A 57,671-nucleotide genomic window follows, 5' to 3' on the forward strand; every position below is an offset into this window, starting at 1 on the left:
GTTAATTTTATCTAGAATTCGTTGGTTTTGTGGAATCTTTTCAAGATAAAAATTGATTCGCTCGATATCTCTAATGTGTATGAGCCGGTGGACATCTTTATGGAGAATGCGGAGGTTTTGAAACTTATCCGTTCCTCCAAAACTCTTGGGTACATAATGATGACAATGAACATCTGAAGCATGTAAATACTCGCCTGTAATTTCACATTTACCCATCTTCATACTGTACCGACTTATTCGATTATCAAGATATTCTATACTCCGATTCGGTAGAGAAGCTTTCATTAAATAACCGACTTCTTGTTGTATATCCGGTCGTAACTTTTTATAAATTTGTTCTCTACCTCTCTTTGTGTAAAGCGAAAGCTTTGGACTGAAGTTCATCTTATGGAATGTTTTAACATTACCAATAGGAAAAAGGTACATCCCTCTAATGTTGATAGTCTTCGTTCCTAAGCTAAAGTTCTTCTTATAAAAAGGTGGTGGCTGAAAAGGATGTTCTAGTTTTCCAACCGGTCGAAGACGGTTCACTAGAAATGGTTTAAGATCGAAAGCAAGACGTGAGAACGCAAGGCTTACATGAGTCGCTCGTTTGAAGTAATGATGAATACCCAAAACGAAACTATTATAACGTTGAATATTTCCAGCAGAAGGGGAAGCTTTTATTGTTCGAATGAGCTTCTTAGCTTCCTGTTTGATTTTCCTTCTTTTTGAGGAAATGACCCCTGTATGGGCCACTCGTTTCTTCCCCTTTTTATTCGCACGAATGGTGAAACCTAAGAACTCTGATTCTCGTTTTCTCAAGTTTACAATTTGAGATTTCTCTGGAGAGATGTCCAACTTTAAACGCTCTTTGAGGTAAAGACGTACCGCATGGTACCACCGTTGAGCTGTCTTTCCATCTCGGCATAGAATTTTAAAATCATCGGCGTACCTAATCAAGTATCCTTGCTTCAAGTTTGTTTGTTTTCTAGCTCGCCTTTTAGCATCATCTGAACTGTAGGTTTTTGTAAGAGGAAAGACCTCCCATTGTCCTGCAACCCATTGATCTAAGTCATTTAGAACCACATTAGAGAGTAAAGGTGATAGAATACCACCTTGTGGTGATCCTTTCACAGGCACACCTTCTCCATCGATTTCGGACTTGATCATTTTAGCTATACAAGCGAGAACCTTTCGGTCTCGAATACCCATATTCCAAAGCTGTTTATTTAGTAATGAGTGATTCACATTATCAAAGAAACTTTTAATATCTACATCGACGACAAAATGAAATTGCGCTTGGTTAATTAAGTATTGTATCCTTGCCATAGCATGATGAGCAGACCGGAGAGGTCTGAACCCGTAACTATGTTTGAAGAATTGAGACTCAACAATCGGTTCGAGAACTTGTTTGAAGCTCTGTTGGATGATTCTATCCAAGATACATGGAATCCCAAGAGGTCTCCATTTACCGTTCTCTTTTTCAATCCATTCTCTTCGAACTTTCTTCGGGTGATAGTTTCTTAGTTTGGTTCTTACTTCGTTTACGAGATTGTTTTCCGATAGCTCTTTCATGTCATCGATGGTTTTTCCATCGGTACCTGGCGTTTTGGACCCTTTGTTGGTTTTAATCATGCGAAAAGCGAGCAGGATGTTTTCTCTCGAAATGATCGTGTCATAAAGATGAGAAAACTTGTATCCTTGACTCGCTTTTTCATGTAGGTCTGTAAACGTCTCCGTCATATGATAATAATCCCAGTTTCGCAACGTTGGCACTGTGGCATCCCTCCTTATGGAGTGATGTTCCCACGTTCCTACCCGATCGGTGCCATTCACTTACGGAAAATAATCGTTTCATTCATTAGACTTGGGGCTGTTCCTCCACTCCCATTACAGGAGATTCCAGTCACTCCCCTACCCTCACAAGGACAAATACTTTTCAGCATGGAGCTTTATAGCAACCGTTTCGGGTGACAGCCCTTGTTTCAACGTCCCTTGCTTTCCAAGTACCTTACAACGTAGCTTTCCATACTAAACATAGGTGCTTCCTTTAAGCCTGTGAGCTGGATACCGCCATGGTTCGGTATAGCGTATTTCAGAGGGCGCAGTTTTACTCCACACCACTCACGTCATCGTAAGATGACACGTAAGTTTCCCTACGTTGAAAATTTAGACCCTTACTTTCGGAGGTTCGTCAGTTCCTATCTCAAGGAACGATTCTCACCGTATCTAGTTTTTCAGCCGTGAGGCATATCCGTTGGCATACCTTTTCTTATTGAATGGCTACAGCCTTCGTTCTACCTAATCTACCTGTGCTTCATACCCTATAACCTATCAATTATAACGCATGCAGGAGTATTGACGGGATGGTTTCAGGAAACATGGATCCGTCATTCCCATCCTCCGTTGTAAAGTTGAAATTTAATTGTTTAAACTTCCTGCTTTTTCACGGCGAAAGGCGTTTATAGCAGAACTTGTCGCGCGCACCCTTATCATGAAGACTCAGTTTCAAGATAATCTCCCTCAAAGCAAGAACCCAACTTCGATTAGCTGGTATTATTTCCAGTAGGTAGGTCGTTTCATAAACGATAATATTCAATTGAGTAATAAATTATAATAAAAATGTTCCTCGTCTTTCTCATACCCAATTAATTCATATAAATGTTGTGCCTTGTGATTGTCGCTAGCTGTTTCAAGTGTTAATTCTTTTGCACCTGTTTCTAAGGCGTGTTCCTTTGCTTTTTGCATTAAGCTCTTAGCTACTCCACTTCGCCTCGCAGATTGATCAACATACAGGTCATTTAAAATCAATATTTTTGCTAGATTGACTGATGAAAAGGATGGATAAAGCTGAACAAATCCTAATGGTCTTACAGAGATTTCTTGTTTTTCGATTGCTAAAAAAATCACAGATTGTTGATTTTCCATTCTTTCACGAATAAACTTTTTTCCTTCCTCTACGTTTGATGGTTGTTCGTAAAAGACCCGATATTTGTCAAAAAGGTCTGCAACTAAATCTATTTGATCTAGGTCTGCTTTCATAAGTACAATGTTTTCATCGTTAGTCATATTATTTTCCCTCCTATTTATGAAAATCTTAAGCCTAAGTCAGCCAAATTGTCCTTGACCTTCGTAATAATTCGAGATAAGCGCTCCTATTCATGAATAAACATATGGCTTATTAAAGCTGTTTTATCATAGAAACAACCTTGATTTTTATACCATTTGGCTTATGTACTACTTCCTCATCATAGACACTGTATCCTATTGAATTATATAACTTTATATTTTTAGGAACAGTCATACGAACTTTGCATATCATAGTACGTTTATTATTTTTACTTGCGTATTCCTCTAGCGATTTTAATATTTCTTTTCCTATCCCTCTCCCCCGTCTTTCAGGAATAACAGATAGTCTATAAAAATAAACATCATCATTTCTGACAAGAAACCGCACCATTCCTACTGGTTCACTACCGACGGAACATACTAGTGCTTGCTCACCTTCTTTTAAGGCTTTTGAGATAGATCCTATTGTTTCATCTAAAGCGCTTGAGGGAGGTGTTTCATCTTTATATTCCATGAATGCTTTAATCATTAAATCAAGAATGAGATGTGGGTTATTACATTCTTCTGATACCTTTGTATGTACCAAATTTGATCCCCTCATTGTATCCTTTTATTCCAAAAGTACGTTCCTTCTCATGAATAGGCAGATTAAACCTCCCTTATAAGGGACTCCCCTTCGTTTTGTTCCCTGTCTAACCACTGCCACTTCTCATATAGTTCAATTTTACCTTCAGATGTTAACTTAGGTATGGACTTACATTTCCCTCCTCTTATCTCATGACGTGTATTTACGTGGTTATATCTAAACTCAAGAGAATCATCCTCATGAACGATACCTATTAACTTACCTTTTAGTATTTCTCCTCCTAAATAGTCTGCATAAAGTATGTTCCCCTCTTGTTTATAATGAAAATAAGTTTTAGAAGAAACTTCCCCACTAGTTGTATTTTCCACAGATACAAACTTGCGGTTATCGAAATTAATCACAGAAATCCTCTCCCCTCTAATAATTAACATGTGATACATTTCATTAAAGATCAATATTATCATGTCACTTATATTTTTCAATATAGTCAGATAATTAAACGCAAGAAAATTAAAACGCAATCTATTACGAATCCAGAGTAAGCTTTATTCATTTATCTGGCCCGTTTACAGAAGATACTCCCGCCTAAATTCCGTCCTCTTTTGATCTTCCCTAAGTACTTAAGTCACCCCCTCTATCTTAAATAACTCACAACCATAGATTCCCTTAATTATAAAGTAGTCAATCGAATATAGAACTTCTATCTTAACTAGTCATATAAAATCCTAATTAACTTGAAACACAGGAACATATGTTTGTATGATAATCTAAAGGAAGGTGATTAATTTGAATTTTCCAGCCTATACAACAACTGAATTAGAAGATTGGGTATCAAATTGGTATAAGGAACGAAAGTTTCTATGCCCGGTAGATCTCAATATTAAGAAAATAGCTATGGAATACGAGATATTCATTTATTACAAACCTCTGAAAACTGTGTACACTCGTTTCGGACGGTACAAAGAAATTGTAATTAATTCATCTTTGGACTATGTAGATCAACGCGAAGAGTTTTTCACGAACTTTGTCACGCCGTTAGGCATGTTGGCAAACAATGATGCCAGAAACCTTCGAGAACTTCAAGAACGTGATGCAAAGCATTACACTTTCTTATTAGTAGTAGAAGCCGGGTATGATGGGAAAGGTAAACGAAAAAAGAGAACTAAAACGATAAGGCCATTTTGGCCACAAACAGCTACCAGTAGATGGATTAAAATTAAAAAGAAATATAATATCAAAAATATTCGACTTCATGATTTACGTCATACCATGGTTACCTTGCTTATGGAAGAAGGAGAATCGTTAAAAGCAATCCAAGAACGAGCCGGCCATTGTAGTTCTAGGATCACTTCTTATATATATGGACATCTTACAAAAAAAGCAAAACGATCAACCGCAGAAAAGTTTGAAAAATATGACCCCAGTAATTCCGTCAACAGGTATGAAATCTCATTAAAATTCTAAAACCGCAAACCTTATTAAATAAAGGTTTGCGGTGCTATATTCATTTCAGGGCATTTTCACCCTGCCCCCAAGGATTGTTTATTCAGTTGTCTTATAATAAATAAAAATGAAACTCGATAAATTCGCAATTAGTTAGCATTATTAATGAATCGTTCAAATGTCCTCGTTTTTAGGTTAAATGGATTGGGAATACTCTTACAAATAAAACCAATAAGGAGGAATTTCTGTGAAACGATTCTATTTTTTCAGTTTTATCTTGGCTATTGGTGTCATCCTAAGTGCTTGTGGAACAACTGAAAATCAGGATAAGGCTGACTCCTCGAAGCAGACAAATCAACAAGAAAATGATTCTTCCAGTAACGATGGTAACACATCTGAACAATCTTCTAAGAAGGATCAGTCTGGTGGCGATGGCGAAAATATGGACTTAGCGTCTGAAGTGGATCATGTGATAAGCTCAGTTGAACAATTAGACAAAACCCTAAAAAATTCAGCAAATGATGTCCAATCAATTAATAATCAGGGGAAAACCCTTGAAGAAAACTGGGACAGTATTGAAAAACAAGTAGAGGAACAATTTCCAAATCAATATAAGAAGGTGGAAGAAAGTCTCTATCCACTTATTGGTGCGGCTAAAAAAGAGGATCCCAATATTGAGAAAATGAAAAAGTGGGCGCAGACTACCGTGGAGAGCTTGAATGAATTGAAACAAAAGATAGAAAGTCAGTAACTTTAATTGAGGAGAGGCTGTGTAGAGCAGCTCTCCTCTTTGTAATGAATTGCACTTTAAGATGCGCCCCCTAATAGATAATCCAGCGAACCCTTAGCTACTTACCTATCTTTCACTACAATATAAGTAGCCTGGACAGGGCCATGTACGCCATACACATTATTCATCTCGATATCGGCACTATTACTTGGACCCGTAATGAAATTCACACAAGATTCAACGAGGTCTCCACCTTCCACACGCTGATGAATTTCTCTGGTAACTTGAGACATCCTCGGTACAATCGTGCTTTTAGGAATAATCGCAATATAATTGGCTGGAAGCAAACTGACAGAACGGCCTTTTCCCTTCCCACTGAAAAGCACAGCAGTCCCTGATTCCGCAAGGGCAGCGTCGCTGAACGTAATCCCAACATCAGCCTGCTCTGCTCTTCTTACACTCTCTCTTCCGTTCTCTGCGTCCCACTGAAAAACGTCTACTCCGTGCTTACTTTCCAATCCCTCGAGCGTAGCCTGCAAGCCAAATGTTTCAAATCGAGGATCATCCCACGTAACAACAGATTTACCGCGATACCCTTCGATCACCCTGGCCACTTCTTCGCCTAATGAGCTTTGGTTTGTCTTGACAAAATCAGTATGAATCTCCGTGCATTGCTTCTCAAGAACATCGACTAACTCATCCTGGGATTTACCCTGAAGTACGTTCCACTGAGGCTGATGATTCCACTGAGGCTTTATAACTTTCTCCCTCCGCTCACGCCCCAATTTATTGGCGATGTTGTTTAGAAATTCTTCCTTATGTTGAATTGCACCTTTAGTCATTGCCATTCCCACCTGTCTCTCTATTCTTGAACCAATCCCTGAATCTCTCTTTCTGTGGTGCTGGAAATTCTCTGATATTGGTCCATTCCTTAAGAGGGGATGGACCTTTTGAGATTGTTCCATCCTTGGCGAAAGGAGTGACAAGAAAAGGGGCAAGTTTTGTCCCGATACGATAGAGCGAAGAAGATCCTGTCCCTATACTAAACCCCTTCATAGCCAGCTTTTCTCCAAAATCAGACTGCTTTTCCTCTTCAACGATTTTCCTTCGGTGCATGATTAATTGCTCATGGAGAGGGATCTTCACGGGACACACATCTGTACAAGCTCCACAAAGGGAAGACGCATACGGTAATTCTTTATAGTCATCGTAACCTCCCAGGAGAGGAGTCAACACAGCACCAATCGGTCCCGGATAAATTGAACCATAGGCATGTCCGCCTACATGACGATAAACCGGACACACATTGATGCAGGCAGCACAGCGAATACAATGTAAAGACTCCTGGAATTCCGTACCCAAAATTTTAGAACGGCCATTATCCACGATCACAAGATGAAAGTCTTCCGGACCATCGACATCACCTTTCTGTTTCGGACCTGTCAAAGCTGTTACATAGCTAGTCAGCTTCTGTCCAACTGCAGCCCGTGTTAATAGACTGACCATGACGTCCAGTTCTTCCCAGGTTGGAACAATCCGCTCCATTCCCATCACGGTAATTTGGGTCTCAGGGAGTGTCGACACCATTCGTGCATTCCCCTCATTCGTTACCAGAGCAAACGACCCGGATTCCGCTACCGCGAAGTTACACCCGGTGATGCCTACGTCAGCAGAGAGAAACTCCTTCCTTAGCTGTTCCCGGGCAAACAACGTAAGTTCCTCCGGGTTTTCCGTTTTCTTATAACCCATTCTATCTTTGAATACATCACGTATTTGCTCTTTATTTTTATGCAGAGCGGGAGCAACAATATGAGATGGAGGATCATGGTCATCAACTTGCAAAATATACTCCCCAAGATCTGTCTCTATTACCTCGCACCCCTCCTCCTCTAACGCATCATTCAGGGCAATTTCTTCGGTGACCATTGATTTGGACTTTACGACTTTCTTGCCTTGTTTCTTATTCACTACTTCTTTTACGTATGTGTTGGCCTCTTCGGCTGTTTCGGCAAAATAAACATGTCCGCCACGCTCCGCTACTTTTTCACTTAACAGCTGCAAGTAGTAATCCAAATTTTCCATCGTGTGCTGGCGAATTTCCTGACCGTGATTACGCCACTCTTCCCAGTCACCTAACTCTTCCGCAGCGTTTGACTGTTTAGTTTGCAGTCTTCCTTGAGCTGAACGAACAGCCCCGCGCATAAAATCGTTGCCTATACCTTTTTCTACTCGATTCGAAAACTTCTTGTCACCTACGTGCATGGGCATACTAAGCTTCACCTCGACTGTTTAGAATTTCGGCTATGTGCATGACTTTTACCGATTTATTTTTCCGTTTCATACGACCATCTATTTGCATCAAGCAGCCGCCATCGGCCCCAATTAGCAAATCAGCTTCTGTTTCCTCAATATGCTCAACCTTCTCATCAACCATTTGCTCCGAGATGTCGCTCATTTTCACAGAAAAGGTCCCTCCAAACCCACAGCAATCACTGCGGTTAGGCAGTTCTTTAAGTTCCAGCCCCTCCACATGGCTGAGCAGCTTAAGCGGTGCTTCTCTTACCCCAAGCAACCGGGTCATGTGACAGGAAGTGTGATAAGTGGCCCTCCCCTTAAAGACAGCCCCTACATCCTCAACCTTAAGTACCTCTGTCAAAAATTGTGTCAGCTCAAATGTCTTGGCTTTTAACGACTTTGCTTTATCACGCCACATTGGTTCATCTTTAAACAATTGATCATACTCATGAAACATATAGGCACAGGATCCAGAAGGACTGACCACATATTCTGAATGGACAAACGTCCGAATCATATTTTTAGCGGCAGCTTTTGTTTGTTCATGATAGCCGCTGTTGTAGGCCGGCTGCCCACAGCACGTTTGGGTTTCAGGAAAGTCAACCTCACACCCCAGCCTCTCTAGCAGCTCCACACTTGCTTTCCCTGCATTTACATAAAATAAGTCTCCCAAGCATGTAATAAATAGTGAAACTTTCATTCTATATCCCTCCCACCTGTTGTTCTACTTAATGATTTACTATCAATTCTATGCAGATCTATCTAATTCTTTAGAGTTTTTATTAAACCTGATTCCTTTTCCAACAGATACAACAATTCCTAATGCAATGAAGATAAGTAGCAATGTACCTACATTTAACCCTAAACCATATAGGTAGACATAGCCCAAGGTCCCGGCAAAACTCACATAGAAAAACATTGGGATAAGCAGCCTGCGAATTAATTTGCCTTCTCTGCCCATCAGACCAGCGGCCGCAGATGCTGCGACAACATTATGTACACAAATCATATTACCTGCCGCTCCTCCAACGGCCTGAAGGGATACAATAGTTCCTGGATCAACTCCAATCGTATTCCCTACACCAAATTGGAACAGCGAAAACATCATGTTGCTGATTGTGTTGCTTCCTGCAACAAACGCACCGATAGCACCAATTAAAGGAGCAACTAAAGGATAAAAACCTCCAAATAATTCCGATATCCCTTCAGCTAACACTAAGGGCATACTGTTAAAGCCGGAGACGTTCACATCAGAATTTATAAAAATCTGCACGAGAGGAACGGTAAATATTAATGCAACCATCGCACTTAACACAGTTTTGAAAGAATTTTTAACTGCGATGTTGTATTCTGCTCCTTTCATGCGATAAACAAAGGCAGCTACAATGGATACTACAATAAATACAGCCCCGGGAATGTTTAACGGCTCTGTCGTCACAGTAAGACTTGTTCCAAATAAATGAGGTAAAGTGATATCCCATGCTTTCAGCCAACTGCTGAAAGGTAAGGACGGCAGTCTAGTAAGTACCAGCAATACAGCCACAAGCAAGTAAGGAAACCAAGCGCCAAGCGTGCTGACCTTTTTCTTAGGCGGCTCTTCATTTATTTGAAGATTACCGGTCCAATCAGCCTCCCAATTTTCCTTTTTGTCAAAACCCCATACTTGTTCAGGCATAAGGAAGCCTTTTTTTGCTGCCGGAATAACAATGGCCATCCCAATCAAACCACCAATTAATGAAGGAAATTCAGGACCAAGCAAATTAGCCACAAGCGCATAAGGAACGGTAAAGGCTAACCCAGCAAACAAGGCAAACTTCCAAACAGCAAGCCCTTCTTTAATAGATTTATTTTTACCAAAAAAGCGAGTTAACATTACTGAAATAAATAGAGGTATAAACATCCCCACAATTCCATGGAATATCGCAACCTGACCGCCTATTTGAACTATATAATCCATGAAGCCGATGCCCTGCTCACTAAGGTGTTGACTCACAATCTCTGAATCTTTTAACCCTGTGTTCACACCTATTAATATCGGAGTACCAATCGCACCGTAAGAAACGGGTGTCGACTGAAGCATTAAAGCTGCCATGACAGCTCCCATTGCCGGAAAACCGATAGCAACTAGCAATGGTGCAACAATCGTTGCTGGACTTCCCCACCCCGCTGCGCCTTCCAGAAATGACCCAAACAACCAACAAATGATGATCGCCTGAATTCTTCTATCAGGTGTGATGTCAGTAAAACCCGAACGGATCGTATGTATAGCTCCACTTTCTTTAAGCGTATTCAAAAGTAACAAAGCACCAAATACGATTAAACCAACCTCTAGGGCAGTAAATACTCCCTTTATGGCTGAAGCACCTATTTGATTCGCTGGAACCCCCCATATAAAACCAGCTGTAATGATCGTAATAATTAAAGAGACTGGCATGGCTGATTTCGCCGGCCAACGAAGAATAACCAGGAATAGAAAGACGGATAAAATGGGTATAAGTGCGATCAGCACCAGAAATCCGATATTCATAAATGAACCCCCCTTAAAGATATGGTCATCAGATGACCTGCTCAATATTCGTTATTATAATATAAAGCGTTTTCAATAAGCAAGGATAGAATTTAAATTGTTTGAAAATACAGACGTTATGTGTGCCCTCACTAATAAAATGACATACAAAAAAAGCTCCTTACTATTTCAGGAGCCTTCATTGCGTTCTATAGTACTTTTCCTTTGTAATCACTGATAATATTTTAAAAGAGTTTGTTCAACTTCTGTTAGATGGTTTAACATAAGCTCTTGCGCCTTAACTGAATCTCTGGACTCAATGGCTTCAAATATTTGCTTATGCTGTTGATAAATCTTTGTAAGTGTCCTTTGTTGAGAAAACAACCAGATGCGTCTAGTCTCAAACATCGCTTCAACCATCGTTTCCGATACATTATTCATTAAATCGATTAAAAAACGATTGTGGGAAGCCTCGGCAAGTGCCATATGAAACTGCAAGTCCGCTTTCTCCCCAAGCTGTTCATCCCCATTGGCATCCTGCATATCTGCAAGCGCTTTACTGATTGCCAAGATATCTGATTCTTGTGCATTTTCTACTGCAGAGTTGACACTTCCCACTTCCAAGATTTTTCTGATTTCTAACAAATCGTGGATATCCTTTTTACCCATTAATAACACGGAGCTTGTTATCGATGAGGTTAGCACTTTTGGATCGAATTCACGTATATACGTACCTTCACCTTGCCTCATCTCGAGCATTCCTTTTGCACGCAAGGCACTCAGTGCTTCCCGTATGGCCGATCTGCCGACACTGAAATCTTCAGCAAGCTTCTGAACAGAATTTAGCTTATCACCTGGTTTCAAATCACCTGTTTTAATCATATTTAATAACTCATCCGCAACTTCTTCATATATTTTACGGGGCTTTATTTGTTTATAAGCCATGGATACACCTCTGTCTTCATTGATAACTTCATTTTAACGAAAGGACAGAAAATCGACAATTCTTTATGGATTTTAAAAGCACCTCAGAGGGGCGTGCAGTGTGTACTTCCTACTCACACAACCCATTTGAGGTGCTTATTAATCATGAATGTATCCTTTCATCAGGACGTCTTTGCTTTTTCCATCCCTTTTGAGGTCAATAACTTCCTAACTTCCTTGCGCTCGCTTTTTCTCGTTAACACATAGACCGTATCAAAAGTTTGCATTACTGAATTCCCTGTAGGGGTAATGACTTCATCTCCACGCGCAATCGTAACAATAATCGTGTCTTTTGGAAAATCAATATCATTCAGTTCACGCCCCGTGATAGGCGAATCCTCACCTAATGTTACTTCGACAATTTCCGTTTCTGTTTTTCCTATGTTAATTAATTCAAGTTCACCAATAGAGCGATTTTTCGAATCTCCTGCTAATTTCAAATAAGATCCAACGCCAGACAATGTACTTCCTTGGATCAATGCGGAAATAATCACAACGAAGAATACGGCATTGAAGATAATATCACTGTTTTCTACATCTGCCAGAAGCGGGTATGTCGCTAGGACAATAGGAACAGCTCCCTTTAGTCCCGCCCAGGAAATAAAAGTTTTTTCCTTGAGATCATAGTTCATTCCGATCATACTTATAAAGACTCCAATTGGTCGGGCGATGAACATTAATACAATCGATAGAAGAATACCTTTCCAGGCTACACCGAGGAGTTGGCTAGGAAATGCTAGTAGTCCAAGCATCATGAACATGAGGATCTGCATCATCCACCCAAAGCCTTCGTTGAATCGAAGAATGGAGAAGCGATACATGAGGTCACTGTTTCCTACAAATACTGCCATCACATACACGGCAAGCAACCCACTGCCTCCAATTAAGGCGGTAAATGAGTAGGAAAATATAGCAAACGATAGAGCTAGTACAGGGTAGAGTCCCGAGGAGTCCAAATCAATTTTGTTAATCACCCATACCGTAAGCTTCCCTAACAATAAACCAGCAAGTACACCTAAGCCCATTTCTACGAAGAAGCTGCCTATTGCTCCCCAAATCGATGTCTCCGGGACTTGGATTAAGTCAATGAAGATGATTGTTAGAAAAACTGCCATCGGGTCATTTGTTCCAGATTCTGCCTCGAGTGTTGATGTAATCTTTTTCTTAATATTTTTGGTCCCTAAAACGGAAAATACAGCAGCTGCGTCCGTTGAGCCGACAATGGCTCCAAGCAGCAGACCTTCAAGCCATGAGAATCCGAAGATATATACGGCTGCAGCTCCGGTAACAAATGAGGTGATTAAGACCCCTGCTGTCGCGAGGGAACCTGCAGCCCCGGCAATTGGCTTGATATCTTTCCACTTCGTCTGAGTGCCCCCATCAAACAGAATAATAATTAACGCGAATATTCCAATTAATTGGGCAAGCCCAGCGTTTTCAAAATAGATGTAATTATTTAATAGTAACCCTGCACCTAAGAATAAAATAAGTGAGGGCATTCCTAGTCGAATAGAAAATTTCGTGGCCAGAACACCTGTTAATAGCATAATAGAAAGTACTAGTATAATCGTATCAACATTTATTTCCATATAACCCACCTTTTGCTCCGATTGAATACTACTTTATTGTGTTGTATAATTTAAAGCTTCTATTATAAGATTAATATATTTTCAGATAATTATCTAATGAAAAACCTTATAACAACCGGATTTCACAGGTGATTCCGATAAAAATAAATAACATAAACAGGAAACGTAAAAAAGCAAGGTGAAACGAGCGGCAGTTCGTTGTTCAGCCCAAGCAGGACAACTCTAGAGGTTTAGAGCTGCCCGCCCGGCTATTAATCTAATTCCAAAGTCCACCCAAGGAGAAATCCGGCAAGTATGCCGCCCAATCTGTCCCTGTTAATCCACCAGTTAACAAAATAGTGCCGAAAAAACAAGAGCAAGACAAGAACCGACATAGCATAATATTCTAAATTAGATTTTACTTTAGATGTCATATTCTGTTCCCAAGTCGAAATAAGCTTCCTGACTTTATCAAAAGCTTTACCAACTATTTATTTGCCTGAATGAAAGTGACTGTTGAAAGAAGTTGTATATGACTTATACGAGGTAATTAGATTAATATTTCATTACATCAACACACCTTAATGGTTCTGAAATGTACAACCTTTTAAAGCTGAATTTATCAGCGATCGACATTTCCCTGAGAGCCGGATTATGCATTAAAAAGGGCAAGGGAAAACCGCTTTTACAGATTGGCACCGTGGTGGATTGCGAGGAGGGAATTGCCTTCATTTCAGCATCGATAGAGGCCATCAGTTCCACTGGTTCATCAGCAGATTCAGCTGCATAACTTTCAAGCTCAGCTGCTGGCTGCAGCCAGCCCATGAAAAACAATAGAATGATTCCTAATCCTGCTAGCAAACCTTTTCTCACATTAGCCCCTCCCCTTTTTCGTTCGTTGCAAGTTCCATTCTACCAAGTGAAGAAATCAATAGAAATAACTTTCCTTCTTTTTCTGGATCAAGAGCCGCTGCGGCAGTATGCCCGTTGTCAAACCCTATAAAATCGGATAAGATATGACATAGTCAGGGAAAACGTTTGCACAAGTTGCATGACCCCTCTTAGTTAGAGGTTGAACAGCAGTAAATTGGTTGAACGCGGAGGCAGTTATAGAAATTGATTACTTTTATACACAGGAGGCGGGAGAATGGAAAAAGCTTGGTGGAAAGAAGCAGTCGGATATCAAGTATATCCAAGGAGTTTTCAAGATTCAGATGGGGATGGGATTGGTGATTTACAAGGCATCATCAGCCGGCTTGATTACATGAAAGACTTAGGGATAGACTTCATTTGGATTTGTCCTATGTATAAATCCCCTAAGGATGACAACGGGTATGATATCTCCGATTACAAAGATATCCTGGAAGAGTTCGGAACGATGGATGACTTTAACGAACTACTAGGCGAAGTCCACAAACGAGGCATGAAGCTGATCATTGACCTTGTCTTAAATCATACAAGTGATGAGCACCAATGGTTTATTGAATCCCGCTCTTCTTTAGATCATCCTAAGCGGGATTGGTATATTTGGCGTGATGGTAAAGATGGCAAAGAGCCAAACAACTGGGAGAGCATTTTCGAAGGATCGGCCTGGGAATATGATGAAGGGACCGATCAATATTATTTGCACTTGTTTTCAACGAAGCAGCCTGATTTGAACTGGGAAAATCCTGAAGTCCGTGAAGAACTCTATAGTACTGTAAACTGGTGGCTGGAAAAAGGCATTGATGGTTTTCGGATAGATGCCATTAGTCACATTAAAAAGCAACCCGGTCTCCCTGATATGCCGAATCCTGACAATAACCGTTATGTTTCCTCTTTCGACAAACACATGAATCAGGAAGGAATTCATACGTTCCTGCAAGAATTCAAAGATCGCACCTATGGGAATTATAACGTGATGGCAGTTGGCGAAGCGAATGGTGTAAGTACGGAAGACGCTCATCTGTGGGTTGGTAAACAAGGGAAAATGGATATGGTGTTTCAATTTGAACATCTTGACCTCTGGGATCATGATGCTGAACAGCAGCTTGATATCGTGGGGCTTAAACAAGCGCTGACCCGCTGGCAGAAAGCGCTTGAGAATGATGGCTGGAACGCGCTATTTACTGAGAATCATGACAAAGCAAGATCCGTTTCCACATGGGGGAATGACCAGGAATACTGGCGTGAAAGCGCGACTTCGATAGCTACGATGTATTTTCTCATGCAAGGGACACCATTTATTTATCAAGGTCAGGAAATAGGTATGACAAACGTCGCGTTTCCTTCCATCGAAGACTATGATGACGTTGCGGCCAAGAACCTTTACAGTAATAAACAGGCCGCTGGTTGGTCGCATGAAGAGATTATGTCCATCCTCTGGAGCTCCTCCCGTGACAACAGCCGAACACCTATGCAATGGACAAGTGAGGAGCAGGCAGGATTCACCACGGGTAAACCATGGATGAAAGTTAATCCTAATTATGAAAAAATAAATGTCGCTCAACAATTGCAGGATGAACACTCTATACTTACTTATTATAAACAGTTAATCCAGTTGAAAAAGGAGCATAAGCTATTCACCTATGGCACCTATAACTTGCTGGACGCTGATAATACTCAGACTTACACCTACACACGAACATATGAAGGCCAGACAGCCTTGATCGTGACAAATTTAACAGGGAAAGAAGTACTGTTCGAAAGTGAATACATCTTAATGGGAGAGTCATTACTGCTCACCAATCAACTGGAAATAAACGCCCATCACACAAAACAATTACACTTGGCTCCGTATGAAGCACGCGTTTATTTATTATAAACGTAAACCACGTCACCGTTGACGTGGTTTAGTTTGTTTTAATCTTATTACACAAAACAGCATAAAGCCAATGCTGGTGAGAACCGAAAACATGAATAATACGAGTAAAGGAACCGGTCCCGTATTAAATACAAGCAGGATGCCTGAACCATATACGATACCCGCTAACCCCATCATCGGCAGCACTGGCTTCCTACTTCCTTTGATCAGTAAATCAGCAATAGCGCAGCCTATCCACGTTACAAAAAGTCCGTAGAACACCTGCTTCTGGAAAATCTCACTCCAAATCTCCCCGCCTGTCTTTAGATAGGAAGCACCGAGCAGGGTGATGAGATAATAAGTGTATGTAACGAGAAAACCTAACGTGAAATTCATACCCAGCATACCCTTTCTGCAAATAAAGCCTTTGTCATTTTCACGACAAAGGCTTTTCTTACAATCTATTCAACCCTGAGGTCTGCTTCCATTTCAAGCTCCACATTTCCCTGGATCGCTTTAGAAATCATACAACTTTTCTCGGCTTTATCCACTAATTTTTTTAAGGTGGCTAATTGTTTCTCACTTGCCTCTTTTGTCAAAATCACCCTCGGTCTATGAATGATCTTCTTATAGGTAAAAATACCGTCAGTCACATCTACGACCCCTTCTGACTCCATATCCATCTCCTTCAGTGGAAGATGGGCACGTTCAATCATGGCCGCTAAACTGATAATATAACAAGTGGCCGCTGCCCCTAACAGCATCTCATCAGGGTTCGTACCAATATTCGGTCCGTCCATTTCTTTAGGAATCGAAATTTTTGTTTTTAATTTATCAGCTTCAATAGATCCGACTTCATTACGGCCGCCGGGCCAGTCTGCTTTGAGATGAAAGTGGTGAAATGCCATCGTATTTGCTCCTTTTCAAGTCATTCTACACTTATTGTAAACGAGAGGTAATCATGCATGAAATTATTTGCTTATTTTTAAAAAAGGATTTCTGTCCATCCGTGGCGAAAACAAGCAGTGGAAAGGAGATGATGGAATGAATAGATTATCAGAACCTCATTATAAGCGTGCGGCAGACTGGATTCTTGAACATGGACGAGAGCTGGAAAAAGCCAGAATGAAACAATTAATACAGGGTGGACATGAGCAGGACATAGTTACAGCCCTCTCTGCGTTTCAAAATGAAGACGGGGGGTTTGGCAATGGTTTGGAAGCTGACATCAGGATGCCACACTCATCTCCAATTGCTACGTCTGTAGCTATGCAGCTCTTAGTTGAGCTTGAAGACAACCCACAAGCTGACCAGATGATCCACACAGCACTTGGTTATTTGGAAAATCAGTTTGGCCGCAAAAGACAGGGATGGTATGCCGTGCCGCCAGAGGTTAATCAGTATCCACACGCCTTCTGGTGGACTGTTCATGATGACGGTATGTCCTGGATTGATCATCACTGGGGAAATCCAAGCGCAGAAATCATTGGTTACCTGCTTCGCTACCGCAATGCCGTAACACATCTAAATGTAGATCACCTGGTCAAACAGTGTATGGACTACTTTATGAATTTGACGGCTTTTGAATCTGAGCATGAAATCTACTGTTATCAGCGCCTTTTTAACCTGCACCCTGACTTGTTAACGCAAGAAGCATCTGATCAATTGCAAAGAGCTGTTCAATCCCTCGTCGTTTACGATCAGGAAAAATGGCAGAACTATGTGGCCTTTCCATTGAAATTTGCAGCTGTACCAAGGCATTCGCAGTTAGGAATCCCAACATCAAAGATTGAAGAAAATTTGCAGTTTATAACGGAACAATTAGAGAATGATCCATTTATTGAGCCCCCATGGGAATGGAATGATTACATGGATAGCTGGGGGCACGCTAAAACAGAGTGGCGTGGTGTCCTTACATTTGAAGCCCTGCAGTGGCTGCTCAACTATGGAAAAGTCGCGACCTGACCTTCATCGCGATTTTCCATTTTGACGAACTCATATATGCCGCCGTTCGTAGGCTGCTGAAAAGTCTTTACAACTACAAAGCCTGCCCGCTCATACACCTTGATCGCCCTTTTATTGAAAACAGCTACAGCCAGGGTGACTTTCGAAGGGGCATAGTTTTCAAAAATAAACTGCAGTCCTTCTTGTAAAAATAACTGACCTTCTCCCTTTCCGGTCAAATCAGGATGCATACCAAGGCCAATATTAATGGTTTGTGCATCCACGGGGTCACTAGTGAAAAAGCCGATTAGCTCTCCATGCCTCCAAACACTTTGTGTATGCTTGCTTCGTTGATCAGGATCAATAAACTCTTCATAATCTTCCTGGTCAGCTTTCATATCGTAGAAACTGTACTCCCCTGGATATTGCCATTCTGCAATGATCTCCGCTTCCGCTTGAGTGATGGGTTGAAATTGTATGACCATTACCTTATTCCTCCCAATCCTTCTTAAAACGCTGCATTTTCAACTGCAACTGTTCAACCATGTCCAGAACACGCAAATAGTCTTCATGCTCCATCTGTTCCGGGTCCATCGTTTCAACTACTTGATGCAACATTTGAATTCGGTTTTTCACATATCTAAATTGTTCAGATTGTGTTTCGGCAGCCTTTCCCATAATGTCCCTCCTAAAGATTTAGTAGTAAAGGGAACCTTCGAAAAGGTCCCCTTTTATTAATCGGTCTGGTCTTGCTTTTGCGGTTCACTTTTCTTACCTGATAAGAACCATCCGCCAGCAGCTATCAATACGAGCACAGCATAGAAGAAAAGTTTCCATGTGGTCGAGTGGGCAAAGTGTTCATCCAACACCTGTATACTTGGGTGAGCAAGTGTGGAGACAGCCAGCTTCACTCCTACCCAGCCGACTATAATAAAGGCAGCCACCTCAAGACCTGGTCGGGATTTAAGGAGTTTTACGAAATAGTTGGCTGCAAACCGCATAATAATGATTCCAATCATCCCCCCGGTCAAGATGACAGCAAACTGCCCGCCATCTAAGCTTCCAATCGGAGGTAATGGCGTTTCCGGTAAAGCCACGGCTAGCGCTACAGCAGCTAAAATGGAATCGACCGCAAAGGCCAAATCCGCTAATTCTACCTTTAAAACAGTCATCCAGAAACCTTTACCTTTGCCGTCCGTATCTACCTCTACTTCATCAGGATCTTGTTTATTCCTGTCTTCTCTTTTAGCTTTCCATTTATCGTACAAGTGTTTACCAGATATGAATAGCAAGTAGGCTGCACCAAGAGCTTGCACCTGCCAGACATCAACCAGAAACGAGATGATAAATAACGAACCAAAGCGGAGGATAAACGCTCCAACTAACCCGTAAAATAAAGCTTTCTTCCTTTTCTCTGGCGGCAAGTGTTTTACCATAATAGCCAGCACCAAAGCGTTATCAGCAGCTAGAATACCTTCTAAACCGACAAGAACGAGTAATACCCATCCATATTCTATCAATAATTGAGCATCCATATTACTTACTCTCCTTTTTTATAAAAAAATGATCCCACCACAAAGGTAAGGATCAAAAAAATAGACCTCTACCTCTGTGGGTAAAGGTCTCGCTAACAACGTTCGTTGTCAGTAAAGCCGGGGCGTATCTCCCGTAGTGACGACTTTACTTTTCAGCTACTCCCCTTTTAGGAAAAGCTAATTCTGACTTCATCATAGCATGATTGCACCAATTGTCAACAGATTTATCATTTTACGTTTCCTCGGTAAAAAGACGGCAGATTTCTACAATCACCTGTGTGGATTTTACCATATTGTCTAATGAGACATACTCATACTTCCCGTGGAAATTTTCCCCACCGGTAAACAGATTCGGCGTAGGTAAGCCCATGTAAGAAAGCTGTGAACCGTCAGTCCCCCCTCTAATTGGCTGCACAATCGGCTGGATGGACAGGTTAGTCATCGCCTGGTACGCAACATCAACTATCTCTTTTCTCGGTTCAATTTTATTCCCCATATTGTAATATTGATCGTGAACTTCAAGGCTGACGCGATGACTCCCGTATTTATCTCTTACTTGTGAAGCAATCGAATGCAGTTTTTCCTTTCTCGCTTCAAAGTTCTGCTTATTAAAATCCCTTACTAAATAGTATAATTGAGCTTTCTCTACATCTCCCTCAAAAGAGACAAGATGATAAAATCCTTCATATCCAGCAGTGAGCTCCGGTGAGTCTTGCTTCGGAAGCTGCTCAATAAATTCAATCGCAAGCTTTGAAGCATTAACCATCTTGCCTTTTGCCGTCCCAGGATGAACACTATTGCCGTAAAAAGTGATTGTCGTATCAGCTGCATTAAAGCTTTCATACTGTAGTTCACCTAAAGGTCCACCGTCTACCGTATAAGCGAACTCTGCACCGAATCGTTTTACATCAAACAAATGAGGTCCTCGCCCAATTTCCTCATCAGGGGTGAAAGCAACACGTATCTTGCCGTGTTTTACTTCAGGATGACTTATGAGATACTGCATCGCTGTCATAATTTCAGCCACACCAGCTTTGTTGTCGGCACCTAGCAAAGTAGTACCATCCGTAGTCACCAGGGTATGTCCTTTATACATATGAAGTTCTTCAAAATCACCCGGGGAAAGCACGACTTCATCATTTAATTGAATATCCCCGCCATCATAGTTCTCAACGATTTGAGGGCGTACGTTCTTCCCCGTAAAATCTCTTGCTGTATCTACATGCGCTAAAAAACCAATGACGGGAAGGTCTTTGTCAACGTTAGCAAGAAGTGTAGCCATTACATACCCGTTTTCATCGATGGTGACCTCATCCATCCCCATTTCCCGGAGTTCCTCCACTAATTGATTAGCAAGCACTAGCTGCCCCTCCGTAGAAGGACACTGCTCATTGGATTCATTTGATTGTGTGTCGATCTTCACATAACTTGTAAACCGCTTCAATAATTGCTCCTTCATCATTTTCACCCTCAATATTATTGGATTAACGTTTTATCTTCTCTACCATATAAGCCTCTGGACATATTTTCAACAATAGAGGAATAGTGATAATCTTATAGCATATTTATTTTCCTTCGTGAACACTTCCATTTTCAAGCAGGAATTTCATAATCGAGGAAGAATTACTTATAGACAGTCATTTCATACATAAAGGTGTGTCTTCATGATCCATAAACGTTGGTTTCAAACTTTGATCGCAGGTATTCTAGCTTCATTATTTATTTTACTCATACATGAGATTCAATTTTTCTTTGCCCCTATATTCACTTATCTAGCGGCAATAGCCATTCCCTTCATCGGTGGGGGAATCTTATTTTATATTTCAAGACCCGTAATGCTTTTCCTGGAAAAGTACAAAGTGCCGAGATTGCTTGCTATTTTAGCAGTCTTTTTGCTTTTTATTTTCATTGGATACTTGATCACCCGCTTTATCGCTCCTATCGCTCAGGAGCAATTTTCAAAATTAATCGATAATTTCCCCAGAATGGTGGAAGTGGTTAGTGATACCATCAATTACTGGCAGCAAAACCAGGCTATTATCCCAGATCAGTTTAATAGTGCGATTAACAACGTTATCCAAAACTTAGAATCATACTTGAAAGAAGCATCAACCATTGTGATCGATGTGATCAGTCAATTTATCGGCTTTGTTTTCGCATTAATCCTAGTACCGTTATTTTTGTTCTTTATGCTGAAAGACGGTGACAAGCTTGTTCCGTTTTTACGTCAATTCATGAACGAACGGGTAGGGAAAAGTTTTGAAAAACTAGCTAAATCCCTTGATCACACATTGAATTCCTTTATTATCGGCCAGCTTACGGTCAGTGTGTTCGTCGGAATGATTCTGCTTGTCGGCTACTTAATCATTGACTTACACTACTCCCTAACCTTGGCTTTATTCGCTATGATGATGAACGTAATCCCTTTCGTCGGACCCTTCTTAGCTGTTATCCCTGCTATTTTAGTGGCTCTGTTTCAAAAACCGATTTTGGTTTTATATGTGGCTATCATTATGGTCGTGGCCCAGCAAATTGAAGGTAATCTCGTCTCCCCTAATGTGATGGGTAAAGCGCTTAATATTCATCCTTTAACGGTGATCACCGTCATCCTGGCTGCAGGCAGCCTGGCAGGTTTCCTCGGTCTTTTGTTTGCCATTCCAACCTATGCGCTCGTAAAAACAGTGATCACTCATTTCTATCATGAATGGTTGGAAAATAGAGCAAATCACTAAAAAATCCCCGTTGCTATTGAGCCGAAAGTTTAGCAGCGGGGATTGTTAATTATGATGATGAAGAAAAATGATACACGAGCGATTGGCCGACAAAATTGTAGCCGATTTTTTTATAAATGGTATTCGAGGTCGCGTTAGCCAAGTCTGTATATAAGGCACAGAACTCATATCCTTCTGTTAATAATTTTTCTGTTAAGGAGGCGACAGCCTGAGTAGCGTAGCCCCTGCGTTTATACTCATCAGGCGTGAAAACAGCATTCACAGTCGCCCCGTTCGGAGTGGTCCGAGCCCGGCAAACCATCGATACGATGGTTCTGTTCACCTGCCAAAGGTGCATTTTTTGATCAGAGATCATATCTCCTGCTAATTGAGCAACTCGCTCCTTATGAAATACCTCTCCCGTTTCATGGCCATAACTTGTTAGCCACCGTACCAACAAAGGGTAATCTTTTTGCTCTGCGAGGATTAGCTCCCCATCTTTTTTGACAACTGGTTTGAGTTGATCTAATCGGTAAATACCTTGCTTCATATGCAGAGCCCCTTCTTGACCACTGCATTGCTCCCACGCTTCCACAAACCATTGTACCGCTTCGGACTCTCCAAGCACACCTGGCACTTCATATTCATTCTCGTACAGGAAACGGGCTAAATGAGTCAATACTTCTTGATTAATTGTAGAGATAGCAGGCAATATCCATAAATGCGGCGGGGTTCTAAGTGTGACATATACAGGTTCTTCACCGTCATAAACGGTGAGCATGAAAGCTGAAGAATCCTTCCCCCCGCTATTCTTCCAACTCCCTATAATGCCGAGTGGGAGGTTATTCTCAGCCTCTTTCTGTAACAATAGTGGTTCAGCTTGCCTGGCAAAACCAGACGCGTCTGCAGTTTCTTCAACTCTCATCATAACAGTCCCCCTTCGATATACTTTTTTTAGAAAAGCTGTTTTCTAAAAAGATTGTTGTTTTTTGACGCAAAAGTTATAAACTGTGTCTTAACATTGATTCCACTGCGGCAGGACGCGTGGCCGCGGAAAGTGTAGTGTATTTCCGAACCCTTATCCTCTCTGTTGACAACAAAATTTACATAAAATAGCCTTCAGGAAAATTTCTACCATTATACCCTCTTGACACAACATCTACAATAATAAATAAAGGGGTGATGATATGACGAGGAAGGAAATTGAAAATGAAATCGCTGCCCTCAAGTCTGATTATATACGAATTCAAGGTGATTTAGATAAGCTTGAAGCAGCTGGGGCTAACGTACAAAATGCGGAATCACAGCTGGCCCGTATGGAAGAACAGCTAAAGGAATTAAAACAAAAATTAGCTGAAGCGAAATAACATACAAAAGCGGCGTGCGATTTGATCGCACGCCGCTTTTCTGTTTTAGATTATTTATCCTTTTTTCCGCTGCTTTTCTAATTTCTCTTGAATCTTTTCGAACTCTTTTTTTGGTGGCGTCAGGGAAACCACGATATCTCCTTGTTCTACTCTTGTTTCAACCTCTCCACTAAAGAATTCCATTTTCTTACTTGGCTTCTTCACAAATATTTGAATGGCTTGATCATCAATGTTATTTAAATAATCTCGATATGTGTACTGCTCCGTAATATTTGTTCTTCTAAACACATAACCATGTTCAACCATTTGGTTCAGTTCTTCCCAAGAAGCCCCGACATTGGATAGTACACGACCGCCAATCGTATGAACAAGATCTTCAAGCTTATCGCCTTCCCGCTTACTTAAACTTAACTGGAATAAGTTATTGCGGCCAAATTCAGGTACGAACGTCGTACATACTAAGGCGTTATACGAATCAAACTCAGTAGCCGCCAACATGTATTCATAAGGGGTCATATCCAATTTATATTCCGTCTGCTCTGCCAAAATTTCTCCGTGATAGGATTTCACACCCTCAGCGCGTGCTGTTGACAGCCTCTCCCATGAGGAATCACTTATGACTACAGGAACTTTTACATCTTGTAATGCTTTAGCAAGTTTAGTAGTAAACCTGCTCCCGCCAACCAGCAGGACCCCAGGCGGACCTTCCATAGAGAGACCGAGTTTTTTTGATAACCATCCAATCGAAAATCCATGGGCAACTACAGTCGTAAATACGAGTGCAAAAGTAAGAGAAGTCAAAATCGATGCGTCCTCAAACCCTGCATCCAATAACACACTCGCAAAATAACCAGATACGGTTAAAGCAACAATTCCGCGAGGGGCAATCCATCCAACCAATATTTTTTCTGACTTGGAGAGGTCTGTACCCCATGTGGACAGAAAGATCGATAACGGACGGACGATAAATAGCATCAAGAGAACAAAACCGATGATTTCGATATTAAAAATCTGCATCAAGGTGTCACGTGTTAGGGAAGCCGTTAAAAGCACAAAGATGGTTGAAGTTAACACAAGTGAAATACTTTCCTTAAAATGCCGCATATCTGCAATGGATGATATATGCATATTGGCAAGCGTCATCCCCATGGCTGTTACGGATAGCAATCCCGTCTCATGTGTCACTTCATCAGCTATCGTGAAACAAGCTATGACAACCATTAGCACGACAGGAGATTTCAAATATTCGGGAACATAGCCGGTTTCAAACATCCAGCCAATCCCTTTACCGCAGGCATACCCGAGCATCACCGCAAAAATGGCTGCCAGGAAAAACGATAATAAGGCCGTCGGAGAGTGGTTCGCACCTACTATGAATTCTGTTATTTCAAAAGCAAATACAGCAAGTAGTGCCCCGATCGGATCAACGATAATTCCTTCCCATTTTAAAATCTTAGCCGGTCTAGGCTTAAGTTTTGACTGCCGTAATAAGGGCAGGATAACCGTTGGACCTGTTACAATAAATAATGCTGCAATCACAAAGGCTACAGCCCATGATAAACCAGCCATATAGTGGGCAGCCAATAACCCAAGAATCCAACTAATAAAAGCACCAAAGGTTACGACCCGAAATACAGGCCTTCCCAGCCCCTTTACTTCCTTAAAGTCTAAGTTGAGACTGCCCTCAAATAAAATCACTGCAACGGCGAGGGAAATTATAGGGCTATATAATTCGCCAAAGTCCTGCTCAGGATTCATTAATCCCAAAACTGGTCCAGCGAGTAAACCCACAATTGACATGACAACAATGGCAGGCAATCGAAAACGCCACGAGATCCACTGTGAGCCAATCCCTAGTGCGCCAACTAACATAACTTCGAATAACAGTGAATCGATCATATATAATAACTCCTTATCTTCAAAAGGATATGTATCGAGACTTATTTTATATGGCTCCCATACATCTGTAAACTATCTTGTACTAAAAAAAGTTGATAGTAACTATGAAAACGCTGCCTTTACTGATGAATTAACATAAAAAAACATTGACATAATTTTTTGACATTGATAATATTACGGCGGTGATAAATACTGTTAAAGAAAGATTGATGCTTCTCCATGAGAAGCTCTTTTTTACGTTAGATAGGATGACATCATAGAGGAGGAAACAGTCATGAAACAAAAAGATATCCTGTTTATCGGCTTTACACTTTTTGCTTTATTTTTTGGAGCCGGAAACTTAATTTACCCCGTTTCACTTGGTATCGAATCCGGTACCTCTTACTTTCCAGCTATAATTGGCTTTATATTAACTGGAGTAGGGATACCTATCATAACCGTTGTTGCTATTTCACTTGTAAGAGGAGGGGCTATACAACTTGCAGGCCGAGTCCATCCTCTATTTGGAATTATATTCATTTCTGTTGTTTATTTAACGATCGGACCGCTTTTCGCTATTCCACGGGCGACAAGTGTAGCTTTTGAATCCGGACTAGCTCCATGGCTTGGCGAGTCCTCGTCATTAGGACTGTTCTTATTTACCGCTATTTTCCTTGGTCTAGTATTTTTCATAAGCTTAAACCCATCCAAACTCGTCGATCGAATCGGCCAGCTGCTGACACCTGCTCTATTTGTATCCATTATTGGACTTGTAATCGGCGCTTTCTTCCTGTTAGATGGTGAGATTCAGCCGCCTGGCGAAAAATATAGTTCCCAGCCGTTTTTTACTGGTTTTGTAGAAGGGTACCTCACCATGGACGCCATAGCCGCCCTGGCTTTTGGCATCATCACCGTTACCACCTTTCGTGAGCGCGGAATTACTGACAGCAAGATGCTCACACTTCGTACATTCCAGGCTGGAAGCGTAGCTGCAATTGGTTTAACTAGTGTGTATGTAGCAATTGGCTGGATCGGTGCGAAGATGGCGACAGAAGGAGCGTATGATAACGGCAGTGCGATTCTAGCGGGAGCCGCCAACATCATGTACGGAAATATCGGCACCCTTCTCTTCGGTCTCATTGTAGCGCTGGCATGCTTTACAACTTGTGTGGGACTAGTCGTTGCCTGCGCCCAATTTTTCAGCAATCGATTCCAAGGCCTCACATACAAGGGTGTTGCTTTAACGGTAACCCTTATCAGCATGGTTATCGCAAACTTGGGATTAAGTCAGATCGTTGCCTATTCAGTTCCTGTGCTGGTTTTTGTCTATCCGATAACCATTGTTTTGATTATTCTTACCTTTACAGGAGGAATCATTCACCATTCGCCTTATGTGTACAGAGGTGCCATTCTGTTCACAAGCGTTATAAGTTTATACGATGGGCTCGTGGCTGCCGGATTTCCGTTGAAGGCTGTAACTCCATATATTCAAGCCCTGCCGTTTTCTGAAATAAATCTAAGCTGGCTACTGCCAGCATTGGTCGGTGCCCTTATAGGAGCTATTATCCACTGGATCGTTACGACTACAACGTCCAAGGTTGTTACAAACAAATAATAATTTCAGGGCAGTTTCCTTAAGTGTTGGGAGACTGCTCTTTCTTATTGCACATTTGCTTCCCTTCGTATAAAAAACCCCCAGGCCTTTAAAGATGACCTGAGGTTGATCTAGTGGTTAAATAGAAATAATGATCTTTCCTTTAGCATGGTGCGTCTCACTTAACTCATGTGCCTCCTGCAACCCTTGTTCACTAAAGTTAAACTGATGGCCAATAGTGGGCTGCATTTTCCCTTCTACTATCAAATCTGCCAGTTTGCTTAGTTTGTCACCATCTGGCTCGAGCCAGACAAACCCGGCTTTCACTCCATGTTTACTGGCTGTCTCATCATCTGGTGGTTGTACAATCGAAGGCATGCGCCCGCCTTCTTTCAATACTTTATAGCTCTTCTCCTGGATCTCACCACCCATTGTATCGACAACAATGTCAACATCACTAAGAACCTCAGAAAAATCCTCAACCTTATAATCAATAAACCGGTCGACACCAAGCTTCTCTACCCACTCCTGGTTTTGGCCACTGGCCGTAGCCGAAACAGTTGCTCCAAATGCTTTAGCAATTTGAATGGCAAAGTGGCCAACCCCGCCTGAACCAGCGTGAACAAGTACATGATCGCCTTCCGCTACGTTGGAAAAATCAACCAGGCATTGCCAGGCCGTTAAACCTGCAAGCGGAACGGCTGCCGCTTCTTCATAAGAAATCGACTCTGGAAGATGGGATAGCAAATACTCATCCACTGCGACGTACTCGGCATACGTACCGTTCCTCGTCGTTTCAGGGCGTGCAAACACGCGGTCACCAACTTTAAAGTTCTGGACGGCACTTCCTGTTTTTTTAATAACGCCGGCCGCATCCCAGCCTAATATAATAGGAAAGTCAAAATCCAATTTCTCTTTTAAATACCCTTCTCTTAATTTCCAATCGATCGGATTGATTGAGGTGGCACGAAGTTCAACGAGAACTTGATCCTCCGTTATTTCTGGTTTAGGGACATCTTTTGCTGTGAGCTGATCCTTCCCGCCATACTGTTCTATTACAATCGCCTTCATTTTTTCCCCTCCGTCAGTAAATATTTTTGTATCTGAATTTTTCCCGTTTCAACCAAATCAAAACATGATACGATAGACAAAGAATTTGCAAAGGATGATCTTAATATGATCGAACAGGCTAGAAAATATCTACAAGAATATTATGGATTCACATCATTTCGTCCAGGTCAGGAAGAAGCCATTCAGTGTGTATTGACCCAGCAAAACACATTGGCTGTAATGCCGACTGGTGGAGGGAAATCGCTGTGCTATCAAATTCCCGGTCTAACTTTAGAGGGAACGGCTATCATTATTTCACCACTCATATCGCTGATGAAGGACCAAGTCGACGCCCTAACTTCCTATGGGATTGGGGCTACTTATATAAACAGTTCCCTGTCTTTCGAAGAACAGCGAAGCCGAATCTCTGATATGGAGCAGGGACGCTATCAGTTCGTTTATGTGGCTCCGGAACGATTCGATTCCCAATCATTTCTTTCAACAATTAAGCGGATTAAACTGTCACTAATCGCCTTTGATGAGGCACATTGTATCTCACAATGGGGCCATGACTTCAGACCAAGCTATCGCTCAATTGTTCAAACCCTTTATCAAATCCCAAACCTGCCTGTAATTATGGGATTAACTGCAACAGCTACACAAGAAGTTATACAGGATATTAAGCAATTAATACAGGTGGATGACGCCTCAGTCGTAAACACTGGTTTTGCCCGTAACAACTTGTCTTTCCGTTTGATTAAAGGACGTGAAAAGCGTGACTTTATTCTTGAATACCTGGAACAGCGGCCGCATGATTCAGGTATCATTTATACTGCCACTCGAAAAGATGCCGATCATCTTCAAAATTTCCTGGCTAAAAAAGGTTTTTCTGTTGGAAAGTATCATGCGGGGATGACTGAGAACCAACGTAAGCAAGTGCAAAGTGATTTTGTTCAGGATGAGACAACTACAATTGTAGCCACCAATGCTTTTGGTATGGGGATCGACAAGTCAAACGTTCGCTACGTGATTCATTACTCAATGCCGATGAATATCGAATCCTATTACCAGGAAGCTGGGCGAGCCGGACGAGATGGGGAGCCTGGTGATTGTGTATTACTATTTTCAGGTCAAGATATCCACCTGCAACGCTTTCTTATCGACCAGTCTATGATGGATGACGACAAGAAAAAGGATGAATATCAGAAGCTGCAGTCTATGGTCAATTATTGCCATACACATGTGTGCCTTCAACAATATATATTAAATTACTTTGCTGACCCTCACCCACATGAGCCTTGCGGAAAATGTTCCAACTGTTTATACGAAGGCGAAGAACAGGACATGACTCGGGAAGCTCAAATGGTGCTCTCCTGTGTGAAGCGGATGGGAGAACGATTCGGGGCAGGATTAACCGCCAAGGTCCTGCGCGGTTCTTCTGACCAAAAGGTGTTACAATTTAAGTTCCATAAGCTGTCCACGTACGGAATTTTATCAAGATATACAGAGAAAGGACTTACACAGTTTATAAATTTTTTAACTGCTGAAGGTTTATTAAGTCCTGGCGACGGACGGTATCCAACCTTACAACTCACTACAGATTCCGTTGCTGTTCTTAAAGGAGAAAGACCTGTAAAAATGTTAGTCGAAACCACAACTTCCGAGCAAGAAGTTAATTATGATGTAGAAAAGTTTGAAGCTCTGCGTATTCTGCGAAAAGAACTGGCAGATGAAGCCAACTTACCGCCGTATGTAATTTTTTCAGATGCTACGATTAAAGAATTGGCCATCTATCTTCCTAAAAATAAAAGAGAAATGCTGAAAATTAAGGGGATTGGAGAGCAAAAGTTCGAACAATACGGGGAACTATTTCTGGAGAAGATTATTCCCTGGGCTGAAGAAACAGATTCACGGCCTACACGCCGGCCCAACGAACATCTAAAGCCCTCCATGCGAAAAAAAGACCCAACCGATCCAAGGGCAAGCCATGAAATTACGTTTGATATGTGGTCAGATGAAGAAAAAACCATTAATGACATTGCGGAAGAACGTGGAATGAGTACCCAAACCATAGAGAATCATCTATTCCGTTGCGCTGGAGAAGGCAAAACAATCAATTGGGAGCTTTGGTTCAATGATGAACAGGAAGAAAATGTACTTATGGCTTACAACAAAGTGGATGAGAAAAAGCTAAAATCCCTGAAAGACATCCTGCCTGAAGAATACACATACCGCTTAATAAAAGCTGTCCTCGTTAAACATGGTTATATGAAATAGTAAAAAGGAACTGTCTATTACGACAGTTCTTTTGTTATGGTAGTAGAAAGAGTTTTTATAAGAAAGGTGGAATTAATTATGAAAGGGCTTACCAAGGATTTGGCTGCTAAACTAGACGAACATGATCCGTTACAATCATTTAAGACAGAATTTTATTTACCAAAGAATACTTATTATATGGATGGTAATTCACTCGGTCTCCTTTCAAAACGAGCTGAACAAGCTTTACTGACCTCTCTTCAGGACTGGAAACAGTTAGGTATAAATGGGTGGACAGATGGAAAAGAGCCCTGGTTTTACATGTCTGAAAAACTCGGAGCAATGACAGCTCCATTGCTTGGGGCTAAATCTGAGGAAGTCATTAATACAGGTTCCATCACGACAAACATCCATCAATTACTGGCAACGTTTTATCAACCCTCAGGAAAGAAGACAAAAATTCTGGCGGATGAACTGAACTTTCCTTCTGACATTTATGCGTTAAAAAGTCAGCTTGAGCTTCATGGATATGATCCAGAGGAACATTTAGTTCAGGTAGAAAGCCTAGATGGACGAACATTATCTGAAGATACGATTATCAACGCTATGACAGAGGAAGTTGCTTTAATTCTTCTTCCATCAGTTCTTTATCGAAGCGGCCAGCTGCTCGACATGCCTGCGATTACGAAAGCGGCTCATGAGCGTGGAATCATGGTTGGGTTTGATTTGGCCCACTCAATTGGCGCTCTCCCCCATCAACTTCATGACTGGGGAATTGACTTTGCTGTTTGGTGTACATATAAATATTTAAACAGCGGACCTGGAGGAGTTGGCGGCCTGTTTGTGCATGAGAAACACCTTGGGAGGAAGCCAGGGTTAGCCGGCTGGTTTAGTTCCAATAAAAATAAACAATTTGATATGGACCATAGCCTTACACAGGCAGAGAGCGCAGGAGCTTTTCAAATAGGAACACCACATATTTTAAGCTCTGCTCCTCTAATAGGTTCACTGGAAATGTTCCAGGAAGCAGGAATAGAACGGATCCGTGAAAAATCCCTACAACAAACTCGTTACTTGATTCATTTTGTTAAAGAAGAGCTAAGCGAATTCGGGTTTACGATTGCTAACCCTGAAGATGATAACCGCAGAGGCGGCCATGTCAGCTTGATTCATGAAGAAGCAGCTAGTATTTGCAAAGCTTTAAAAGCTCAACAAATCATCCCTGATTTTAGGGCGCCCAATGTGATCCGTCTGGCACCCATCGCCCTTTACACTTCCTATTCAGACCTTTATCAAGTTATGATGATACTAAAGGAGATTGTACAAAGTGGGGAATATAAACAATTCAAAAATGAGCGCGACACTATTGCTTAGGGAGGAAATCTAATGAAACTAATTGATATTTCGATGACACTCAATGATGCAACACCACCCTGGCCAGGCGATGAGCCTTTCCGCTACGAGCTAACTGCATCCATGGAGGAAACAGGAACTGTTAATGTTGGTACTCATAAGGGAAGCAATCATATCGGTACGCATGTCGATGCCCCTTTCCATTATGATACTGATGGATTGAAAATGGCTGAAATCCCTGTCGAACGTTTTATGGGAGAGGCTCTTGTTCTTAATATGGAAGGGAAAAAGACGATAACGAGAAAGGATTTAGAAGCGTTTGAATTTGAAGGGGTCAGCAAATTGCTGTTCCGCTCAACCAGCTGGGAAGATCGAACTCAGTTTCCAGAAAGCTATACCTTTATTGGTGAAGATGTTGGTCCGTATTTGAAAGAACAGGGCATTGACTTAATAGGTGTTGACACTCCATCAGTTGATCCGGAGACAAGCAAAACTCTATCTGCACACCATTCCCTTTATAACAGCGACGTGCTTATTCTAGAAAGTATTGTACTTGATCATGTAGCTCCAGGGCGATATGAACTTATGGCTTTCCCACTTAAAATGGACCAGGCTGATGGCAGTCCAGTCCGTGCAGTTTTGCGACAAATTTAACAAAAGAGCTCTTGCGCCGTTTAAAGCGCAAGAGCTCTTTTGTTATTTCTTTATATTTTGTTCGATAGCCATTTTTTTGGCAACACGCGGCGCCAGCCAAATCATTGGCAATAATAACAGAGATACAGGTACGGCTGTTACAACAATAAAGTTCTGCAACTGTGTAATACCACTGTCTCCCGTAATAAGAAGGATCGCGGCAATAGCTCCCATAATCACAGACCAGAATACACGAAGCCACACTTTCGGATTCCCTTCACCCGTGACAGCCATCGCAATCGTATATGCCATCGAATCGCTGGTCGTTACGACAAACAAAATCGTTAGAAGTAAGAACAAAGGTGAAATAATGGCTGCCCATGGAAGTTGCTCGGTGATAGCAAACATTGCTGCGGGTTTGCCTGCCGCATTTAATGCATCAGAGACTGATCCCGGGTTTTGTAGTTCAAAAAATATACCCGATCCACCAAGAATCGTAAACCAGAAAGTAGAGATGACTGGTGCAAAAATAGAAATGGCTGCGATAATTTCACGAATCGTACGACCTCGGGAGATACGGCTTACCAGAATGGCCATCATGGGACCATAGCCAATAAACCATCCCCAGAAGAATACGGTCCATAGCGATAACCAATCCGAGTCACCACGGAATGTACTCATTGGTATGAACTGATCTATATAGACCCCAAATGAGGAAATGAAATGATCAATGATGAATCCTCCTGGGCCAAAAATCACAATAAAAATCATCAGACCTAATGCAAGGCGAACATTAAAGCTGCTTAAAAACTGAATCCCTTTATATAAACCCGTTACAGCTGATAATGTCGAAATTAGAACCACTGCAATGATAATTAAAACTTGTGTGCTAAATTCGTTAGGGATGCCAAATATTTCTTGAAGTCCATAACTTGCTTGCAATCCAAGAAAACCGATTGGACCGATCGTACCCGCTGCTACAGCAATGATTGAAAAGGCATCGACAAGTGTTCCAAACCAATTGTTGCGGATCTTTTCACCAAAAATAGGATAAAGAAGCGTTCTTGGCTTCATTGGCATACCTTTGTGATAATGACCATACATCATCACAACTGCACTAATCGTTCCTAATATCGCCCAAGCTAAAAATCCCCAATGCATAAAGCTTTGCGCCAGTGCTGGATTTATAGCTGCTTTTGTTCCAGCCTCAATTCCTGATTGTGACAGATATGGAGGAACCGAAAGGAAATGATAAAGAGGCTCTGCAGCGGCCCAAAACACACCCCCTCCAGCTAATAAAGTAGCCATAATAATCGATAACCACTTGTATAAACTTATTTCGGGTTTGTCGATTCCACCCATCTTAATTTTTCCATATTTAGAAAATGCCAGCCAGATTCCAACAAAGAAAGTGGCTAGCATCAATAGCTGCCAGAATGCCCCAAAATAAGTAACTGACCAGGCAAAGGTCGTACTGACAAATGATTCAATCCATGTAATATTAATAAGTGCTAAAATTACAAAGAGCAGTAAAGCACCACCACTGATTATAAAAACGGGCCAGTCTACTCTTCCAGTTTGTTTATGATTCATATAGAACTCCTTTATTCCATTAATCTTGATTTTTGCGCACAATGTCACACTCTACCACCTATTATTGTATTATGTAAAGAAATATCCGCTTTCATCCATAAAAAAGACTGCAGTTTTTTCTTCGCTGCAGTCTTTCTTCTAATCTTATTATTCCTTCTCTTCATCTAAAACATGGTCTTTGTCACGATGGCGCTTTTGACAATCCTTACACATCGTCACTTTTGCTTCTTGTTTTGAGGTTAACAGCTTACCACAACTACTGCATTTGCCAAACGTATTCGGGTTTGATTGAAATCCAGGAAGTTCACTTTCGATATCAACCATGAAAAAGCCTCCTTTAATCTCTGTACATGTGTTATACCCCACTCTTCATCTATTCAATCCTCTATTCTTAATGATATCAAACCTATGATAATTCATGAAAAAAGACGCTGATTTCAGCGTCTTTCCTCAGATAAGGGTAGTTCATACTGGTTTACTCAAAAGATAAAGCCCAGCTTCCTTTTCTCATCACCGGTTCGGTTGTTCCGTCTTCAAGAACACCGTCAATATCCAATTCATCTGACCCCATCATGAAGTCGACATGACTTAAGCTATGGTTAACACCACTTTGGTCCAGTTCATCTTCACTCATATCAGAGCCCCCTTCCACGTTGTTAGGGTAGGCTTTTCCTAACGCTAAGTGGCAGGATGCATTTTCATCATACAGCGTATTATAGAAAATTAAACCTGATTGAGAAATCGGTGATTCATGCGGCACAAGAGCCATTTCCCCAAGTCGGCTGGAACCTTCATCCGTATCCAGCAAGTGTTTTAACGTTTCTTCCCCTTCTTCCGCTTTATAATCCACTACTTTGCCATCTTTAAAGGTTAGTGTGAAATTATCGATGACATTTCCACCATAATTAAGAGGTTTTGTACTGGAAACATGACCGTTTACTCCGTATTTATGCGGTGCAGTAAATACTTCTTCTGTTGGCATATTCGGATTAAAAGGTACTTTTCCTTCAACCGTTTGGGAGGCCCCGCCCTTCCAGATATGATTGTTTGGCAGCTCCACCTCAAGATCCGTTCCAGGAGCTTTGTAAATAAGCTTACTGTATTTTTTCTTATTTAGGAATTGCTTCGCTTGGATCAATGTCTGGTTATGTTCTTCCCAGGCAGCCACAGGATCCTCCCTGTCCACTCTCACAATACTGAAAATTTGCTCCCATAATTTCTCAACAGCATTATCTTCAGACTCCTCCGGGAAGATCTTTTGCGCCCAAGCAGGGATAGGAATGCTGACGATTGACCATTGGATACGGTCATTCATTGTAAAATCTCTGAATTTCGTCATCGCTTCGGATCGAGCTTTAGTTGCAGCGGCTACCTTTCCAGCATCAATTCCTTTTAACAGGTCTGGATCTGTTGACCGGATGGACAGAATAGCCGCTCCCTTTTCGCCAAAATAACTAAACATGTCCTTTTGCCAGTCGGGAACTTCCTTTAGTGTTTCGACATCAGCATACTCATAACGAAGCCGTGTCAGCTCGTCATCTGCCCAAACGATATGCACATCCTCAGCACCCATTTCATAGGCTTTCCTAGCTACAATCCGAGTAAATGGCGCACCTTCTACAGTCGAATTAATCATAAGTTTCTGATTTTCCTGCAGGTTTACACCTGTACGCAGGGCAAGCTCTGCATACTTTTCTAATTGTCCTTGACTTGGTAATAACATCAGTTTTCCTCCCCTTGGTTGTTATGTATCCGTATACATTATTTCACAATTCGTATCTTCATACAAAAGAGAAGACCCAACTATAGGGGAACCTATAAAGGGTCATTCCTCCGCCTCTTCTACAATTAAGGATAGCTCTTCCCAACGATTCATCTTCGTCTCCAGCTTATCCTCTAAGTCTTGTTTAGTTTGAAATAGCTCCTCGACTTTGTTATAGTCACTTGCTGCTTCAGCAATCTTTCTGTCAGTATCCTCGATCTCCTCTTCGATGGCTGTGATGTCATCTTCAATCGTCTCCCACTCTTGTTTCTCCCGGTAGGATAATTTACGCTTGCGATTCGACCTTCGCGTTTGTTCTTGCTCTGAGGACTCACTTTTATCTTGTTTGGTTTCTTCTTTTTTCAAAAGCTGTCTTCGTTCAATAAGTTCTGAGTAATTCCCATAGAAGGATTCAATAACCCCTTCCCCTTCAAATACCAACAGTTTATCAACGATCCGGTCTAAGAAATAACGATCGTGTGAAACGGTAATGACTACCCCGGGGAATTGTTCCAAATAGCCTTCAAGAACACTCAACGTTTCAGTATCAAGATCATTTGTAGGCTCATCGAGAAACAGAACGTTAGGCTCGCTCATTAATACACGCAGTAGATAGAGTCTGCGCCGTTCCCCACCGGAAAGACGTTTAATATAGGTCCATTGCTGCGGTCTTGGAAAAAGGAACCGCTCAAGCATCTGTTCAGCTGTAATCTGTTCTCCGTCCGCCGTTGAAATCACTTCAGCGACTTCTTTTATATATTCAATCACCTTTACTGATTCATCCATCTCCTCATGATCCTGCGTATAATAGCCGATTTTAACTGTAGAACCAATTGTCAATTCCCCATGATCAGGTTTGACTCGCTTTGCCATAATATTTAATAAGGTTGTTTTTCCTGATCCATTCGGGCCAATAATACCGAGCCTCTCTTCGGGAACCACTAAATAATTGAAGTGATTAATGATTCGCTTTTCCGCGAAAGAATGGGAGATGTCTTTTAACTCGATCACCTGTTTTCCAAGCCGAGTCGAGCCAATGGCCATATCAACATCCTGTTTCTCCGTATTAAAACTTTGCTCTTGCATAGCTTCCACACGCTGTTTCCTGGCCTTCTGCTTCGTTGAACGGGCTTTAGCCCCTCGCTTTAACCAGGCAAGTTCTCTTCTTAACGTGTTTTGATGCTTTTGTTCTGCTTGACGCTCTCTTTCTTCACGCTCTGCCTTTTTCTCAAGGAATGTTTGATAATTACCCTCGTAGGTGTACAATGTGCCATTGTCGAGCTCATAGATAAGATTCGTTACTCGATTTAAGAAATAACGGTCGTGGGTGACAACCATTAAAGAACCTTTATATTGAGACAGGTATTCCTCGAGCCATTCAATCGTCTGATTATCTAAATGGTTCGTTGGTTCATCAAGCAGCAAAAGGTCAGCCGGCTGAATTAATGCCTTAGCCAAAGCTACTCTTTTACGCTGACCACCAGAAAGCTCCTGGATCGATTTATCAAAGTCAACAATCCCAAGCTTTGTCAAAATTGTTTTCGCCCTGGTATTGGCTTCCCATGCTCCTGTCTCATCCATACGCTGCTGAAAGGTTAATAACTGATTCTGAACATGTTGATCTTCAGGGTTGTCTTGAAGGCGCTGCAAAACGCGCTCATATCCCCTAATCGTAACCATGATCTCAGAGTCACCGTAATAGATTTGCTCTAACACTGTTTTGTCTACATCCAATTCTGGATCCTGAGGCAAATATTCCACCGTAAAATCTTTTGCATGATGTGTCGTCCCTGTATCAGCCGATTCTATCCCTGCGATCGACTTTAGCAGCGTAGATTTCCCTGTACCGTTGACACCAATTAAACCAATGCGCTGCTGGTTCGAAATGGTGAACGATACATCGGCAAACAGCTGTTTATCTCCATAACTCTTACTTAATTGCTCAACAGATAAAATGCTCATTATTCCGCTCACCTTTCATTCACAAACTATTTTCCATTTTATCATACAAGAAAGATGGAAGCGCCTAATACCAATTGAAAAAGCCCCAAGTACGTTTCAAAAGTACTTGGGGCTCGATCGATCCATAAAAAGCTTACTGTTCTTTTTCATTTGATTGATCTCTGCGCCAATATTCCATCCCTTTGACGCCAGGTAAATGATCCTGGTAAAAGACAGGGTCTTTTCCTTCCTTCCTCTGTCTACTGTAGTCTTTCAATGCAGCATAAGCTACTTTAGACAACCTGAAAATCGCATAGAGGTTGATCAATGCCATAATTCCCATTGTCAAATCAGCCAGTGACCAAACGAGACCAAATTCGGCTACAGCTCCGAATAATACCATTGCCAGCACAGCCAGGCGGTAAATGAACATGCCGGTTGTACTTTCCTTAATGAACTCAATATTGGTTTCTCCATAATAGTAGTTCCCAATGATAGAACTAAAGGCAAATAAGAAAATGGCAACAGCAATAAAGATCGCTGCCCATCGTCCCAACTGTGTTTCAAAGGCTAATTGTGTCAACTGGACACCATCGAGATCCGTAGTCACGTACTCCCCTGAGAACAGGATGATGACAGCTGTTGCACTGCAGATCAAGAGAGTATCGGTGAAAACGCCAAGGGTTTGGATTAAGCCCTGTTTGACTGGGTGTGATACCTCTGAGGTTGCAGCTGCGTTCGGTGCACTACCCATTCCGGCTTCGTTGGAGAATAAACCACGTTTAACTCCGACTAAGATCATCCCGCCAAAGGTTCCGCCGGCTATTTCTCTAAAACCAAAAGCCCCTTGAAAAATCATCCCAATCATTTCAGGAAGCTGTGGCAGATTTACGATTAGCACATATCCTGCCAGGATAATATAGAAAATCGCCATGATCGGGATAACAACCTGGGTCACTTGAGCAATCCGTTTCAGACCGCCGAAAATAATGAGAGCAGTAAGAATAGTTAGGATAATGCCCATCGTCCATCGCTCTATATCAAAAGATCGTTCAAATGCCAGCCTGATCGTATTAGATTGTACAGAGCTAAACACTAGGCCGTATGTAAACGTAATTGTTATGGCAAAGATGATTCCCAGCATTCGGTTGTTAAGCCCTTTTTCCATATAATAGGCTGGGCCACCCCGGTATTGATCTTTATCAGGTATTTTATATATCTGAGCCAGGGTACTCTCGATAAAACTCGAAGCACCGCCAAGGATCGCCACCATCCACATCCAGAATACGGCTCCAGGACCACCAACGGATATTGCCGCGGCTACACCCGCTAAGTTCCCTGTTCCTACACGGGATGCTGTACTGATGGTAAATGCCTGGAATGGGGATGTACCTTTCTTTCCGTCAGCTGATATCGCCCGCTTATCAAATAAAACGCGGAACATTTCAGGGATATAACGAAATTGGGCAAAATTCAGACGAATAGTAAAATAAAGACCAAGCCCTAAAAGTGCTGCAACAAGAATGTATCCCCACATCCAGCCATTTAGCGTGGATATTATTTCTTCCATTTCCCTCCACCTCCAAATTTTTTTGAAAAAATTTACATTAGGAATCTTTCCCTAATAAAATCTGAGTGAAACCTACCAAGTAAATTAGAAACAGATAAGACGACCAATATTTACTTTACCAATAATCGTACGAACTTAAAATAGGAATATGCGATTGAATTTTAAAAATAAAACTCATCATAGCTTTCACAAACTGTAAAGAAACGTGTCTCGACGGCTTATATTTTTATTGATTTTTTCAAAATCAGCTTGGCTTTCTATTAAAAAACTACAATCATTTATAAAACAGCCTTTTGTTTCAAACAAGAAGAAACTGAAAAATGAACTAAAAAAGCTACTCCTCTCTTAGTTCTAACTAAGAGAGGAGTAGCTTTTATCTTAGAATTCCGTGTTGAATATACCTAAGAGGCTCAGGCGTTCGTAAGTACGCACAAAAATGCTTGTAGAGAAAAACAAAGGTATTCATTCATCAGGGTTACGTTATACATTTATTTTTTATTCCTGTCTATTCGTCCGACTTCCACGGTAGCCCTGTTCCGAACATTTCAGCAAGTTCCTTGGATTCTTTTCTCCTCAAATTACGCTGTTCACGGCGTTTACCTGCACCTTCATGGAGCCATTTTTCTTCCTTCGATTCCGGATAGACCGGTGGAACCGGAGTCGGCTTGTTATGTTCATCAACAGCTACCATGGAAAGAAACGCTGTTGTACATACTTTTCTTTCACCCGTAAGTAAATTTTCCGTAATGGCTTTAACGAACACTTCCATTGAGGTGTTGTGAGTCCACGTTACAAAAGCTTCTAGACAAATCGTATCGCCTTCAAATACGGGCTGCAGGAAATCTACTGAATCAGTAGAGGCCGTAACAACCGGCTGGCGGCAATGCCTTACAGAGGCAATTGCTGCCACATCATCAATATAGGCCATCAACTTCCCTCCAAATAACGTCCCATGACTATTTGTATCTGGCGGGAGTACGTGTGAATTCTTTACGGCTAATGAATCAATGCAAGGTTTAGCTTCCATTGTCATCCCTCTCTTTCTTTTCTGGAATCGTTCCCTTCACCTATTATATCACTTTTCATCTGATGACATCCTTTTCGTTAATTTCATTTCAAAGGTTGCCCCGTTTTGACTCTCATTATTATAGGCCTGGATGGTCCCACCACTGCGTTGAACAATTGCACGTGAAATCGCCAACCCAAGACCTGTTTCCCCTTGTTTCCCTTTAATAAACCGTTCAAATAAGTGTGGCAGAAGCTCTTCTGGTATGCCGTCTCCATCATCAGTTACAAGAACCCGCAGTACATCCCCCTCAATATAGGAACGAAGGATCACTTCATGATTGGCATGACGGACACCATTTCCAATCATATTAATGAAGGCCTGAAGGATACGCTCCCTGTCCACAAACGTGTGAAAGGTACCATCTGCTTCAAGACGTAATTCGATATCCCTTTCCCTGGCAAGAGGGACTAGACGATCCTTTGCCTGATTGATGACATCGATCACATTCGTTTCTTCTGCGTGGTACACATCCTCATTGCTATCAAGCTTGGCTAACAAAATCATCTCATTGACAATCTTCTTCAACCGTTCTGTCTCACTAACAACGACCGTAAGCCCTTTTTCGGCTGCCTCCTTTTCAAAAACACCATCACGAATCCCTTCTGCGTACCCTTGAATAGCCATCAACGGGGTTTTTAGTTCATGGGAAGCATTTTGGAAAAACTGTTTTTGTGAGGTAATATAACGTTCCAGTTCATAAGCCATTTGCCGGACACTTTGTTCTACCTCTTTTATCTCTCCACTCGCTTTTACTGTCTGAACTTGAGAAAACTGCCGCTTTTCAATTTTCTTTACTTCCTGCTTCAATCGCGTAAGCGGAGTAACGAGTTTTTTTGTTAAAAAGTAACCCATAATAATGGCAAGCATCAACCCTATAAAGAAGACACCGATCATTCGCCCTGCAAAAATAGCTTGTACAACTTGCAGGTCATCAAATGGAGTCGCAATCACTAAGATCATACCGCTACTGCTAGGCTCAAAACCTAAGTCATATACTACATAGCTTTCACCCCGATGGCTTTCCCACACTTCTTCCTCAATGAGCTCACCGTCATAGTTTTCAACCCACGTTTTGGCCGTTTCAGCTGGAAGTGTACTGAATAAAACTTCTTCACCGTAACGATCGAATAATAACATAGGAAAATTACTGTCCTGAATGAATTTCGATAGTTGAGCCACTCTCTCTGAAGGATTCTGCTCATTTGCAATATTTTTTAGCACTTCAGCACGGCCTTCCAGCTGTCTCAATTCATCCTGCACAAGCAAGTCCATCAGCAAAGAATAGATAAAAAAAGCTGTAAGCGACATAATGACAATAATAATCGCAGTAAATGCAGCATTCAACTGATACAGGAGCTTCATGATGAACTCCTGTTCGACCTGAGCCGATAGCCATGACCCCAGACCGTTTCTAATGGGAGGTCTTTCATTTTTTTTCGAAGACGCTTCACTAAATCATCGACGGCCCGGTCACTGCCAAAGTAATCATCGCCCCAAACCTGAACAAGCAGTTCCTCTCTGCTAAAAGCACGGTTTTCCTGTTCAGCGAGGATTTTTAACATTTCAAACTCCTTTGTCGTCACCTCTATTTCCGTCTCCTGGAAATAGGCACTTCGCTCCGCATCGTTTAAGGTAAGTTCTCCGGCTTGTATAAGTTCAGCGGATCCTTCCTTTTCCGGCTTCATCACTTCCCACCGTTTTAAATGACGCTTCACTCTTGCTACCAGTTCCCTTGGGCTGAAGGGTTTTGTTAAATAGTCATCGCCGCCTAATTCAAGTCCTATTATTTTATCAACTTCTTCATCTTTCGCTGAGATAATCACAATCGGCACCTCGGATGTCTGCCGTACTTTTTTGCAAAATTCGTAGCCATCCATACCAGGAAGCATAAGATCAAGCACCCATAAGTCAGGCGGCTCTCCTTCAAACAGCTCCCAGGCTGTTTCCGCTGTTTCAAGCGCCTTGACTTTAAATCCCTCTTTCGCTAAATAGCCTGTGACAATGTCACGGATATTGGCATCATCTTCGACTAAACCAATTGTTTGATCCATATTATTTCACTCCTTACGATCAAGGCTTTTCTACATTTTCGCATACTTTTAAGAAGAGAACCTCTTTTACACACTTTTTCCACATTTACTCCAAAGTCATGCCATAACTCATCCGTAGAATAAAAATTGCAAGAGGGAATCAGTTCGTTATCTAAATTCATCGCTACAGTAATTCCATACTCTACTCTCTCTTATTTTTTCTAAGAAAGGGGCCATTAGAAATATGAATGATGAGAATAACAAAAAACCTAAACAGCACTATAAACGATCCGGTTTAGCTTATGGAGTATTAGGAGCTATTATAGCAGTGTTTTTTATAACAACTGTATTCCAATGGCAGGGGATCTCGATAAACATCAATACGAGTAAACCTACTGCCCAAGCTGATGAGTTACAACTAGGTAAAACTCAGGAAGCCGTAACACAGGCCGTCAATGAAACAGAAGAGTCTGTTGTAGCTGTAAGCAATATTCAGGAAAGTCCCCGCGGTTTACAAAAAGCCGGCACTGGATCTGGGGTCATTTACAAGAAAGACGGCGATCAAGCTTATATTGTGACCAACCATCACGTAGTAGCCAATGCTTCTGAAATTGAAGTGATTTTAAGTGATGGTACAAAAGTTAAAGCCGAATTGAAAGGCAGTGACCCACTAACAGACCTAGCCGTTTTACAAATAGATAGCGAACATGTCGAAGGGGTTGCAGAACTAGGGTCATCCGAAGACGTAGAGGTTGGCCAAACAGCCATAGCAATCGGTAACCCGCTTGGCATGGAATTCGCTGGTTCAGTCACTAAAGGAATTGTCAGTGGTCTTAACCGTGATATTCCAGTAGATATTAACGGAGACCAACAGCCAGACTGGCAAACCGAGGTGATTCAGACCGATGCCGCTATTAACCCAGGAAATAGCGGTGGGGCACTGGTTAATCTTCAAGGTGAAGTCATAGGAATTAATTCTATGAAGATCGCTAAAAAAGAAGTAGAAGGCATCGGCTTCGCTATTCCGATGAGTGTGGTCAAGCCAGTCATTAAAGACCTGGAAACTCAAGGAAGCGTGCAGCGACCTTACATGGGTATATCCCTGAAGGATGTAAGTGAAGTTCCGAGTCCCATTCTTGAAAGAGAATTGAACCTGCCAGGCAGCGTCCAGTATGGTGTTATCGTTGCCGGGGTGGAAAAGGGGACTCCTGCAGCTGATGCTAATCTACAAAAGTATGACGTGATTACAAAAATTGACGACGAGAAAGTAAAATCGCTCATGAGTTTACGCCAATACCTTTATAAGGAAGCCAAGATTGGCGAACAGGTAGAACTGACCGTTTACCGAAATGGTGAACCGATGAAAGTTTCACTCGAACTTTCCTCCCAATAAAATATAAATTTAACCTCTCTCTAAAAAGGACCTGTGACTAGAAGCACAGGTCCTTTTTTTATGTTGGCTAAAAAACGTTAAACCGCTTATTCAATTCAAAACTATACGGTTTTTCAGCCTGCCACTGCAGACCCCAGATAATTTAGAGAATGGGTGATAACAGTCTTGCTATCGCTTCTTTAAATTTAATCCATGTTGAGCGATTCTTATATAACTTAAAGGTCAATTTAGTTGAATCGGTAATATCTTCATGAAATCGGTCTGCTAACACGTGTGCAATCTTCGGATGGTATAAAAAAGCATTCACTTCAAAGTTTAATCGGAAACTGCGTACATCAATGTTAGCTGTACCCACTGAAGCGATATTGCCGTCCACAATAAGGGTTTTCGCATGTAGAAAGCCTTTTTGATAAATATAAACAGTTGCTCCCGCCTTTAACAATTCTCCGATGTTGGAATACGTTGCCCAATAAACGAAGGGATGATCAGGTTTATTAGGAATCATAATCCGCACGTCAACACCTGATAAGACAGCAATTCTCATGGCATCCAGCAAACTATCATCGGGAATGAAATAAGGTGTCTGGATATAAACGTATTCTTTTGCAGACATAATCATTTTGATATATCCATTCTTAATCTGTTCCCAGTCTGAATCCGGGCCGCTTGAGATGATTTGGACGCCAACATCCCCCTCAGCTTCCGCTTGAAAATAGCGTTCATCATAAAAAATATCATCCCTTGAGGCATGGTTCCAGTCTAAAATAAATCGGGTCTGCATATTGTTCACAGCCCCGCCTTTAATACGAACATGGGTATCACGCCAGTATCCAAAACGCTTACTATACCCTAAGTATTCGTCTCCAATGTTAAATCCGCCGATATAACCAATTTTGCCATCAATGATAGCCAGTTTGCGATGGTTACGATAGTTAATTTTCATATTTAGTTTAGGAATCAGCGGCGGAAAGAAGGTCTCGACCATTCCGCCTGCTTCTTCAATTCTTCTTATATATTTACGCCTCAATTTTCTTGAGCCCATATCGTCATACAGCAGCTTCACCTCTACACCTTGTTCCGCTTTCCTAACAAGGACATCAGCCAGCCGCTGTCCTAATTGGTCATCACGGACAATGTAGTAAAGAAGATGGATGTGTTCTTGTGCCTGTTCAAGATCTTCAAGTAAGGCATGAAATTTCTTCTGACCATCAGTAAAAATTTCCACTTCATTGTCTTGTGTAAGCAGTGCGTCATTATTTTTCAATTGCATATAGATTAAATCTTCATATGGAACAATATCTTCATGGTAAACTTTTAACGTATGGTCTTTAATGGAACGGAGCTGGTCCTGGACTGCTGTCAAAAGCCCTAAACGGCTCTTCTTATCCCAGGTAAAGATTTCTTTTTTACTTAATTTCCGTCCAAATATTAAATATAGAAAAAAGCCTGCAATTGGAATGAAGAGAAGAACCATTAACCAAGCCCAGGTTGAGCTTGCATCCCGGCGTTCAAGGAAGATAATAGCCAGTGCCAAAAGCACGTTTAATATGAGGATTACACTTAATACGTAAGGGAGAAAAATCACCTCATCCCCACCTTCCTTTTAGTAACACTATTGCTTATATACTATAGCACATTACAGGATATGACCTAAACAAGAAAAGCGGAAGGAAGCTAATGGGAAGTAATGTTTTTCGTATCTTGATCCCTAACTAAAATAAGAGGCATAACTCCAGACGAGTCAGCCTCTTTTGTACGTTTATTTAAGTTCCAATAAAATACCCTTAGAAGCGAGTTCCTTTTCTGCTTCATCTAACGCTTCGATTTGATCTGCCGAGATAGTATGTGTATGAATTCCATCTGTTAACTCAAGTAAAAACGACGCTTTTGTAGAATTGACCTGATCTATAAAACGCTGAACATCGCGGCGATTTGAAATGTTTAAACGAGCCGTTAGATCACCATAAACTGGATGCTCTACAACGACATCCTCTATCTTCACCCCATGATCCACCATAATCGTCAGTTCTGCCTCGGTTTGTTCAGCGGAGTGACAACAGACAATTGTTCGTTTAAACTTAGGAGCTGAATTCATTTTTGTTAAGTAAACATACCCTTGACTCGTTGCTACAATGGGCTCACCACTAGCTTTCAACAGAGAAACGTCTCCCACAATCACCTGCCTGGTCACGTGCATTTCTTTGGCAATAGAACTTCCTGTAAGAGGTTCGTCCCGTTCCTTTAATAAAGTTAATATATAATCTCTGCGTTCTTTTGCTTTCAGCTTAGAATCACTCATGTTAACGACTCCCTCGTACGTATATCTTACTTCCAGTTTATCATAATTGCTCAACTGGAAGAGAGGGGAAATCTTAGTCTGCTCTATGATTTCTTACATAATTCACTACATATAAACCAGTCCCCATCAGGACCATGGCCAAACCAAGCAGAAGGATATTATATAGCGATGTGGCTGTATCAGGAAGTCCCACACCTGAATAACCTACAGGCGGCTGGTCTGATGGCTCCGGGTTTTGTGACCTTGCAATGCTATCCTCTCCTTCTGCGGTAAATTTAATCTCAAACCTTCCCGCTAACCCCTGATAGTCGTTTCCTAACTCAAAAGGCATCTCCACGGTAAGAGTTAATCGATCTTCCTCGGAAACTTTCAGAGACCTCTTATCCAGTTCAGATAGTCCTTTTAATGAGCCAGCATATAATTGCATTCCCGTTTGATCTGTGACCTGTATCCGTAAGGCCCGGAATAATTTTTCTGATCCTCCGGCAAGTTTAGATACTGTTGTATAAGTAAAATCTCTGACCCCTAAATTCGAGATCTCAACTTGCCTTGTCATCGTGTCTCCTGGTTTTAAGTTACTCACCTCAAACAAAACTGATTCTGGAGAAGTCCCAATATTCACCTCTTTTTCCTCTTCAGCAGCTTGCACGCGATCTGAAAAAATAATTAGGCAGATAAAAGATAGACAAAGAGCACAGAAGATCTTCCATGATTTTTCCATTCGCTACTTATACCCTCCTTTCTTCTATACTTTCTCGTTCTCAATAAAGAACTTTAGATTATTATATAAGTTTCTAATAAAATATAAAACAGCTAAAAAACAGCTTATATTCGTTTTAAAGAACACTATCCTGCTGTTTTCTTAACGTAACACTATTTTACATTAAATTTCACAACTTTAACTGAGCACAACTGTTCTTTATAATGAATTTAAAAAGGGGGGTGCACTTATGTTTAAAAAACTAGGCATAGTCTTGCTAATGGCTGGGATTTCCTTAATCATTTATGCTGGAGAATCCCTATATCAATCATCAATGACGCAGTCAAACGCACTTAAAGAAGCGAAGCTACTAGTTAATAAGCTACCTAATAAAGTAACTGAGTCTCCTTCATTAGCTAAAGAATTATCTGAATTTAAATGGTGGATGGAACGTACACCTATCAAATGAGTCATGCAAAGATTGTCGATGCGGAAGATACAACAGTCATTCATTCCACCTATCCAGAAGAAATCTTAGTCCTCACAACCTGCTACCCTTTCAGTTTCATAGGAAACGCCCCAAAACGCTATATTATTTACGCCAAAAAAGCCTAAAAAACACCCACCTCAGGTCATCCAGAATATGGATGATCTGAGGTGGGTGTTATTACCTTTATTACTATTGCGTCTATAGCATGATCAAGAATACGTGTAGCCGCTTAGCTTCCATTGCTCGATTGAAAAGGTGCTTGCACCTAACGAGGTGAATAAAACAGCGTCATTCCCTTTCTGTGGAAAAATCCGTGATGTAAAGACCTCTTCTCCTCCATTGACGAAAACCTCAAGTGTCGAATGATCGATAAAGAGTCGAAGCTGGCTTAGTTCGCCATCGAGTTTAACCCTGCGAAATTCTGTTTTACTTTTATCTTCCAGATGGGGGCGGGATAATGTCAGGATTCCATCTTTTTTCTGGTAGCTAAAAGCAGCATAATGAAACAATTCAAGAGCAAACTGCTCTTCAATGTTTTCAAACTCGAGTTGAATTTCCACTGAGTTTCCTCCCACACCGCGTATCCCTTTCTGGTCATTCTCAATAGTAATATCAGAATGCAGTAAGACGGATTCCCGCATCTCCTTCAACTCTTCCAACGGCTTTTGCACGATCTGATTTCCCTCCCACTCCAGCTCTCGAGGAATGGTTAAACAATGGATCCAGCGGTTCTCAATCGTTGGATGCGCTTCTTCATATTGTTCAGGAACACCCATCCAGCCGAAAAGAATACGCCGCCCCTTTTCATCAAGCGTTGTTTGAGGGGCATAAAATTCAAACCCGCGATCCAATTCTTTAAACTCAGCGTGCGTGAAATCGCCTCGATTATAATCAAGAGTTCCTGTAAAGTAACCACTCTGATACCGATTATTGTAGGCCATTCCATTAGCTTTCAAGCCTTGAGGAGACACGATCAATACCCCTTGTCCTTCTAATTCAAAAAAGTCAGGGCATTCCCACATGTAGCCAAGTTCCCCAAGTTTTTGCTCGTAGGAACCAGTTATGTTCCCAACCAACTCCCAGTGTGTTAAATCTTCAGACCTAAACAGGACTGCCTTACCATGGCGTTTCTTACTTTGTGCCCCAATCACCATGTACCAGCTACCCTCTTTTTCCCAAACTTTCGGATCCCGAAAATCAGACGTGTATCCTTCGGGAAGATGGATGACGGGCCCTTTTTTATCAAAATGAATGCCATCATCTGAAACAGCCATACATTGGTATGTTTCTCCTTCACCCTGTTCATTCACTACATTACCCGTATAAAAAAGATACATTTTATCATCGTGGACCACTGCACTGCCGGAATAACAGCCATCTTTATCGAACCAACTAGAAGGTGTCAATGCAATTGGCTGTTGTTCCCAATTCACAAAGTCCTTTGAGGTACAATGTCCCCAAAACTTCTCCCCGTGCCCCGTATGAAAGGGCATCCATTGATAAAACAAATGAAAAACACCATTCCATTGAATTAAACCATTAGGGTCGCTAAGTAAACCGGCTGGCGGCATGTGGTGATAATTTAGCCTGTAGTGGTCTTGATTGACCCGCTCCTCATTCTCTTCTACTGTCGCTGCAGCTTTATTACGTAATTCTCTATCCTTAGCGTTCATGCTATTCCTCCAAGCTTTATAAGTAATGGGCAGCCTTAAAAGGGCTCCTCACTTTTCGTGGCCAGACCTAAGCTAATATGACTTTGAGGGTAAATTATTTTTTCCATTATGACAAGCTTTTCGGTATTATTACCGAACTGAAGGTAGCCTAGGAGTCCCCTAGGCTACCTTCATACATCTACTTATTTTGTTTTTACTGTCATAATACTCGTTTCCCCAGCAGTTGCAGTTTCATGATACGATGGCTCAAACTGTTCAATCACTTCGTCAAAATTTGTAATAATAACTGGCGTCGTGGTACTTTTGGCCTTTTTATTAACAAGATCCATGTCAAATGTAATTAAAGGATCTCCCGGCTGTACGCGGTCCCCAGCGTCAACATGGCCTTCGAACCCTTCCCCTTCCATCGAGACCGTTTCAAGTCCGATATGAACAAGTACTTCTACGCCAGACTTCGTTTTAATTCCCACTGCGTGTTTCGTGGGAAATACTTGAACAACCTCTCCGGCTACGGGAGTGACTACTTTTCCATCTGCAGGTTCAATGGCTACCCCATCCCCCATCATCCGCTGACTGAAAACCGGGTCTGGTACATCATCCAGGGAGACCACTTTCCCTGTTAATGGAGCCACAAACTGGTCCTCTGTACTTTTATTTCCACCAAATAGTTTTTTCAACATGCTAATCAAACCTTTCTATATTGAACAAAGCTACTTATACTTTCCCCTTGATCTCGATCGGTAAACGTGACGGAGTATATTGAGGACCAGCCTGCCCAAATAGAATGATGTCTTTTTACATGAAAAAGGGAGGATAGGACAAACTGATACAAAACAGCCTATCAAGGAGGATCCATATGCATTGGACAAAACCTGAACCTATGTGGAGAGAAGATACGAAGCTGCCCACATTTGAACCGCTAAAGCAATCAACCTCTACACCAATTACTATCGTTGGGGGCGGAATCACTGGAATTACAACAGCCTATATGCTGGCTAAAGAAGGGAAAAAGGTCACCCTCCTGGAAGCAGACGAACTGCTTAATGGCACAACCGGTCATACTACTGCAAAAGTAACGGCCCAACACGGACTTATTTATCACGAGCTTATTCAGCATTTTGGTGAGGAGGGGGCGGCTCTCTATTACCAAGCTCAGGAAGATGCTATCGCATTAATGGAAAAGCATATAAATGACCACTCAATTAAGTGTGATTGGACACGTGAAGACGCCTATATTTTCGCCACGACAGAAAAAGGGGCTAAAAAAATTGAAAGAGAACAGAAAGCTTACGAACGCCTTGATATAGCGGGGGAACATTTCGAAGAACTCCCTTTTGATACAGACACAACAGGAGTCCTGCGGATGCGCAATCAGGCTCATTTTCACCCTTTACATTATTTATCCCACTTAGTGGACGAGATTGTTTCGATGGGCGGGATGATTTATGAACATACGAAAGCAGTCGGTGTAAATGAAGGCGAGAATATCGAGATTGAAACAGGAAATGGATGTACAGTAACCAGCGATTACCTTATTTCCTGTTCTCATTTCCCTTTTAACGATAAAAAGGGAATGTACTTTAGCCGAATGTATGCAGAACGCTCTTATGTGATCGCTATCGAACCTGAAAATAAGTGGGAAAATGGGATGTATTTATCCATTGATGATCCTAAACGTTCGATACGTTCAGCAACATTCGAGGACAAAAATGTTTTGCTGATCGGTGGTGAAAGCCACCGAACCGGAGAAGGCGCCGATATGTCTTCCCACTACAAAACACTTGAAGAGTATGCCGCGCGAACATTCGGGATCAAAAATAAGTTATTCCAATGGTCCACACAGGATTTAACCACACTAGATAAGGTTCCATATATCGGACCTATTACAACGAATAATGAACGGGTTTTTCTCGCCACAGGCTTTAGAAAATGGGGAATGACGAACAGCACTGTTGCAGGACAATTGCTTACCGATTATATTATGAATCGTGAATCAGAGTACCACTCAGTCTTTACACCATCACGGTTCAAGAGTGACCCGAGCTTGAAACGATTTCTTTCCAACAACTTAAATGTCGCCGCCCATTTAGTTGAAGGTAAGGTTGAATTAGTGGATAAAGAGCCAAAGGATTTGAAAAAAGGTGAAGGCGCCGTCATCCAGTTTGATGGCAAGCGTGCGGGAGCTTTTAAGGATGATGAAGGTGAGCTTCATCTATTGGATACGACCTGTACTCACCTGGGCTGTGAGGTAGAGTGGAACAGTGGTGAACACACATGGGATTGTCCTTGTCACGGTTCCCGTTTCTCCTATGATGGTGCTGTTATGGAGGGGCCAGCCAAACGTCCTCTTGAAAAACTTTCCTTGGAAGACACGAAAGAAACCTATATTATTCCTGATGATCCAGAGGCTTTTGAAGAATCGACTGATCACCATTAGAAAGAGCGCTTAGCGGCGCTCTTTTTCTGTGGAGACCTTTTTCTTTCCAATTTTACTAAATTAGCTTAAAATGACTTCATTATATATTGTTTCACTACGAAAGGATTATGCTTATGGCAGATGAAAATAAACTGGGCGTCCTCTACACAGCAGGCGCTTATATTCTTTGGGGATTCCTCCCAATATATTGGAAATTACTTGAGCAGCTCCCCGCTTTTGAAATTTTGGCCAACAGGATCGTCTGGTCTTTCGTGTTTATGCTTGCCGTCGTTATCACTCTTAAAAAATGGAAGCCACTTCTCGCTGAAACAAAACGAGTTTGGGCGAACAAACGGAGTCTAATCGGGATAACACTCGCTTCGTTCACCATCAGCACTAACTGGCTCACCTACATATGGGCCGTAAACAATGACCACGTAGTGGAAGCAAGTCTCGGTTATTATATCAATCCGTTGGTCAGCATTCTTCTAGGCATGATCGTGCTGAAAGAGACTTTTTCTAAATCGCAGTGGCTCGCCTTTATGTTAGCCGCAGGCGGTGTGCTCTATATGACTGTCCACTTCGGTTCAGTGCCCTGGGTAGCCTTGTTGCTCGCTTTAAGCTTTGGTACTTACGGTTTGCTTAAGAAACTCGTTCCATTAAATGCTATGTTCGGACTTACCATCGAAACATTGATTGTCACTCCAATAGCTTTGATTTATCTTATGAATTCACAAGGCAGCCCCCCTGATATTGAATGGGTATCTGTAACATCGCTTCTTATTGTAGGGTCGGGGATCGCAACTGCCATTCCGCTATTACTGTTTGCCGCAGGAGCTACACGGATTCCCTTGTCTATGGTTGGCTTCTTACAGTATTTTGCCCCAACTATCATGCTGTTTCTTGGCGTTTTTCTTTATGATGAACCCTTTACAAGAGTGCATGTAGTATCGTTCACCCTGATCTGGGCGGGCCTTGCTGTCTACACGGTTTCCAGAATGAAACGGCTGCGAAAATATGAAGCGGCCGCTTAAAAGTAATTAGATTGATGAGCCCCGGCAGTTTAAGGTCGGGGCTCTTCCGTGTCCGCTTAATGATAGTAGATGTTACTTAGAATATGCGCAGCTGCATCTTGACCGGATAGGAACGCACTTTCAAACCTAGTTCTCCCTGCTTGATCATCCGGACGAAGAAACGCATCACCTGCCACTAACCACTTTCCTTGAGGATCTATGTTCAGAAAAGAATTAGCGTGAGTCGTGGCGGCCTGCGCACAGGACCAGGTCTTCAGCCGCTCTGAAACAAGATTTTGAAAATCTAAATAGGGTGAAGTCTTCTTTTTCATAACTTCAAGAACAGTATCTTCACTCTCATGTGACGCCGACCAATCAGCCGTCATATAGACACTAACCAGCGATGTGTTGGAAATACCCTTCTTTTGGTGGTCAACAATTCGTTCTACATCATCAGGTAGCTGTTTATCTATATGGCCATTTTCCGCAATGGGAGCTGGCTGATCAAACTGAAAGACTCCCACATAGGTAGGTTGGAACTCGAGATTTGTTAGCGTCTTATATACTGAGGCCTCTAGGTTGACTGAGCTGTTGTCCATCAGATTGACCGTTTGAGGGGCAGGCATTGTGAATAATATCCGCTTACTTTTGTAAGATTTACCGTCTGTTTCATATAATACAAAATCGTTGTCTTGATCCTCAATTGTAGTGATCGTTGTTGAAGTTACAGGATTCAAACCTTCCGATAAGCGTGATGCGAATGATCCCATACCATCAACTGACGTATAACGCGGATAGTCCTCCCCGAACCAGCGCCTCACCCAGCCTTTGGCCAGCCACCCCTGAACTTCACGCTGCAGTTCTTTTGTCCGGACTGTGAAAAATTGGGCTCCAAAATCTGCCGTTCCTTCAGCTGTAACGGAAGTCGCCAGCCTCCCCCCTACTTCAGGTTCTTTTTCCAGCAGCAACACGTTATTCCCCGCTTGTTTCAGCTTTTGTGCTGCAACAATTCCAGATATCCCTGCACCGATGATCGCTACATCGTACTTTTGCAAAATGGGTGCCCTCCTTTATATTCATGTCTGACTATACCCGATTCTTTGATTCTTCTACCTCTTCTATTCATATGAACTGCTTCATTAATTCTGACGCTGTTTCCTGAATTTACTGCTCCTGTGCGCCGATAAAAAGGCACCTCCCCAAATGAAGTGGGAGGTGCCTTTTTTACCAAATTTAAACTTTTTTCTTACGGAACTTACTTAATCCTTCATAAGCAAGCGGTACAATCAGCAATGTTAGCAATGTTGAGCTGGTTAATCCGCCGATGACGGTAATTCCTAATCCTTTACTGATAATTGATCCGCCCTCAAATCCTAACGCGAGCGGCAAGAGAGCTCCAATAGTAGCCAGTGCTGTCATTAGTATTGGCCGTAATCGTGTCATACCGGCGTCTAATAACGCCTCTCTTGTCGTAAAGCCTTCTTTTTCTTTATGAATTACTCGGTCAATTAAAACAATGGCATTCGTTACGACAATGCCGATTAGCATAAGAGCACCGATCATTGCGGAAATGCTAATGGTTTCCCCACTGATGAGCAATCCTAGAACTGCCCCGATAATCGTAAATGGCAGCGAGAAAAGGATCGCAAATGGTGCCAGCGCCCCGCCAAAGAAGATAACGAGTACGAGATAGACGATCGCAATTGCGGCAAGCATGGCTAAACCAAGCTGTGTAAATGACTCTTGAATATCTTGTGTCACACCGCCCATCGTCACTTCTAAGCCGGACGAAAGGTCAAGCTCGTCAATTTCACTTTGAACATCAGCCGATACGGATCCAATATCGTCAGTTGTGATTTTCGCACTGACGCTTGCATACACACGACCATCTTTCCTTGTAATGGTATCAGCTGTTGTTCCTTCTTCTACTTCTACAACTTCACTGATGGCAACAGATTTCCCAGTAGGTGATTGGATCTCACGGTCAGTGATATCACTAATATCTTCATAGTTTTCCTTTTCCACTTCTACATAAACATTCAGTTCTTCGCCATCCTGTTTAATCGTGGTGATCACTGGCTGCTCGCCATTTTGGTTCAACTCCATACCTAGTTGAGCAGCTGTTAATCCGAGTTCACTTAATTTTTCATGATTAGCCAAAAGTGTGTACTCTTCATATGATTCAGACAAGCTAGAGTCAATCCCAGTCAGATTATCTTGATCAGACAAAATGGATTGGACATCCTTAACTACAGGCTCAATTTCACTAATCGAGTCTCCGTAAACGAGAAGTTCAAGCGTACTGCTTGATCCTGTAGAAGAAAAGTCCTGTGTGGACCACTCGCCTTTTTCAGTCGCTTCTTGCAGATGATCAATGACTGTTTGACTTTCAGAGGAAAAGTTTTCCGTTTCACTGCTATATTCTACAAAGAATACAGCCTGATTTGACGCCCCAGGATTCATTGGATTTTCACCGCCAACTGAATACTGAATAGTTTTCGCTCCGTCTCTTCCTTCAAGATATTCCTGTGCATCTGTGGCGATACTCTCGACATCTTCTAATGTTTGACCGGGTTCCGGACTATAGGTGGCGATAACCATTTTCTGTTCCTGGGCTGGCAGGAAACTAACCCCAACGAATGGTACTAACGCTACACTTCCTGCCAAAATAACGAAGGCAATGAGCGTTGAAATGATTTTGTGATTAAGGGTTCGATTGAGCACAGAGCGATATGCTCTAGCTAGTCGGCCACCTTGATAATCATGATCAACTTTTTTCAATTTACCTTGTTTCAACAAGGAATGAGACATCATCGGTACAATCGTAACGGCCACAAGTAACGAAGCCAGCAGCGCAAATACAACCGTTAAGGCAAACGGTAGAAAGATTTGCCCCACTGTACCTTCTACTAATCCAAGTGGTAAAAATACAGCAATGGTTACAATCGTTGAAGATAAAATCGGCATAAACATTTCCCGGGTGGCGGACCGGACTAAATCTTTGCCTTTAAGTTTTTCACCTGGCAGTGACATGCGCCGGTATATATTTTCAACGACAACAATGGAATCATCTACTACCCTTCCAATTGCGACAGTCATCGCGCCCAAAGTCATGATATTTAATGTTATATCCATCTGCTTAAGGGCTAAGACAGCAATGAGTAAGGAAAGCGGGATCGATATGATAGAAATTAGTGTCGTTCTGAAATTACGTAAGAACAGAAGAATCACAATTACAGCAAATAACCCGCCGAACAAAGCTTTATTCAGCATCGTACTAACAGACTCTTCAATCGGCTCCCCTTGATCAAAAGAATAGACAAACTCTGTTCCGTCAAGTTCACCTTTAAATTCCTCTGTCTGTTCTTTCACTGCATTTACAACATCAACTGTATTCGCCTCTTGTGATTTAATCACTTGAAGCGAAATAGAATCCTCCCCATTGGTACGAGAAATAGACTCAGCTTGCCCTACCACTTCAATTTCAGCAAGGTCTCCCAGCGGTACAGTTGGGATACCGGCTTGTGCTGCCTGCTCAGCTGTCATGGCTCCTGCAGACGACTGATCCTGAGCCGGTATTTGCCCAGAAGGAGATCCTTGAGGAGACTGTTGTCCCTGAGATGGCGATTGGGCTGCAGATTGCCCCTGAGACGAAGGAACTGCTGGAATCTCCAAGTTTCGTAGATCTTCCACTGTCGTTAATTCACCATCAATGACGACTGACTTTTGAGTGTCATCAAACGTATATAAGCCAAGCGGGAAGGAAACATCCGAGCCTTGAATCAGTTTCGTAACTGTTTCACCATCCATTCCGCGCTCTTTTAAGGCAGCTTCATCATAATCAATCCGAATCTCCTGGACTTGCTGACCGGAGACTTGAATATCTGCTACGCCTTCAATCCCTTCTAGTGCCGGCACAATTTGCTCTTCTACTGTTGTCGTTAGCTTTTCTAATGATTGATCTTCATTGATAACACTTAAACTGACTACAGGAAAGGCGCTAAAACTCAGCCGACTGACTGAAGGTTCCTGTGCTGACTCAGGCAGTGACACTTTCGCAACTGCATCTTTTAATTCATCCTCAGCTTCATCTAGATTCTTATCAAAGGTGTACTGCAGTTGAAGAGAAGAAGCATTTTGATACGATGTAGAACTGACTGTCTTCACTCCACTCAATTGACTGACCTGTTGTTCTATAGGCTTTGAGATTTCTTCAGCAACCTCTTCTGGTGTAGCTCCAGGATAAACGGTAGACACCGTAATGATAGGTGGTTCAATATCCGGAATCGTTTCTAGTTTCATATTTAAACCTGAATATAAACCTGCTATGGTTATAATAATAGTCATTAACCAGATCGCAAATTTATTGTTCATAGAAAAATTAATTATCTGTTTCATACAAACCCCTCCCCCAATTTGACCAGTTAGTCATAACAAACTATAATATAAATGACTAAACGGTCATAAGTCAAGAGAGGAACTCGTTTGAATTTAACTAAGGAGTCATCACAATATGGAAGATAAAAGCATTTTCATTATCGAACACGCTATTAAACTATTTGCAAACAAAGGATTCAGTGCCACTTCCGTCCAGGAAATTGCTAATGAGTGTGGTATTTCTAAGGGAGCCTTTTATTTGCATTTTAAATCAAAGGATGCTCTTTTATTAGAGATTTTTTATTATTATTCTAGAAAAATTCAGCTCAAAACAGATGAAATTGAAGCAGAAGATTTACAGCCGCGTCAAAAATTCATTCAAAAACTCTCCGTTACATTTGAAGAGATTATCACACATCGTGAATTTATAATTATGCAAATACGAGAGCAGGCCATTCCCTTCAATCACGATATTGAGGAATTTTTGCGCCACATGAGATTCAATTCTTATCATTTTTACAAAAAGAACCTGATTGATATCTACGGGGATCGTATTAACGAATTCGTATGGGAAGTCACTCTCATTTTGCAGGGGATATTTAAAACGTATATTGACTTAATAATAATAGAGAATGTGAAGTTTGATATTAAACGACTTTGTGAAGAAATGTTAAAACGTGCAGATTATATTGTTGAGGGGTTCAAACACAATAATGACCAACCAGTCATTACCCATGAGCTTATGAGTGAGATCATTCCTGATGATTTCTATTCTCGGCAGTTAGAGCTCATGAAACATACATTAGAGGAAAAACAGGCGGCTGCTCCAAAAGAAATCCAGGACACCATTGCTGTATTACTGGAAGAACTTATCAGAACGGAGCCTCGTACCGCCGTCATTAAGGGAATGCTGACAAATCTTGAAGAAGAGGATGGATTCCAGCAAATAGTCGGGCAGATTCGTTCCTATTTTCATGTGTAACCTGCCACAACCAGGCATCATCGAGGTTCGTGGCTGCCTTCCTCTTCCATTTGCTCGGCTTCAATGATTTCATCAAGGATAGGATACACGGATTCTA

Annotated in this window: 52 protein-coding genes (2 of these 52 running past the window's edge); 16 read left to right on the forward strand and 36 right to left on the reverse strand. The window is 41.7% G+C overall.

Annotation, left to right across the window (positions count from 1 at the left end; all coding sequences use genetic code 11):
• From ltrA to P9989_RS19505, 4 genes are all read right to left on the reverse strand, one after another.
• Window positions 1–1,758, reverse strand: partial view of a group II intron reverse transcriptase/maturase gene (gene ltrA, locus P9989_RS19490; protein WP_283075615.1) — the 5' portion only. The gene continues 57 nt to the left of window position 1, outside the view; only the first 1,758 of its 1,815 coding nucleotides appear in the window; it begins with the start codon at window positions 1,756–1,758; the stop codon falls past the left edge of the window.
• Between the two features lie 819 nt (window positions 1,759–2,577).
• Window positions 2,578–3,051: a GNAT family N-acetyltransferase gene (locus tag P9989_RS19495; protein WP_283076504.1), complete on the reverse strand. Its 474-nt coding sequence runs from the start codon at window positions 3,049–3,051 to the stop codon at window positions 2,578–2,580.
• A gap of 112 nt (window positions 3,052–3,163) precedes the next feature.
• Window positions 3,164–3,637 carry a GNAT family N-acetyltransferase gene (locus P9989_RS19500; protein ID WP_283076505.1) on the reverse strand — a complete coding sequence of 158 codons (474 nt, stop codon included), beginning with the start codon at window positions 3,635–3,637 and terminating at the stop codon, window positions 3,164–3,166.
• Between the two features lie 62 nt (window positions 3,638–3,699).
• Window positions 3,700–4,038: an avidin-fold protein gene (locus P9989_RS19505; RefSeq protein WP_283076506.1), complete on the reverse strand. Its 339-nt coding sequence runs from the start codon at window positions 4,036–4,038 to the stop codon at window positions 3,700–3,702.
• A gap of 385 nt (window positions 4,039–4,423) precedes the next feature.
• Here P9989_RS19505 and P9989_RS19510 point away from each other — a divergent pair, with 385 nt between their 5' ends.
• The gene (locus tag P9989_RS19510) at window positions 4,424–5,101 is read left to right on the forward strand and encodes a tyrosine-type recombinase/integrase (RefSeq protein WP_283076507.1); all 678 of its coding nucleotides are present in this window, start codon (window positions 4,424–4,426) and stop codon (window positions 5,099–5,101) included.
• A 226-nt stretch (window positions 5,102–5,327) separates the two neighbouring features.
• The gene (locus tag P9989_RS19515) at window positions 5,328–5,831 is read left to right on the forward strand and encodes a hypothetical protein (RefSeq protein WP_283076508.1); all 504 of its coding nucleotides are present in this window, start codon (window positions 5,328–5,330) and stop codon (window positions 5,829–5,831) included.
• Window positions 5,832–5,932: 101 nt separating this feature from the next.
• On the opposite strand, the gene P9989_RS19520 is transcribed toward P9989_RS19515, so the two are convergent.
• The 7 genes from P9989_RS19520 to P9989_RS19550 all read right to left on the reverse strand — a co-directional run bounded on the left by P9989_RS19520 (window position 5,933) and on the right by P9989_RS19550 (window position 14,036).
• Window positions 5,933–6,652, reverse strand: a complete 720-nt coding sequence (locus tag P9989_RS19520) for a LutC/YkgG family protein (RefSeq protein ID WP_283076509.1) — start codon at window positions 6,650–6,652, stop codon at window positions 5,933–5,935.
• Entirely contained in the window at window positions 6,645–8,078 is a 1,434-nt protein-coding gene (locus P9989_RS19525) for a LutB/LldF family L-lactate oxidation iron-sulfur protein (protein ID WP_283076510.1), read from the reverse strand. Before P9989_RS19525 ends, P9989_RS19520 begins: the two co-directional genes overlap by 8 nt.
• Before the next feature lies 1 nt (window position 8,079).
• A complete protein-coding gene (locus P9989_RS19530) occupies window positions 8,080–8,805 on the reverse strand; it encodes a (Fe-S)-binding protein (RefSeq protein WP_283076511.1) in 726 nt (241 codons plus the stop codon).
• Window positions 8,806–8,853: 48 nt separating this feature from the next.
• Window positions 8,854–10,632: an L-lactate permease gene (locus P9989_RS19535; RefSeq protein WP_283076512.1), complete on the reverse strand. Its 1,779-nt coding sequence runs from the start codon at window positions 10,630–10,632 to the stop codon at window positions 8,854–8,856.
• A gap of 210 nt (window positions 10,633–10,842) precedes the next feature.
• Entirely contained in the window at window positions 10,843–11,556 is a 714-nt protein-coding gene (locus tag P9989_RS19540; protein WP_283076513.1) for a FadR/GntR family transcriptional regulator, read from the reverse strand.
• A 161-nt stretch (window positions 11,557–11,717) separates the two neighbouring features.
• Window positions 11,718–13,184, reverse strand: a complete 1,467-nt coding sequence (locus P9989_RS19545; protein WP_283076514.1) for a potassium/proton antiporter — start codon at window positions 13,182–13,184, stop codon at window positions 11,718–11,720.
• A 534-nt stretch (window positions 13,185–13,718) separates the two neighbouring features.
• The gene (locus P9989_RS19550; protein WP_283076515.1) at window positions 13,719–14,036 is read right to left on the reverse strand and encodes a hypothetical protein; all 318 of its coding nucleotides are present in this window, start codon (window positions 14,034–14,036) and stop codon (window positions 13,719–13,721) included.
• 274 nt (window positions 14,037–14,310) lie between these two features.
• On the opposite strand from P9989_RS19550, the gene P9989_RS19555 reads away from it, so the two are divergent.
• Entirely contained in the window at window positions 14,311–15,966 is a 1,656-nt protein-coding gene (locus tag P9989_RS19555; RefSeq protein ID WP_283076516.1) for an alpha-glucosidase, read from the forward strand.
• A 12-nt stretch (window positions 15,967–15,978) separates the two neighbouring features.
• Here the strand turns inward: P9989_RS19555 and P9989_RS19560 are convergent, their stop codons facing one another.
• Both P9989_RS19560 and P9989_RS19565 read right to left on the reverse strand, forming a co-directional pair.
• Complete coding sequence (locus tag P9989_RS19560) at window positions 15,979–16,341, reverse strand: hypothetical protein (RefSeq protein WP_283076517.1); 363 nt, start codon at window positions 16,339–16,341, stop codon at window positions 15,979–15,981.
• A 65-nt stretch (window positions 16,342–16,406) separates the two neighbouring features.
• The gene (locus P9989_RS19565) at window positions 16,407–16,853 is read right to left on the reverse strand and encodes an OsmC family protein (protein WP_283076518.1); all 447 of its coding nucleotides are present in this window, start codon (window positions 16,851–16,853) and stop codon (window positions 16,407–16,409) included.
• Window positions 16,854–16,989: 136 nt separating this feature from the next.
• On the opposite strand from P9989_RS19565, the gene P9989_RS19570 reads away from it, so the two are divergent.
• Window positions 16,990–17,910: a hypothetical protein gene (locus P9989_RS19570; protein WP_283076519.1), complete on the forward strand. Its 921-nt coding sequence runs from the start codon at window positions 16,990–16,992 to the stop codon at window positions 17,908–17,910.
• On the opposite strand, the gene P9989_RS19575 is transcribed toward P9989_RS19570, so the two are convergent.
• From P9989_RS19575 to pepT, 4 genes are all read right to left on the reverse strand, one after another.
• Complete coding sequence (locus tag P9989_RS19575) at window positions 17,889–18,374, reverse strand: GNAT family N-acetyltransferase (RefSeq protein WP_283076520.1); 486 nt, start codon at window positions 18,372–18,374, stop codon at window positions 17,889–17,891. The two genes, P9989_RS19570 and P9989_RS19575, sit on opposite strands and share 22 nt — an antisense overlap.
• Window positions 18,375–18,378: 4 nt before the next feature.
• Window positions 18,379–18,567, reverse strand: coding sequence for an SE1561 family protein (locus tag P9989_RS19580; RefSeq protein ID WP_283076521.1), 189 nt, complete (start codon window positions 18,565–18,567; stop codon window positions 18,379–18,381).
• 56 nt (window positions 18,568–18,623) lie between these two features.
• Complete coding sequence (locus P9989_RS19585; RefSeq protein ID WP_283076522.1) at window positions 18,624–19,424, reverse strand: TerC family protein; 801 nt, start codon at window positions 19,422–19,424, stop codon at window positions 18,624–18,626.
• 232 nt (window positions 19,425–19,656) lie between these two features.
• Window positions 19,657–20,883: a peptidase T gene (gene pepT / locus P9989_RS19590; RefSeq protein ID WP_283078990.1), complete on the reverse strand. Its 1,227-nt coding sequence runs from the start codon at window positions 20,881–20,883 to the stop codon at window positions 19,657–19,659.
• Between the two features lie 205 nt (window positions 20,884–21,088).
• Here pepT and P9989_RS19595 point away from each other — a divergent pair, with 205 nt between their 5' ends.
• Complete coding sequence (locus P9989_RS19595; RefSeq protein WP_283076523.1) at window positions 21,089–22,156, forward strand: AI-2E family transporter; 1,068 nt, start codon at window positions 21,089–21,091, stop codon at window positions 22,154–22,156.
• A 49-nt stretch (window positions 22,157–22,205) separates the two neighbouring features.
• Here the strand turns inward: P9989_RS19595 and P9989_RS19600 are convergent, their stop codons facing one another.
• Window positions 22,206–23,063, reverse strand: a complete 858-nt coding sequence (locus tag P9989_RS19600; protein WP_283076524.1) for a GNAT family N-acetyltransferase — start codon at window positions 23,061–23,063, stop codon at window positions 22,206–22,208.
• A gap of 259 nt (window positions 23,064–23,322) precedes the next feature.
• Between P9989_RS19600 and P9989_RS19605 the strand changes: the two genes are divergently transcribed.
• Window positions 23,323–23,502, forward strand: coding sequence for an SE1832 family protein (locus P9989_RS19605; RefSeq protein WP_283076525.1), 180 nt, complete (start codon window positions 23,323–23,325; stop codon window positions 23,500–23,502).
• Window positions 23,503–23,556: 54 nt separating this feature from the next.
• Here the strand turns inward: P9989_RS19605 and P9989_RS19610 are convergent, their stop codons facing one another.
• The gene (locus P9989_RS19610) at window positions 23,557–25,401 is read right to left on the reverse strand and encodes a cation:proton antiporter domain-containing protein (RefSeq protein ID WP_283076526.1); all 1,845 of its coding nucleotides are present in this window, start codon (window positions 25,399–25,401) and stop codon (window positions 23,557–23,559) included.
• 274 nt (window positions 25,402–25,675) lie between these two features.
• Here P9989_RS19610 and brnQ point away from each other — a divergent pair, with 274 nt between their 5' ends.
• On the forward strand, window positions 25,676–26,995 hold the full coding sequence (gene brnQ, locus P9989_RS19615; protein ID WP_283076527.1) for a branched-chain amino acid transport system II carrier protein: 1,320 nt from the start codon (window positions 25,676–25,678) through the stop codon (window positions 26,993–26,995).
• A 117-nt stretch (window positions 26,996–27,112) separates the two neighbouring features.
• Here brnQ and P9989_RS19620 read toward each other — a convergent pair whose 3' ends face one another.
• Complete coding sequence (locus tag P9989_RS19620) at window positions 27,113–28,045, reverse strand: NADP-dependent oxidoreductase (RefSeq protein ID WP_283076528.1); 933 nt, start codon at window positions 28,043–28,045, stop codon at window positions 27,113–27,115.
• A gap of 105 nt (window positions 28,046–28,150) precedes the next feature.
• On the opposite strand from P9989_RS19620, the gene recQ reads away from it, so the two are divergent.
• The 3 genes from recQ (at window position 28,151) to kynB (ending at window position 32,287) form a co-directional block, all read left to right on the forward strand.
• Window positions 28,151–30,301: a DNA helicase RecQ gene (gene recQ, locus P9989_RS19625; protein WP_283076529.1), complete on the forward strand. Its 2,151-nt coding sequence runs from the start codon at window positions 28,151–28,153 to the stop codon at window positions 30,299–30,301.
• A gap of 78 nt (window positions 30,302–30,379) precedes the next feature.
• A complete protein-coding gene (gene kynU, locus P9989_RS19630) occupies window positions 30,380–31,654 on the forward strand; it encodes a kynureninase (protein ID WP_283076530.1) in 1,275 nt (424 codons plus the stop codon).
• 12 nt (window positions 31,655–31,666) lie between these two features.
• Entirely contained in the window at window positions 31,667–32,287 is a 621-nt protein-coding gene (gene kynB / locus P9989_RS19635; RefSeq protein WP_283076531.1) for an arylformamidase, read from the forward strand.
• 42 nt (window positions 32,288–32,329) lie between these two features.
• Here kynB and P9989_RS19640 read toward each other — a convergent pair whose 3' ends face one another.
• The 8 genes from P9989_RS19640 to P9989_RS19675 form a co-directional block, all read right to left on the reverse strand.
• Window positions 32,330–33,859 (reverse strand): BCCT family transporter, encoded by a 1,530-nt coding sequence (locus P9989_RS19640; protein WP_283076532.1) that lies wholly within the window; start codon window positions 33,857–33,859, stop codon window positions 32,330–32,332.
• Window positions 33,860–34,006: 147 nt separating this feature from the next.
• Window positions 34,007–34,183 (reverse strand): hypothetical protein, encoded by a 177-nt coding sequence (locus P9989_RS19645; RefSeq protein WP_283076533.1) that lies wholly within the window; start codon window positions 34,181–34,183, stop codon window positions 34,007–34,009.
• Window positions 34,184–34,334: 151 nt separating this feature from the next.
• Window positions 34,335–35,582, reverse strand: coding sequence for an aminopeptidase (locus tag P9989_RS19650; RefSeq protein WP_283076534.1), 1,248 nt, complete (start codon window positions 35,580–35,582; stop codon window positions 34,335–34,337).
• A 102-nt stretch (window positions 35,583–35,684) separates the two neighbouring features.
• Window positions 35,685–37,583: an ABC-F family ATP-binding cassette domain-containing protein gene (locus tag P9989_RS19655; RefSeq protein ID WP_283076535.1), complete on the reverse strand. Its 1,899-nt coding sequence runs from the start codon at window positions 37,581–37,583 to the stop codon at window positions 35,685–35,687.
• A gap of 133 nt (window positions 37,584–37,716) precedes the next feature.
• Window positions 37,717–39,132, reverse strand: a complete 1,416-nt coding sequence (locus P9989_RS19660; protein ID WP_283076536.1) for an alanine/glycine:cation symporter family protein — start codon at window positions 39,130–39,132, stop codon at window positions 37,717–37,719.
• 505 nt (window positions 39,133–39,637) lie between these two features.
• On the reverse strand, window positions 39,638–40,159 hold the full coding sequence (locus tag P9989_RS19665) for an acyl-CoA thioesterase (protein ID WP_283076537.1): 522 nt from the start codon (window positions 40,157–40,159) through the stop codon (window positions 39,638–39,640).
• Window positions 40,160–40,207: 48 nt separating this feature from the next.
• Window positions 40,208–41,563 (reverse strand): sensor histidine kinase, encoded by a 1,356-nt coding sequence (locus P9989_RS19670; protein WP_283076538.1) that lies wholly within the window; start codon window positions 41,561–41,563, stop codon window positions 40,208–40,210.
• Window positions 41,560–42,252, reverse strand: coding sequence for a response regulator transcription factor (locus tag P9989_RS19675; protein WP_283076539.1), 693 nt, complete (start codon window positions 42,250–42,252; stop codon window positions 41,560–41,562). The genes P9989_RS19670 and P9989_RS19675 overlap by 4 nt, the downstream gene beginning before the upstream one ends.
• A gap of 223 nt (window positions 42,253–42,475) precedes the next feature.
• Between P9989_RS19675 and P9989_RS19680 the strand changes: the two genes are divergently transcribed.
• Complete coding sequence (locus P9989_RS19680; RefSeq protein WP_283076540.1) at window positions 42,476–43,624, forward strand: S1C family serine protease; 1,149 nt, start codon at window positions 42,476–42,478, stop codon at window positions 43,622–43,624.
• Between the two features lie 142 nt (window positions 43,625–43,766).
• On the opposite strand, the gene cls is transcribed toward P9989_RS19680, so the two are convergent.
• The 3 genes from cls to P9989_RS19695 form a co-directional block, all read right to left on the reverse strand.
• On the reverse strand, window positions 43,767–45,209 hold the full coding sequence (gene cls, locus P9989_RS19685; RefSeq protein ID WP_283076541.1) for a cardiolipin synthase: 1,443 nt from the start codon (window positions 45,207–45,209) through the stop codon (window positions 43,767–43,769).
• A 174-nt stretch (window positions 45,210–45,383) separates the two neighbouring features.
• Window positions 45,384–45,923 carry a transcription repressor NadR gene (locus tag P9989_RS19690; RefSeq protein WP_283076542.1) on the reverse strand — a complete coding sequence of 180 codons (540 nt, stop codon included), beginning with the start codon at window positions 45,921–45,923 and terminating at the stop codon, window positions 45,384–45,386.
• A gap of 73 nt (window positions 45,924–45,996) precedes the next feature.
• The gene (locus P9989_RS19695; protein WP_283076543.1) at window positions 45,997–46,644 is read right to left on the reverse strand and encodes a TasA family protein; all 648 of its coding nucleotides are present in this window, start codon (window positions 46,642–46,644) and stop codon (window positions 45,997–45,999) included.
• Between the two features lie 229 nt (window positions 46,645–46,873).
• Between P9989_RS19695 and P9989_RS19700 the strand changes: the two genes are divergently transcribed.
• Together P9989_RS19700 and P9989_RS19705 are read left to right on the forward strand one after the other, a co-directional pair.
• Window positions 46,874–47,092 (forward strand): hypothetical protein, encoded by a 219-nt coding sequence (locus tag P9989_RS19700; protein WP_283076544.1) that lies wholly within the window; start codon window positions 46,874–46,876, stop codon window positions 47,090–47,092.
• Entirely contained in the window at window positions 47,089–47,238 is a 150-nt protein-coding gene (locus tag P9989_RS19705) for a sortase domain-containing protein (RefSeq protein WP_346274872.1), read from the forward strand. Before P9989_RS19700 ends, P9989_RS19705 begins: the two co-directional genes overlap by 4 nt.
• Window positions 47,239–47,322: 84 nt before the next feature.
• Here the strand turns inward: P9989_RS19705 and P9989_RS19710 are convergent, their stop codons facing one another.
• The gene (locus P9989_RS19710) at window positions 47,323–48,786 is read right to left on the reverse strand and encodes a glycoside hydrolase family 32 protein (protein ID WP_283076545.1); all 1,464 of its coding nucleotides are present in this window, start codon (window positions 48,784–48,786) and stop codon (window positions 47,323–47,325) included.
• 182 nt (window positions 48,787–48,968) lie between these two features.
• On the reverse strand, window positions 48,969–49,466 hold the full coding sequence (locus P9989_RS19715) for a PTS sugar transporter subunit IIA (RefSeq protein ID WP_283076546.1): 498 nt from the start codon (window positions 49,464–49,466) through the stop codon (window positions 48,969–48,971).
• Window positions 49,467–49,642: 176 nt separating this feature from the next.
• Between P9989_RS19715 and P9989_RS19720 the strand changes: the two genes are divergently transcribed.
• Both P9989_RS19720 and rarD read left to right on the forward strand, forming a co-directional pair.
• Window positions 49,643–51,223, forward strand: a complete 1,581-nt coding sequence (locus P9989_RS19720; RefSeq protein WP_283076547.1) for an FAD-dependent oxidoreductase — start codon at window positions 49,643–49,645, stop codon at window positions 51,221–51,223.
• Between the two features lie 113 nt (window positions 51,224–51,336).
• On the forward strand, window positions 51,337–52,236 hold the full coding sequence (gene rarD, locus P9989_RS19725) for an EamA family transporter RarD (protein ID WP_283076548.1): 900 nt from the start codon (window positions 51,337–51,339) through the stop codon (window positions 52,234–52,236).
• Window positions 52,237–52,292: 56 nt separating this feature from the next.
• Here rarD and P9989_RS19730 read toward each other — a convergent pair whose 3' ends face one another.
• Together P9989_RS19730 and P9989_RS19735 are read right to left on the reverse strand one after the other, a co-directional pair.
• Window positions 52,293–53,270, reverse strand: a complete 978-nt coding sequence (locus P9989_RS19730; protein WP_283076549.1) for an NAD(P)/FAD-dependent oxidoreductase — start codon at window positions 53,268–53,270, stop codon at window positions 52,293–52,295.
• 178 nt (window positions 53,271–53,448) lie between these two features.
• Complete coding sequence (locus tag P9989_RS19735) at window positions 53,449–56,613, reverse strand: efflux RND transporter permease subunit (protein WP_283076550.1); 3,165 nt, start codon at window positions 56,611–56,613, stop codon at window positions 53,449–53,451.
• Window positions 56,614–56,728: 115 nt separating this feature from the next.
• On the opposite strand from P9989_RS19735, the gene P9989_RS19740 reads away from it, so the two are divergent.
• A complete protein-coding gene (locus P9989_RS19740) occupies window positions 56,729–57,574 on the forward strand; it encodes a TetR/AcrR family transcriptional regulator (protein WP_283076551.1) in 846 nt (281 codons plus the stop codon).
• A gap of 17 nt (window positions 57,575–57,591) precedes the next feature.
• On the opposite strand, the gene P9989_RS19745 is transcribed toward P9989_RS19740, so the two are convergent.
• Window positions 57,592–57,671, reverse strand: partial view of a hypothetical protein gene (locus tag P9989_RS19745; RefSeq protein ID WP_283076552.1) — the end only. Its footprint extends 403 nt past the window's final position; 80 of the gene's 483 nt are visible here — the last part of the coding sequence; its start codon lies off the right edge, out of view; it ends in the stop codon at window positions 57,592–57,594.

The sequence above is a fragment of the Halobacillus naozhouensis genome (genome assembly GCF_029714185.1).
In the GTDB taxonomy this organism is placed as follows: domain Bacteria; phylum Bacillota; class Bacilli; order Bacillales; family Halobacillaceae; genus Halobacillus_A; species Halobacillus_A naozhouensis.

Excerpts from the sequence above, each read along its gene's own strand:
- P9989_RS19495 (WP_283076504.1), bottom strand. The coding sequence starts at position 3,051 with ATGACTAACGATGAAAACATTGTACTTATGAAAGCAGACCTAGATCAA.
- P9989_RS19520 (WP_283076509.1), bottom strand. The coding sequence starts at position 6,652 with ATGACTAAAGGTGCAATTCAACATAAGGAAGAATTTCTAAACAACATC.
- P9989_RS19525 (WP_283076510.1), bottom strand. The coding sequence starts at position 8,078 with ATGCCCATGCACGTAGGTGACAAGAAGTTTTCGAATCGAGTAGAAAAA.
- P9989_RS19530 (WP_283076511.1), bottom strand. The coding sequence starts at position 8,805 with ATGAAAGTTTCACTATTTATTACATGCTTGGGAGACTTATTTTATGTA.
- P9989_RS19535 (WP_283076512.1), bottom strand. The coding sequence starts at position 10,632 with ATGAATATCGGATTTCTGGTGCTGATCGCACTTATACCCATTTTATCC.
- P9989_RS19540 (WP_283076513.1), bottom strand. The coding sequence starts at position 11,556 with ATGGCTTATAAACAAATAAAGCCCCGTAAAATATATGAAGAAGTTGCG.
- P9989_RS19545 (WP_283076514.1), bottom strand. The coding sequence starts at position 13,184 with ATGGAAATAAATGTTGATACGATTATACTAGTACTTTCTATTATGCTA.
- P9989_RS19555 (WP_283076516.1), top strand. The coding sequence starts at position 14,311 with ATGGAAAAAGCTTGGTGGAAAGAAGCAGTCGGATATCAAGTATATCCA.
- P9989_RS19560 (WP_283076517.1), bottom strand. The coding sequence starts at position 16,341 with ATGAATTTCACGTTAGGTTTTCTCGTTACATACACTTATTATCTCATC.
- P9989_RS19565 (WP_283076518.1), bottom strand. The coding sequence starts at position 16,853 with ATGGCATTTCACCACTTTCATCTCAAAGCAGACTGGCCCGGCGGCCGT.
- P9989_RS19570 (WP_283076519.1), top strand. The coding sequence starts at position 16,990 with ATGAATAGATTATCAGAACCTCATTATAAGCGTGCGGCAGACTGGATT.
- P9989_RS19575 (WP_283076520.1), bottom strand. The coding sequence starts at position 18,374 with ATGGTCATACAATTTCAACCCATCACTCAAGCGGAAGCGGAGATCATT.
- P9989_RS19580 (WP_283076521.1), bottom strand. The coding sequence starts at position 18,567 with ATGGGAAAGGCTGCCGAAACACAATCTGAACAATTTAGATATGTGAAA.
- P9989_RS19585 (WP_283076522.1), bottom strand. The coding sequence starts at position 19,424 with ATGGATGCTCAATTATTGATAGAATATGGATGGGTATTACTCGTTCTT.
- pepT (WP_283078990.1), bottom strand. The coding sequence starts at position 20,883 with ATGAAGGAGCAATTATTGAAGCGGTTTACAAGTTATGTGAAGATCGAC.
- P9989_RS19595 (WP_283076523.1), top strand. The coding sequence starts at position 21,089 with ATGATCCATAAACGTTGGTTTCAAACTTTGATCGCAGGTATTCTAGCT.
- P9989_RS19600 (WP_283076524.1), bottom strand. The coding sequence starts at position 23,063 with ATGATGAGAGTTGAAGAAACTGCAGACGCGTCTGGTTTTGCCAGGCAA.
- P9989_RS19605 (WP_283076525.1), top strand. The coding sequence starts at position 23,323 with ATGACGAGGAAGGAAATTGAAAATGAAATCGCTGCCCTCAAGTCTGAT.
- P9989_RS19610 (WP_283076526.1), bottom strand. The coding sequence starts at position 25,401 with ATGATCGATTCACTGTTATTCGAAGTTATGTTAGTTGGCGCACTAGGG.
- brnQ (WP_283076527.1), top strand. The coding sequence starts at position 25,676 with ATGAAACAAAAAGATATCCTGTTTATCGGCTTTACACTTTTTGCTTTA.
- P9989_RS19620 (WP_283076528.1), bottom strand. The coding sequence starts at position 28,045 with ATGAAGGCGATTGTAATAGAACAGTATGGCGGGAAGGATCAGCTCACA.
- recQ (WP_283076529.1), top strand. The coding sequence starts at position 28,151 with ATGATCGAACAGGCTAGAAAATATCTACAAGAATATTATGGATTCACA.
- kynU (WP_283076530.1), top strand. The coding sequence starts at position 30,380 with ATGAAAGGGCTTACCAAGGATTTGGCTGCTAAACTAGACGAACATGAT.
- kynB (WP_283076531.1), top strand. The coding sequence starts at position 31,667 with ATGAAACTAATTGATATTTCGATGACACTCAATGATGCAACACCACCC.
- P9989_RS19640 (WP_283076532.1), bottom strand. The coding sequence starts at position 33,859 with ATGAATCATAAACAAACTGGAAGAGTAGACTGGCCCGTTTTTATAATC.
- P9989_RS19645 (WP_283076533.1), bottom strand. The coding sequence starts at position 34,183 with ATGGTTGATATCGAAAGTGAACTTCCTGGATTTCAATCAAACCCGAAT.
- P9989_RS19650 (WP_283076534.1), bottom strand. The coding sequence starts at position 35,582 with ATGTTATTACCAAGTCAAGGACAATTAGAAAAGTATGCAGAGCTTGCC.
- P9989_RS19655 (WP_283076535.1), bottom strand. The coding sequence starts at position 37,583 with ATGAGCATTTTATCTGTTGAGCAATTAAGTAAGAGTTATGGAGATAAA.
- P9989_RS19660 (WP_283076536.1), bottom strand. The coding sequence starts at position 39,132 with ATGGAAGAAATAATATCCACGCTAAATGGCTGGATGTGGGGATACATT.
- P9989_RS19665 (WP_283076537.1), bottom strand. The coding sequence starts at position 40,159 with ATGGAAGCTAAACCTTGCATTGATTCATTAGCCGTAAAGAATTCACAC.
- P9989_RS19670 (WP_283076538.1), bottom strand. The coding sequence starts at position 41,563 with ATGAAGCTCCTGTATCAGTTGAATGCTGCATTTACTGCGATTATTATT.
- P9989_RS19675 (WP_283076539.1), bottom strand. The coding sequence starts at position 42,252 with ATGGATCAAACAATTGGTTTAGTCGAAGATGATGCCAATATCCGTGAC.
- P9989_RS19680 (WP_283076540.1), top strand. The coding sequence starts at position 42,476 with ATGAATGATGAGAATAACAAAAAACCTAAACAGCACTATAAACGATCC.
- P9989_RS19690 (WP_283076542.1), bottom strand. The coding sequence starts at position 45,923 with ATGAGTGATTCTAAGCTGAAAGCAAAAGAACGCAGAGATTATATATTA.
- P9989_RS19695 (WP_283076543.1), bottom strand. The coding sequence starts at position 46,644 with ATGGAAAAATCATGGAAGATCTTCTGTGCTCTTTGTCTATCTTTTATC.
- P9989_RS19700 (WP_283076544.1), top strand. The coding sequence starts at position 46,874 with ATGTTTAAAAAACTAGGCATAGTCTTGCTAATGGCTGGGATTTCCTTA.
- P9989_RS19705 (WP_346274872.1), top strand. The coding sequence starts at position 47,089 with ATGAGTCATGCAAAGATTGTCGATGCGGAAGATACAACAGTCATTCAT.
- P9989_RS19710 (WP_283076545.1), bottom strand. The coding sequence starts at position 48,786 with ATGAACGCTAAGGATAGAGAATTACGTAATAAAGCTGCAGCGACAGTA.
- P9989_RS19715 (WP_283076546.1), bottom strand. The coding sequence starts at position 49,466 with ATGTTGAAAAAACTATTTGGTGGAAATAAAAGTACAGAGGACCAGTTT.
- P9989_RS19720 (WP_283076547.1), top strand. The coding sequence starts at position 49,643 with ATGCATTGGACAAAACCTGAACCTATGTGGAGAGAAGATACGAAGCTG.
- rarD (WP_283076548.1), top strand. The coding sequence starts at position 51,337 with ATGGCAGATGAAAATAAACTGGGCGTCCTCTACACAGCAGGCGCTTAT.
- P9989_RS19735 (WP_283076550.1), bottom strand. The coding sequence starts at position 56,613 with ATGAAACAGATAATTAATTTTTCTATGAACAATAAATTTGCGATCTGG.
- P9989_RS19740 (WP_283076551.1), top strand. The coding sequence starts at position 56,729 with ATGGAAGATAAAAGCATTTTCATTATCGAACACGCTATTAAACTATTT.